This is a genomic window from Janthinobacterium sp. PC23-8 (assembly GCF_002250505.1).
GTDB lineage: Bacteria > Pseudomonadota > Gammaproteobacteria > Burkholderiales > Burkholderiaceae_D > Janthinobacterium.
Window position 1 is genome coordinate 568660 of record NZ_NJGY01000003.1, and the last position, 56922, is coordinate 625581.

The window sequence follows — 56922 nt, forward strand, 5'->3', positions numbered from 1 at the left end:
GTCGCGCACGGTCACAGTCAGGTCCGCCTGCTGGCCCGTGGTCAACAAGGACGGGCCGCTCAGTTCCACGGTGCTGCGGGCGGTGGCGGCGGCACGGGCGGCGCCGGCGGCAACGCCAGCAATGGCGCCACCAATGGCGGCGCGAGCACGGCGAACGGCGGCGGCGGCACGGCCGGCGGTACTGGCTCGTCCGGTGGCATTGCCACGGCCGCTGCCGGCGGCACGGGTACGGCGGGGGCGGGCGGCACCGATACCGCCGGCGCCGGCGCGGCTGGCGGTTCGGGCACTTCCGGCGCGGCCGGCGCCGGTGCAGCCTTGACCAGCTCGGGTGGCGCGGGCGCTGCTGCGACCGGCGGCACGGCGGGTACGGGCGGTGCGGGTGCAGCCGGTACCAGCACCGGTGGCAATGGCGCAGCCGGCGAGGCCGGTGGCGCGGGCGGCGCCACGGGGTCGGCGCAAAACACGGCCGGTACCGGCGCAGCTGGCGGTGCATCCACCGGCGGCAGCGCCAGCAATGGCACGGCAAGCAACGGCAATGCGACGGCCGGTGACGGCGGCGCCGGTGGCGCCGGCGGCAGCAACACGGCTGGCACGGGCGGCGACGGCGGCACCAATACGGCCGGCACCGGCACCGGCGGCGCTGGCGCTGGCGGCACCGGCGGCGCTGGCGGCACGGCCAATGTCAATGCGGGCACCTTCGACATGTCCAACACCATGAGCGGTACCGCCCAGTCGGCGGCCGGCCTCCTGGTCATCAGCCAGAACAGCGGCATTTCCTCGCTGATCCAGCAAAGCGTGACGGTGCAGGCCAATCTGTCCGTCGGTCCATAAGCCCCGGGCAGGCGACTGACAGCAAGCTCCGTCGTGGCCTGGCCGCGGCGGAGCCGTACGCGGAACCATATCAGGGGAACAGCATGCGAATTTTTTTGAATGCAATGTGCAGTGCCGGCCTGGCCTGCGTGTCGGCTGGCGCGCTGGCCGCGCCCGCACCTGCCGCCATGGCCGGTTTTGCGGAGCCCGATGCGACCGTTGCCGCTGCGCCAGCCGGGTCGCTGGCGCTGCTGCCGGTGCTCGCTGTGGCGCTGGGCGAGACCGGCGGCCTGGGCGCCGGGACGGACGAGGCAGTGCTGGAGCAGGCGCGTGGCGGCGCCGCTGTCGTCAATAACGAGGCAAAACTGAGCGGCTATGTCACCGGCAATTCCGCCACCTATGTCAACACGGGCGCCAACAGCATCGATGGCGGCGCGTTCGCCAACGCGTCCGGCATTCCGATCGTGATCCAGAATTCGGGGGCCAATGTGCTGATACAGAACGCCACCATCATCAACTTGCAGATGCGCTAGCCATGGCCGCCTTCCCATTTTGCCGGCACCGCGCGTGGGGGGCGGCCCTGGCCGGCCTGCTCGCTTGCGCCACGGCGGGCGGGGCTGACATCGCGGCGCTCGGCGGCGCGCGCTTCGACGTGCCTGTGGCCAGCATCCGCGAAGCGCGCTTCGCGCGCACCTTGCATCAGCAATATGATTTCAGCTGCGGCTCGGCCGCCGTGGCGACCTTGCTGACCCACCACTACGACGACCATGTCACGGAACGTTTTGTCTTCGAGCAAATGTATCAGCATGGCGATCAACAGAAGATCCGCCGTGAAGGCTTTTCCTTGCTCGACATCAAGCGCTTTCTTGCGGCGCGCGGCTTCCTGGCCAATGGATTTCAGCTACCGTTGGAAAAGCTGGCTGAAGCGCACTTTCCCGCCATCGTGCTGGTCGCCGATAAAGGTTACCGGCATTTCGTGGTCGTCAAGGGCCTCAGTCCCAGCCGGGTCCTGATCGGCGATCCTGCCGGCGGCACGCGCGCCATGCCGCGCGCCAGCTTCGACGCGATCTGGCAGGGCCGGCTGCTGTTTGTCATTCATGGACGCGTCGCCCGTCCCGGCCAGAATCTGGCGGCCGGGGCGGACTTGCGGCCCGCCCGTTTCAACGATGCCGACGACTGGCGCGTGGCGCCGGCGGCGCCGTTGGAGCAGGCGATCAGCCGCGGCGGCCTCGATCTGCTCACCATGCCCAAGCATGAAGCGGGAAATTTCTAGCGGCGCGGACCCAACTGCCGGCGCCGCAACGGAGGAACTATGCACAAGCACTATCGGAGGGCCGCTGTGACGCTCGCTTGCAGCCTGGCCATCAGCCCGGCCATGGCAGCGGAAGTTCCCGGTGACGACTGGCAGGCGGTCGACGACGCCATCCTGGAGCAGGCGCGCGGCGGCTTTGACATGCCGGGCGGCCTGAACCTGTCGCTTGGCATCGAACGCCTGGTCAGCATCAATGGCGAAGTGGTGGCCAGCACCTCTTTCATGATTGCCGATGTGGCGCGCCTGGGCGTCGATGAAGCCAAACAGGCGCGCGCGGCCCTCACGGCGATGAACGTGGTGCAAAACGGCAGCGGCAATCTGTTCGCAGCGGGGGCGCTGGAACAGACCATGGCCGGCACCGTGATCCAGAACAGCTTGAACGATCAGGTCTTGCGCAGCCAGACCATCATCAATACCAGCGTCAACAGCCTTGAACTGCTGAAGATCGCCAATTTCCAGGACACTTTGCAAAGGGCGCTCGATACCGTGGCCGGGCCACGCTAGGAGCAATCGAAACGACGCAGCAACCACCCACGCCGGGCATGCCGTCCGGCTTACCTTCAGGAGTAACGATGCGGTATCTTCATTTATTGCGTTTGGGCGCGGCCGGAGCCTCGTCCTTGCTGCTGAGCGCTGCGGCGCATGGGCAAAACGCTGCGGTCCCGGTCCCGGCCCCGGTCCCGGTCCCGGCCGCCAGCCAGCAGGCACTGGCGGCCCGCCTGGAAGACATGAAAGCGCAACTGGCCGAGCAGCGCCGCTTGCTCGACAGGCTGCGCGGCACGCTGCAGGCGCAGCAGCGCCGTATCGATGTCTTGCAGGGAGCGCCGATCACGAATGAATTGCTGGGCGAACAGCGTGGCCTGGGATTGCAGGAGGGCGCCGGCCAGGAAAGGCCCGGCCAGGAAAGGCCCGGCCAGGAAAGGCCCGGCCAGCAAGGCACGCCCGCCAGCGCCGCGCAGGCATCTGCACCCGCACCTGCACCGCCCACCACGCCGGCGGTGCCGCCCTCGACACCGGGACCGGTGGCGGTGGGTCGCCCGCCCGGGCGCGACAGCCGTCCGCCGGAAGTGGCGCCGATTTTCGAGCAGCCTGGCGTACTCACGCCCAGGGGAAAATTCGTGCTGGAACCGTCCGCGCAATTCGGTTATTCATCGAGCAACCGCGTGGCGCTGGTCGGCTATACCATCATCCCGGCATTGCTGATCGGCCTGATCGACGTGCGCGAAGTCAAGCGCAACACCTTTACGGCGGCGCTGACCGGCCGCACCGGCATCACCAACCGCTTCGAAGTCGAGGCGCGCATCCCGTATGTCTACCGGTCCGACGCCACCGTCAGCCGCGAGTTGTTCACGGGCACTGCCGTCGAGCGCGTGTTCGATACCAGCGGCAAGCACCTGGGGGACGTGGAACTGGCGGCCCGCTACCAGTTGAACGACGGCGGCGCCGACAAATCGTATTATGTGGCGGGCCTGCGCTTCAAGTCGCGCACCGGGCGCGATCCGTTCAGCGTCGTCACCGATTGCGTGCGCCGCTGCGTGGGCGAAAACGCCAGCGGCACCGGCTTGCCGCTGGACTTGCCGACGGGCTCGGGGTTTTACTCTTTGCAACCGAGCCTGACCTGGCTATTTCCTTCCGATCCGGCGGTGTTTTTCGGCAGCATCAGCTATTTGCACAGCTTCAAGCGGCACGATGTCAGCCGCCTGCTGCGCGACGGCACGCGCGAACCCTTGGGCACTGTCGAACCGGGCAAGATTTTTGGCGTGAACTTCGGTGTCGGCCTGGCGCTCAATGAAAAAGGCTCGCTCAGCCTGGGGTATGACCACAGCACCATCGGCCGCACGCGCCAGAACGGCACGGTCGTGCCGGGCGCCGTGCGCACCCAACTGGGTACTTTGCTGATGGGCTATTCGTACCGGCTCGCCAAGGACCGGACCCTGAATATTTCGATCGGCGCCGGCCTGACGCGCGATACGCCCGACGTATCGCTGGCGGTCAGGCTGCCGATGACATTTTGAGCATGGGAGGCATGATGCATAGCACATCGAGCAAGGACGATATCGGCGATGGCAACAGCCGCAACGATACGGCGACAGCGCAACTGGTGGAGCAGGGCGTGGAATTTCACAAGGTGCTGGGCAGGACGGTCGCCACCGCCTACCTGAAGGAGCACCATGTGCCGACGGAAGTCATTTACCGCATCCTCAGCAGTTCGGCGGCGCGGCGGCAATCGCCGCCGTCACGCACGCCGTCACGCTACTGAAGCGCCGGTGACGGCGGCGCTGTGACCTGACGGCAGGAATCAGGCCATGGCCGGATAGTCGGTATAGCCGGTGGTGCCCGGCGCATAGATGGTGGCCGGGTTCAGCTCATTGAGCGCGGCATCGGTGCGCAGGCGGATCGGCAGGTCCGGGTTGGCGATGAACCACAGGCCGAAGGCCACCGCATCGGCCTCGCCCTTGTCCAGCAGCGCCTGGGCGGCGGCCTTGTCCATTTTTTCATTGGCGATATACACGCCGCCGAACTGTTCCTTCAGGTAAGGACCGAGGCGGTCGTCGCCCAGCGCTTCGCGCGCGCAGATAAAGGCGATGCCGCGCTTGCCCAGTTCGCGCGCCACGTAGCCGAAGGTCTCGCGCGGCGTGGAGTCGCCCACGTCGTGCGAATCGCGGCGCGGCGCCAGGTGCATGCCGACCTTGTCGGCACCCCATACGTCGATGCAGGCGTCGGTCACTTCCAGCATCAGGCGGGCGCGGTTTTCGATCGAGCCGCCGTAGTTGTCGCTGCGCTGGTTGGTGCTGTCCTGCAGGAACTGGTCCAGCAGGTAGCCGTTGGCGCCATGCACTTCCACGCCGTCAAAGCCGGCTATTTTCGCGTTTTCCGCGCCCTTGCGGTAGGCGGCGACGATGCCGGGGATCTCTTCGGTGTCCAGCGCGCGTGGCGTCACGTATTCCTGCATCGGGCGCACCAGGCTGACGTGGCCGGCCGGCTTGATGGCGCTTGGCGCCACGGGCAGGTCGCCGTCGAGGAACAGCGGCGCGGAGATGCGGCCCACATGCCACAGTTGCAGCACGATCTTGCCGCCGGCCGCATGCACGGCGTCGGTGACCAGTTTCCAGCCTGCCACCTGTTCGTCGGACCAGATGCCCGGCGTATCGGCGTAGCCCACGCCCTGGGGCGTGACGGCGGTCGCTTCAGAAATGATCAGGCCGGCAGAGGCGCGCTGCACATAGTACTCGGCCATCAGGGCGTTCGGCACGCGGCCCGGATTGTTGGCGCGCGAGCGCGTCAGCGGCGCCATGATGACGCGGTTTTTCAGTTGCAGGCTGCCGATGGTGATGGGATCAAATAAGGTGGTCATGTCGTGTGCTTTCTGTTGGATGGCCGCAGGGCGGCCGAGATCGATCGTGCTTACAAACCTTGCTGCATATGCTCGAGAAACGCCTGGATGGTCGCTTCATCGCGCTTGAAAAAATTCCATTGACCGATCTTCGTGGTCGATACCAGGCCGGCCTTTTGCAAGGTGGCCAGGTGGGCCGACACCGTCGATTGCGACAGGCCCAGCCGACGGTCGATCAGGCCGGCGCAGACACCGAGGTGCAGCGGCAGCGATTGCTCGGCGAAATGTTGCTCCGGCTGTTTCAGCCATTGCAATATCTGCCGCCGCACGGGGTTGGCCAGCGCCTTGTGGATGGCGTCTATCTGCATGGTGTTTATCGGATTCTTTGGATTTCAATATCGTCATATTACGATATAAATGAAAAACTTGCAGGCCACGACGGTGTGGCCTGCAAGGTTCAGGCGAAGTGGTACAGCAGCAGGGCGGTCACGGCCGGCACGGTTTGCAGGTAGAGGATGCTTTTCTTGACGGTGGCTGCGCCCCACACGCCGGCCACGGCGATGCACACCAGGCCGTAGACGGTAAACGCGTGGGCAATCGCGCTGTCAGGGTGGAAAAAGCCGAGGGCCAGCGCGGCGACCAGGAAACCGTTGTAGCAGCCCTGGTTGGACATGCCGGCACGCACGATTTCGGCCTTTTCCTTGCTGAGGCCAAATACTTTGCGCCCGCGGCTATCGAACAGGACGGTTTCGATCAGCACGATATACACGTGCAGCAGCAGGATCAGTGCGGTAAGGATCTGGGCCAGCATCAACATGTTTACTCCTCGGGCAGTATAAAGATGTTGATTATCGGGCAAGCAGCGACAAAGGGGAATATTTTTACCTAGAGCAACAATACCAACGGACCATGGGCTTGGGTAATCCGCCGGCGCGGTGCTATACTTCCGGCACATTTTTGCTCCTGTGGCGACGACTCCACACGATGATGGGGCCGCATGGCGGGGACGACCCTGCCGCCTTCAGGAGAGAAAACATGGCGTGGTTTATCTTGGTATTGGCTGGCTTGCTGGAAGTGGCCTGGGCCATCGGCCTGAAATACAGCGCCGGCTTTACCCGCTTCTTGCCGTCCGCGCTGACGCTGGCGGCCATGCTGGGCAGTATCGTGATGCTGGGCCTGGCCTTGCGCACTTTGCCGCTGGGCACGGCGTATGCGATCTGGACCGGTATCGGCACGGTTGGCACCGCCATCTTTGGCATCATGGTGTTGGGCGAACCGGCCAGCGCGGCGCGCATCGCCTGCATCGCGCTGATCGTCTGCGGCATCCTGGGCCTGAAACTGCTCAGCCCGCAATAAGCGCTACCAGGTGGTCCGCATGAGGAGCTCTCTGTTTTCAGGGGCCGTCGGGCATTGAGCACGATAATTGGCAAGTTGATTTTATTGTCTGGAGATACATCCCATGGTGCCTGATTTTATCGGTGTGACCGGCCTGCCGCGCGCCGGCTCGACTCTGGTTTGCCAGTTGCTGGCGCAGCATCCCGATCTGTACTGCGAAGGCACCAGCTCCCCCTTGTGCAATACCTTGCAGGGCATGCGGCGCCTGGTCAGCGACGACCAGTTTTTCCTGTCCCAGCTCGACCAGTCATTTGCCTCAAGTTATGGCCATCTGGAGTCGGCGATGCGCGGCTATTTGCGCGGCTGGTACCAGGATTGCGGCAAGCAGGCGGTGGTCGACAAGAACCGTGGCTGGCTGCATGCGGTCGAATTGCTGCTCAAGCTGGCGCCGGAAGCCAAACTGGTGGTGTGCGTGCGCGAGCTGGGGCAGATCTACGGCTCGATCGAGGCGCAGCACCAGCGTACCATCTTGCTTGATTTTATCGATCACCTGGCCGATTACGACCGCCTGGGCCGTGCCGACATGCTGTTTGCCAAGGATCGCACCATCGGCGCACCGCTGACGTCCATCCATTCCGTGATCGACTTGCCGCTGGCAGTGCAGCAGCGCCTGTATTTCGTGCGCTTCGAAGACCTGGTCGAGCGGCCGGTCGCCTGTATGTCTCATCTGTATGCCTGGCTGGGCCTGGCGCCGTTCGAGATCGATCCCGCCAATCTGAAAATCGGTGTGCGCGAAAGCGACAGCCACTACCGGATGAAATATACGCACACCCAGACGGGCAGCATCGGCAAGCCGAAACGTCATCCGATCCCGCCCCGCATCCAGCAGCAGATCGAACAATCGTATCCCTGGTATTACGAGTTGTACTACCCGCAGCAGGCTCCCGCTTGAAGCGCCCGCTGCTGCTTGCCTGGTCTAAGCAAGTACGCATAAATTCTTGTCAATTCTGACTTCCATAACCGGCGCTCTGCGGTGTTGCCCGCTGCTAGCAGTGCTCGCACTGCGTCGCATCGGGCGCCTTTGCGGGAGTATCGCCTTGCAAGGCGATACCGTTGCGCAGGCGCGGGACAGGTCCCGCGAATTCCCTGCTCCGCCATCCGGTTCTGTTCGTCATAATTTCACAATAATTTCTTGGTACTTACTTAGCAGTATCAGAAACTCGGGCTGACGCGCGCCAGGTAGTACCACTCGGCATTGGCTGCCGCGTTGACGTCCGGGAACAGGATATAGGCGTCGAACTCGGCCGTCACCGGCGTGCCGTCCGCGCGCACGCCGATCTGTTCGCCTTCCTTGACGGTGTCAAAGCTGGACCAGCTCCTGATGAAGCGGTCGTTGGCATCGAGCTTGTCGTGCACCACCACCATGTTCAGCGCTTCCATGTCGGCGTCCGTGATCGGCACCGGCGGCGGCGCATCGATGCAACCCAAAAAGGCGAGGGTATTGATGATGGCGCGGTAGGCGACATCGGGCGCGGCCGGGTCGGCATGCTGGCCGCATTCCAGGGTCAGTGCATAGCCGCCCGCCTGGCGCATGTATTCTGTCGTGCCCACACCGTAGCGCAACACCAGGCCGACCTGGTCGCTGCCGGCCAGGCGGCGCTGCACGCCAGCGCCATAGGTTTGCAGCCAGCCATCGACAAAGCGGCGCACGCCCAGGCGGCGCGCCAGCGCGCGTTCCTTCTCTTCCTGCTGGAACGGTTGCAGCGGGCCGTCGTTGTTGCGCGGGCCGACCATCACGAAGGGCTGGCTGTCGGCATTGAATGAATGCAAATCGAGCAGCACGTCATGCCGGCCCAGCAGCGGGCACAGCCAGTTGGCGATGCGGTCTTCGAAGTCTTGCGGCTTGTCGTTGGGGAACAGGTTGCGGTTCAGGTTGCGCTCGCCGCTGCGCACGCCCTTGGCGTAGGCCAGCGGGTTGGTGACCGGCACGAAAGTCACGCTGCCGGCCAGGATGGCTAACGCTCCGCTGTCGATTTCCGCCATCACGCGCTGTATGCCTTTGGTGCCGCAGGTTTCATTGCCGTGCACGGCGCCAGTAATGATCAGGCGCGGGCCGCTGCCCTGGCCCGTGTAGTTGACGGATCTGAAGTGAAGTGCGCTGCTCATGCTGGATTCCTCTATGAAAAACGGGTCGCCATATTCTAGCGGCATTCGCGGCGCAAGCCCGTAAAAATCTGGCCATGGCCGCGTGCGGCATGGCATGATCGGCGCCATTGCGTCTTTTTGCCGCGCCTTTGCCGCCTTGTCATGCCTGCTTCTACCATCACTCCCCGCCTGTACGGTCTCGACACCTTGCGCGCGCTGGCCATCGTGCTGGTGTTTGCCAACCATTACGAGCTGTTCGTCAGCAGCGGGGTGTTCGGTTTCTGGGGGCAGATCGGCTGGACCGGCGTCGACCTGTTTTTTGCCTTGAGCGGCTACTTGATCGGCAACCAGATCTTTGCAGCGCTGCGCAGCAGCCAGGGATTTTCGCTGCCGCATTTCTATGGGCGCCGCTTCCTGCGCACCTTGCCCAATTTTTACTGCGTGCTGGCGCTGTATTACCTGTGGCCCGCGTTCCGGGGCGAGTATGCGCTGCTGCCGCTCTGGAAGTTTTTGACGTTTACTCAGAATATCAACCTGACGCCGGGCACGGCCTTCTCGCATGCCTGGTCGCTGTGCGTGGAAGAGCAGTTCTATGTCCTGCTGCCGGTCGTGGCCTTGGTCATTGCCGCCTGCCGCAAGTCCTTGCTGTGGGCGTGGGTGCTGGTCGCCGCCAGCTTTGCGGCCGGCATGCTGGTGCGCTCTTATTTATGGGATGAATATGTGCAAGTGCCGCGCGGCGGCCTCGGCTACTACAAATATATCTATTACGCGTCGTGGTGCCGCTGCGACGAACTGGTGGCGGGCGTGGCGCTGGCGCTGCTGAAGAATCATCATCCGGCTGCGTGGCGCCGCATCACCTCATACGGCAACCGCACCCTGCTGGCGGGCCTGGCGGGCGCGGCGTTGATGCTGGCGCTGTTTTACCACCATCACTTCGAGTACCGGGTGACCGTGTTCGGTTATCCTGCGCTGGCGGCCAGCATCAGCCTGCTGCTGGTGGCGGCCCTGAGTCCGGGCAGTGCGCTCCATCAATGGCGCGTGCCGGGCGCGGCCAGCCTGGCCCTGTGGTCGTACGCGATCTATTTGCTGCACAAGCAGCTGTGCATTTTGCTCGCTCCTGTCTTGCAGGGTCAGGGCTGCGCGCCGGACGGCTTGCCGGCGGTGCTGATCATGATTGCCGCCAGCATAGGCGCGGGCTGGCTGCTGTATAGCCTGGTGGAAATGCCATTCATGCGCCTGCGTACGCGTTACTTTCCCACCAACCACGCTTAGCTCGGCATATCGATCACGTCGATGCCGCGCGGCGTGCCGAGCAGCAGTTCCAGTATCGCGTGCACGCGCGGATTGGTCGCCTCGTCGCCGGTGGCGTGGATCAGTGCGCGCAGGCCGGGCACCGCTTCCATGATATGCGGGCTGTCGTAGGCATCGATCAGCAGCAGCACCAGGTCGGTGGCGCCGGCGCCGGGCTGGCGGCGCAGCCGGTCGTGGATCATGTTGAGCAGGGCGCGCTGCATGCGCGGCGTGGGATTGGTGATATACGCAAACACGCTGGGCGTGTTGCTGATGGCCGCGCACAAGCGCCGTTCGATCTCGTCGGGTTTCACGTCCGAGGCGATATCGAAATACGCCGCATCCCAGTGCGTGCGCGCATACGGGTGGCCGGGCGGGAAGGCGTCGGCCGTTTCAAAACCGCAAATGCGGCTTAACGTTTTGAGCCATGTTAATAAGGTCGATGATAGGGTGGAGTTCATGGGGCGATTTTAACGGCATTCGCTGTTCATCGGCATGGCGCGGGCCAAAACGGCTGACGCCCGGGAAATGTTAAAGTTTCCTGTAAAACAGCCCTTGTCATTCCCGGAAAGCCTCTCTATAATGCTGGTCTTCGGGGCGGTTAGTTCAGCTGGTTAGAATACTTGGTCGACATCCAAGGGGTCGGGGATTCGAATTCCTCACCGCCCACCAGAATGCAGTAATCAAGAAAGGGTCAACCGGTTATGACACCGCGAACTACTACCAAGCTTTGGGAGTGACGCTAGTCGATCGGGTTTGCTTTGTCTTAAAAAAGTGAAAAACGCGGCTAGTCCGCGTTTTTTTGCGTCTGCGTTTTCCTTCGGTCTTACACCTCATACATTGCAGTTTTACCTGGCGCCAGCGCCGACATGGAGATCAATATGCTTACAATCCGACTTCCCGATGGTTCCGCCCGTCAATTTGACGGCCCGGTCACCGTGGCCCAGGTTGCGGCCAATATTGGTACGGGTCTGGCCAAGGCTGCACTGGCCGGCAAGGTCGACGGCAAGCTGGTCGATACTTCCTTCCTGATCGAGCACGATGCCGAACTGGCCATCATCACCGACAAGGACGCCGACGGGCTGGACGTGATCCGCCATTCGACGGCCCACTTGCTGGCGCATGCCGTCAAGGAATTGTTCCCTGATGCGCAGGTGACCATCGGCCCGGTGATCGACAACGGCTTTTACTATGACTTCGCCTACAAGCGGCCGTTCACGCCGGAAGACCTGGTGGCGATCGAAAAGAAAATGGCCGAATTGGCCAGGAAGGACGAGCGCGTCACGCGCAAGGTCGTCACGCGCGACGAAGCCATTGCCTATTTTGCGAGCATTGGAGAGGCCTACAAGGCCGAACTGATCGCCGCCATTCCGGCCGACCAGGAAGTATCGCTGTATTCGGAAGGCGCGTTTACCGACCTGTGCCGTGGTCCGCACGTGCCGTCGACGGGCAAGCTGAAAGTGTTCAAGCTGATGAAGCTCGCTGGGGCCTACTGGCGCGGCGACTCGAAAAACGAGATGCTGCAGCGCGTGTACGGCACGGCCTGGGCGAAAAAGGAAGACCAGGAGCTGTACCTGCACAACCTGGAAGAAGCGGAAAAGCGCGATCACCGCAAGCTGGGCAAGCAGCTCGATTTCTTCCATTTCCAGGAAGAAGCGCCGGGCCTGATCTTCTGGCATCCGAAGGGCTGGTCGATCTGGCAGCAGGTCGAGCAATACATGCGCAATGTCTACCAGGTCAACGGCTACCAGGAAGTGAAGGCGCCGCAGATCCTGGACCGTGGCCTGTGGGAAAAAACCGGCCACTGGGACAACTACCGCGAAAACATGTTCATCACCGAGTCGGAAAACCGCTCGTATGCCTTGAAGCCGATGAATTGCCCCGGTCACGTGCAGATCTACAACAACAGCATGCGCAGCTACCGCGATTTGCCGCTGCGCTACGGCGAGTTCGGCCAGTGCCACCGCAATGAGCCGTCGGGCGCCTTGCACGGCATGATGCGCGTGCGCGGCTTTACGCAGGATGACGGCCATATCTTCTGTACCGAAGAGCAGATCGCCGGCGAAGTGACGGCCTTCCACCAGCAGGCGATGGATGTCTACACGGCGTTCGGCTTTACCAATATCGATGTCAAGCTGGCCCTGCGCCCGGACAGCCGCATCGGCACTGAAGAGTCGTGGGACAAGGCCGAAGAATCGCTGCGTTCGGCCCTGCGCGCCTGCGGCGTGGAATGGACCGAATTGCCGGGCGAGGGCGCGTTCTATGGTCCGAAGATCGAATACCACCTGAAAGACAGCCTGGGCCGCGCATGGCAAGTGGGCACGGTGCAGATCGACCCGTCGATGCCGGGCCGCCTGGGCGCCGAATATGTGGCGATCGACAATACGCGCCAGGTGCCCATCATGTTGCACCGCGCGATCGTCGGTTCGCTGGAACGCTTTATCGGCATCCTGATCGAGCACTATGCGGGCGCGATGCCCTTGTGGCTGGCGCCGATGCAGGTATCGGTGTTGAATATCTCGGACGCGCAAGCCGATTACGTGCAGGAAGTGACCACAAAACTACGCAAGGCAGGCATACGCGTACAGGCTGATTTGCGTAACGAGAAGATTACCTATAAAATACGTGAACATTCCGTACAAAAATTGCCTTACATCTTAGTAATTGGCGACAAAGAGCGGGATGCCAATACAGTGGCCGTGCGGGCGCGGGGCAATGTCGATCTGGGCGTGATGTCCGTCGATGCCCTGATAGAGCGACTCAAACATGAAGTCGACACCAAGGCCTGACGAGGAAACTCGCTGCACGACCGTCCTATCAGATTTTTAAAGGAAATTACAATAGCTACTGACAAGTCACATCGCATCAATGGCGAAATCACTGCCCCTGAAATGCGTTTAAGCGGGGTCGATAACGAGCCACTCGGTATCGTAAGTTTGGCTGAAGCCTTCCGCCTGGCGGAAGAGGCAAACGTCGACCTGGTGGAAATTGCGCCTACCGCGCAGCCACCGGTGTGCCGTTTGATGGACTACGGCAAATTTAAGTATTCGGAGCAAAAGAAGGCTCACGAAGCGAAATTGAAGCAAAAGATCATCCTCGTGAAGGAAGTCAAATTCCGTCCGGGGACTGATGATGGTGACTACAATATCAAGTTGCGTAATCTCATCAAGTTCCTCGAAGACGGTGACAAGACCAAGATCACCTTGCGTTTCCGTGGCCGCGAGATGGCGCACCAGGATATTGGCTTCCGCATGCTGGAACGTCTGAAGGCCGATCTGGAGCCGTTTGGCCAGGTTGAGCAGTTTCCGAAGATGGAAGGCCGCCAGATGATCATGGTCCTTTCGCCGAAGAAGAAAAAGTAAGATACAATAGCGTTTTTGCTGTGGTTCGATGTCGATGCGCCAGGTTTGGCGCAAGACGTGATACCAGGCAGTATTTTGAGCGGCCAGGCCAGCAATGTCCGGGCCGCTCAAACTGTAGTGGACTCGCATCCGCTGCACAAACATGTGAAAGCAGGCATCTAAGCGCAGCGTCGTGTTGCCACCTGCAATCCTGTTATAAATGGAGCTGTCCGTAAGAGGACAGATTGCTATGCCTAAAATGAAGACCAAAAGCTCTGCGAAAAAACGTTTTCGCGTGCGTCCGGGTGGAACTGTCAAATGTGGTCATGCGTTCAAACGCCACATCCTGACCAAGAAAACCACCAAGCTGAAACGCGCTCTGCGCGGTACTACCAATGTCGCTGCGTCTGACGTGAAATCCGTCTACCGCATGATGCCGACTGCTTAATCTCACACTCAATATAAGGAGTTACTATGCCTAGAGTAAAACGTGGGGTTACAGCTCGTGCCCGTCATAAAAAGATTCTTGTTCAAGCTAAAGGCTACCGTGGTCGCCGCAGCCGTGTATACCGTGTTGCCAAGCAAGCAGTCATGCGCGCTGGCCAATACGCTTACCGCGATCGCCGCAACAAGAAACGCGTTTTCCGCCGCCTGTGGATCGCCCGTATCAACGCCGCTTCCCGTGAGCATGGCGTGACGTACAGCGTATTCATGAACGGTCTGAAAAAAGCAAATATCGAACTGGACCGTAAAGTCCTGGCCGATATGGCTGTGATGGACAAGCCGGCATTCGCTGCGATTGTCAACGCAGTCAAGGCAAAAATCGCTGCGTAAGCACGGTCATTGCACAACGTCATCCGCAGGGTGACGTTATAAAGAGCGGGGCAGGGGTGTACAACCACCTTGTGCCCCGTTTCCGTTTTTGATTGTTGGGTTCTGAATTACCAAATCCAGGATAGATTTCCAAAACAGGAAAAGCCGCATGAACTCCCTAGAAGAACTCGTCGTCTCGGCCCAGGCTGACTTTATCGCCGCTGCAGACGCTGCCGCACTTGAAAACGCCAAGGCCCGCTACCTGGGCAAGACTGGCCAGATTACCGAAATGATGAAGGGCCTGGGCAAGCTCGACCCGGACGCGCGCAAGGCGCAAGGCGCCCTGATCAATGCCGTCAAAGTGCGGATCGAAGACGCGCTGACCGCGCGCCGTGATGCCCTGGCCGATGCACAAATGCAAGGCCGTTTGAACGCCGAAGCGATCGACGTCACCATGCCAGGGCGTGGCCGCATGCCGGGCGGCATCCATCCGGTGATGCGCAGCTGGGAGCGGGTCGAGGAAATCTTCCGCTCCATCGGTTTCGACGTGGCCGACGGCCCCGAGATCGAAAATGACTGGACCAATTTCACGGCGCTCAACAGCCCTGAAAATCATCCGGCCCGTTCCATGCAAGACACGTTTTATATCGATGGTAACGACACCGACGGCAAGCCGCTGCTGCTGCGCACGCACACCAGCCCGATGCAGGTGCGCTATGCGCGCACGCATACGCCGCCGATCAAGGTCATCGCGCCGGGCCGCACCTACCGCGTCGACAGCGACGCCACCCATTCGCCGATGTTCCACCAGGTCGAAGGCCTGTGGATCGCCGAAGACATCAGCTTTGCCGACCTGAAGGGCGTGTACCTGAACTTCGTCAAGGCTTTCTTTGAAACCGACGACCTGCAAGTGCGTTTTCGCCCCTCGTATTTCCCGTTTACGGAACCGTCGGCCGAGATCGACATCGCTTTCGGTTCGGGCCCGTTGAAAGGCCGCTGGCTGGAAGTGTCGGGCGCCGGCCAGGTGCATCCGACCGTGGTGAAGAACTTCGGCCTGGACCCTGAGAAATTCATCGGCTTTGCTTTCGGCTCCGGCCTGGAACGCCTGACGATGCTGCGTTACGGCATCAACGACCTGCGCCTGTTCTATGAAGGCGATTTAAGGTTCCTGAAGCAATTCAATTAAGCGTTGTTCCGTATGATTCATGGTGCTTGAGCGCCGCTTGCGCTCGCGCCGTGAGCTTTGACCCTTTGAAGGCTTGATTATGCAATTTTCCGAAAACTGGCTCCGTACCATGGTCGATCCGAAGATGACTTCGGACGAACTGGCCCATCTGTTGACCATGTCCGGTCTGGAAGTCGAGGACGTCGATCCTGTCGCGCCTCCGTTCTCGAACGTGGTGGTGGGCCTGGTCCTGGAGATGGAGAAACATCCGAACGCCGACCGCCTGAACGTGTGCAAGGTCGATGTCGGCACCGGCACCATGCTCACCATCGTCTGCGGCGCGCCCAATGTGCGCCCGGGCCTGCGCGTGGTGTGCGCCAAGGCCGGCGCCGTGCTGCCGCCGGGCGTCGACGGCAAGCCGTTTGAAATCAAGGTTGGCCAGCTGCGTGGCGTCGAGTCGCAGGGCATGCTGTGCTCGGCGCGCGAGCTGAAATTGTCCGAAGAAAACGCTGGCTTGATGGAACTGCCGGACGACGCGCCGGTCGGCCAGAACTTCCGCGATTACTATGCCTTGAACGATTTGAAATTCACCATCAAGCTCACTCCCAACAAGGCGGACTGCCTGTCGGTGCTGGGCGTGGCGCGCGAAGTGTCGGCGCTGACCGGTGTGCCCCTGAATGCACCCCAGTTCAGTGTCGTTCCCGTATCGAGTGACGAAGTGCTGCCCGTCACAGTGAGCGCACCCGACCTGTGCGGCCGTTTCACGGGCCGCGTGATCCGTGGACTCAATGCAAAAGCCGCCACGCCGGACTGGATGAAGCAGCGCCTCGAGCGCAGCGGCCAGCGTCCGCTGTCGGCCCTGGTCGATATCTCGAACTACGTGATGCTGGAACTGGGCCGCCCGAGCCACGTGTTTGACCTGGCCAAGATCCACGGCAGCCTCGATATCCGCTGGGGCAAGGCTGGCGAATCCGTCAAGCTGTTGAACGGCAGCACGGTGGCCGTCGACGACTGGATCGGCGTGATCGCCGACGAGCAGGAAATCGAGTCGCTGGCCGGCATCATGGGCGGCGACGCCAGTTCCGTGTCGGACGATACCGACAGCATCTACCTGGAAGCGGCGTTCTGGTGGCCGAACGCGATTCAAGGCCGCGCGCGCCGTTTGAATTTTTCGACCGATGCCGCGCACCGTTTCGAGCGCGGCGTCGATTTTGCCACTACGGTCGAGCATATCGAACGCATCACGGCGTTGATCGTGGAAATTTGCGGCACGCCCGCCACCACCGTCGGCCCGGTCGACGACCATGTGGTCAACCTGCCGCAACGCAGCCCGGTGGCCATGCGGACGGCGCGCGCGCAAAAAGTGATCGGCGTGCCGCTCAACGATGACGTGATCGCCGATATCTTCACGCGCCTGGCGCTGCCGTTCACGTTGCTTGATGGCGTGTTCTCCGTCACTTCGCCCAGCTACCGTTTCGATATCGAAATCGAGGAAGACCTGATCGAGGAAGTGGCGCGCGTGTATGGCTTTGAAAACATCCCGGCTTTGCCGCCGGTGGCCGCCAACGTGATGCAGATCGCACCGGAAAACACGCGTTCGTTGTTTGCCGTGCGCCATGAACTGGCCGACCTGGGCTTCCAGGAAGTTGTCAACATGAGCTTTGTCGACAGCGCCTGGGAGCGCGATTTCTCGGGTAATACCAATCCGATCAAATTGCAGAATCCGATTGCCAGCCAGATGAGCGTGATGCGCTCGTCCCTGATCGGCAGCCTGGTCGCCAATGTGCGCTACAACCTGAACCGCAAGACGGGCCGGGTGCGCATTTTTGAAGTGGGCGCCATTTACCAGCGCGACGAGGGGGTACTCAACGGCGCCCTGTCGGTGGCCGGTTACGCCCAGCCGAAACGGGTCGCGGCCATGGCTTATGGTCCGGTGGCCGACGAGCAGTGGGGCCAGCCGGCGCGCACGGTCGACTTCTTCGACGTGAAAGCGGACCTGGAAGCGCTGTTTGCGCCCCAGGTGCTGCGTTTTACCAAGGCAGAACACCCGGCGCTGCATCCGGGCCGTTCGGCCAACGTCGAACTCGATGGCAAGGTCATCGGCTTTATCGGCGAATTGCACCCGCGCTGGATGCAAAAGTATGATCTGCCGCAAGCACCGGTCTTGTTCGAAGTCGATGCCGAAGCCTTGACGCGGCGTGTGGTGCCGGTGTATGCGGAAATTTCGAAATTCCCCGGCGCCAGCCGCGACCTGGCGGTGCTCGTCAAGCAGACTGTGGCGGCGCAGGATCTGCTCGATACCCTGCATGCGGCGGCGCAGGCCAGCGCTGCGGCAAGGATCGTGCAAGCCATTGTTTTATTTGATGAATATCGCGGAAAAGGGCTGGAAATGGATGAAAAAAGCCTTGCTTTCCGGATTAGCTTGCAAGATACTCAAAATACCCTGCAAGACGATGTGGTTGACGGCCTGATGGCCGTGCTGATCGAGGCGGCAAAGCAGGGCCACGACGCGAAACTGCGTTCGTAATAGCGGTAAAAACAGCGGCAAACCGGGCCGGCGCGATGCGCTGGCCTGTTTGTCGTTCACTGATATTGTCCCGGGCATGCCATGCGGCGCGCGGGCGCACAGAAAAGGCAGGGCAGGAAAATTAATAATAGCGACGTTGATTCCGCCGTACTGCAGTCCGCACTGGCCGCTGATTTGCATCGGGCCATGCTGGTTGCCAAAGTGCGCCAGGAAGCGGAAAAAGATCTCCCCACCTTGACCAAGGCGGAACTGGCCGAACTGCTGTTCGAACAGGTCGGCCTGAACAAGCGCGAAGCAAAAGACATGGTCGAGACCTTCTTTGACGAGATCCGCAACGCGCTCGAGCGCGGCGAAGCTGTCAAGCTGTCCGGCTTCGGCAATTTCCAGTTGCGCGACAAGCCGCAGCGCCCCGGCCGTAACCCGAAGACCGGCGAAGAAATTCCCATCACGGCGCGCCGTGTGGTGACCTTCCATGCCAGCCAGAAGCTGAAAAGCATGGTCGAAGAGACCAGTCCGCTGGCCCGTGCTGCCTGAGTGAGTGGCGATGAACGAGCGCATCAGTAAGACCGAGTTGATCGCCTTGCCGCCGATACCGGCCAAGCGCTACTTCACGATCGGCGAGGTGAGCGAGCTGTGCGGTGTCAAGCCCCATGTGCTGCGCTATTGGGAGCAGGAATTCTCCCAGCTCAAGCCGGTAAAGCGGCGTGGCAACCGCCGCTATTATCAGCATCACGAGGTGCTGCTGATACGGCGCATCCGCGAGTTGCTGTACGAACAGGGCTTTACCATCAGCGGTGCGCGCAACAAGCTCGACATCCGTGGCGGCCTGCATGCCGCGTCCATGACCGATGCCGACACCGACAGTTCGGCGTTGCCGGCCATCGTGACGCCACCGACGGAAGCGCCGCTGGACCGCGACTGGCTGCGTGGTGAATTATTTGCGATACTTGCCTTGCTAAAACAAGACTAGGTCCAATATGGATGGGGGTGTTTGATAACGCTGTTTTTTTGACTAAAATGGTGTTATGCACGCCTTGTCAGGTGCGCCGTGCGCATTTTACTTATAATGTTCTAGTTGCGTTTTTGTTAGTGACGCTGAACCGGTGCCTGTAGATGCACCGGTAGTCTTTCCCAAGCCAGGAAAATTTAAGGGGAAACAATGATACGCGTTGCCATTTGTGATGATCACCAAATAGTACGAGCCGGATTCAAGCAGATTTTTTCATCGTCTGACGATTTTAATGTGGTGGCGGAAGCCGGTACCGGGCGCGAAGCGCTCGATATCGCCCGCCGCGAAATATGTGATGTGCTGCTGCTCGATATCGCCATGCCCGACCAGAGCGGCATCGATACCCTGCGCACGATCCGCCAGGGCCAGCCGGAATTGCCGGTGTTGATACTGAGCGGTTATCCGGCCCAGCAATACGCGCTGAACCTGTTCAAGATGGGCGCCAATGGCTATCTGAACAAGGAATGCGAGGCCGACGAACTGATGACGGCCGTGCGCACGGTGTACCAGGGCCGACGTTACGTCAGCTCGACCGTGGGCGAGTTGCTGGCACAGTCGTTCGACCGAGACACCAACGCGGCCTTGCACACGGAACTGTCGGACCGCGAGTTCCAGGTCTTCCTGCGCCTGGCGCGCGGCGCCACCGTGTCCGATATCGGCGTGGCGCTGTCGCTGAGTATCAAAACGGTCAGTACCTACCGCACCCGCATCATGGAAAAGATGGGCTTGCAATCGAATAGCGACCTCACGTACTACGCCATGAAAAACAATCTGCTCGACTGATCCCTGCAGGACAACTATGCCCGGTTGGTCTGTTTGCTTGCCCGCCGGCCAGATAGCGTGCGGAGCGGCACTTTGTAGCGGGGTTATAATTGGCCGGCGCTGGCGTTCTCTGCCGCGCTGAACCTTGCTAAGGACGCACATCAGGATGTATTTTTCCGTCGAACCGGCGCCGTCTCATCGCCTGCCCCTGTACAAGACCATCCTTTGTGTCACCTGCGCGTTGTTGCTGGTGCTCAATGGCTTCAGCCTGTCCCACAACCTCGAAACACTCAAGAGCACCAACGCCTTGCTGACGCAAAGCGCCAGGGTGGCCGACCGCCTGCAATATTTGAACGTGCTGGTGCTCGATGCGGAAAGCAGCTTGCGCGGCTATTTCATTTCCAATACCGATACCTATCTGGGGCCGTCGCGCACCGCCACCGCCGAAATCGATAGCGAATTGCGCGGCCTGGAAGCGTTATTGCAGGGTAGTCCCAGCCAGCTGAAAAACCTGGCCCAGCTCAAGACACTGATCCAGCGAAAAATGACGACACTCGATGAATCGATCAATGTCTACAAGCAGGGCGGCCTGTCCGATATCGTCAATATCGCCAGGGTCAGCGACGAGCGCGCCACCATGGATGAGATCCGCCTGCAGGTGGTGATCATGGTGCGCGAACAGAATGAGGCGCTGGCCGCCGGCAGCGCGGCGTTTTACCGCGAATACCAGAAAGCCGTGTTGCTGGGTATCGGTATCAACGGCGTGGCCATCTTCGTGCTGATCATGTTTTATCAACTGGTGCGGCGCAGTTTCCAGAACCGGGCGGCGGTCGAGTTCGCGCTGCAAAACGCCAACGACACCCTGGAGTCGACCGTTGTCAAGCGCACCGAACAGCTATCTGTCCTGTCGCGTCACTTGATCAGCGTCAATGAAGTGGAAAAGGCGCGGCTGGCGCGCGAATTGCATGATGAACTTGGCGCCAACCTGACCTCGATCAGCATGGACCTGGGCGCCGTCACCCAGCAGTTGGCGCATAGCCACCCCGAACTGGCGGCGCAACTGCGTCACGCCAAGGCCACCTTGCTCGAAACAGTGGAACTGAAGCGCCGCATCGTTGAAGACTTGCGCCCCAGCCTGCTCGACAATCTGGGCTTGTGCGCCGCCATCGAGAGCTATTGCGAGGATTTTGCGCGCATGAGTTCGGTGCGCTGCGATACCGATGTCGCCATCCATATCGACAACCGCGAAGCGACGCTGACGATCGCGCTGTTTCGCATCGTGCAGGAGTCGCTGACCAATATCCTGAAGTACGCCAGGGCGGGCACGGTCACGGTCAGCCTGAAGCGCAATGAAACGGGACTGGTACTGCGCGTCATCGATGACGGCGTCGGCATTACGGAAGACGCCTTGCTCAAGCCGATGTCGCACGGGCTGCTGGGCATGCGTGAGCGGGCCCTGCTGCTCGGTGGCAGCCTCACCGTCAAGCCCGGCCCGCAAGGCAAGGGCACGTGCGTCGAAGCGCTGATACCGTTGCCGTTGACGCCGGAACCGGATGACATCGTAGCCTGAGTTTCAAACCGGGGCCTGTAACAGAAAATGGCCGGGCATGCATGCATGCATGTCCGGCCATTTTTGCAAGCGCCAGGCGACGCTGATCAGCAGCGTGCGACGTCGCGCAGCAGGCGGTCGTATTCGGTCTTGGCAACCTTGTAGCACTCGCCGGCGTAGTCTTCCAGGCCGGCACGGTCCAGCACCGTGATATTGCCGCGGCGATAGTGGATCAGGCCTTCATCCTGCAGCTTGCCAGCGGCGGCCGTGATGCTTTCGCGGCGCACGCCCAGCATGATGGAGATCAGTTCCTGGGTCACTTTCAGTTCGTTCGATGGCGAGCGGTCCAGGCGATCCAGCAACCAGCGGCACAGCTTTTGTTCGATCGAGCTGTGACGGCCGCCAACGGCGTTCTGCGCCATCTGGGCGAACAGGGCGTTGGTATAGCGCATCAGCAGCTGGGGCAGGGCGCCGCCCTGGTTGAAGGCTACACGCAGGCTCTGCGTTTTCAGGCGGTAGCCGTAGCCGGCGCTTTGCACGACTGCCGTGCACATGGCACGCTCACCGGCCACCAGCGACACGCCGACCACACCTTCATGGCCGACCACCGCGATCTCGGTGGTGGCGCCGTCTTCCATTACGTACAGCAGCGACACGATGGCGGTGGTCGGGAAGTAAGTGTATTCCAGGCAGTTGCCGTAAGCATACAGTTCTTTACCGAAAGGTAGTTCGACCAGTTCCAGGTGCTCGAACAGCGATTCCAGTGCGGCGCGTGGCAGGGCGCCCAGCAATTCATTCTGCTGCGCACTGCTCAGGCTGATCCGCGACCCAAGCTTGATTTCGCGTCCGGTCGCAGACATGGCGTGTGGCAGCATCTGGTTCTTCTGGACCGGGGCGTTAAGTTGAGTTTGGTTCATTTTATTCCTCGCAGGCTTTTTACATCGGAGTGCGTCTGCTACAGCGGGTGGGTTTCTTTTACCACCGCGCAGTGCAGATCGCGATGTAGCTACTTTAAAGGCGTATGTAAGTGGCGAACATAAGATTAGCAGTCGCTACTTTGTAGTCTCATTTGAGGTGGCCTTGTAGTCCCAGTCCTACGACCGTTCTGTTGACCGCCATTCTTGCGACATCCGGCCCGAATTTGTGATAGCGGAAGCACTTGATTGACTCCGTGCAATATTGAAGCGAGCTGGGCAGAATTGCCCGGGATGCCACTTCGCTGTTGGCCGGAGTGGAACAGTTCACACGGAAGGGCGTTCCTTCTGTAAAATCGAGGGTTTTTTGCGAGGGCCATATCATGGTCACCAATATGGCCAACGAGAACGACAGCATTACCCCCGATTCCACCGCATTGCACGATGGCGCGGAGCCATCGACGGCGGCCGCAACGGGCAACAAGACGCCGGCCATGATCGCGCGCGAAGTGCGGCGCCGCCGCACGTTCGGCATCATTTCCCACCCCGACGCGGGTAAAACCACGCTGACGGAAAAACTGTTGCTGTTCTCGGGCGCGATCCAGATGGCCGGCACCGTCAAGGCCCGCAAATCGGGCCGCCATGCGACATCGGACTGGATGGAAATCGAAAAGCAGCGCGGCATTTCCGTCGCTTCCTCGGTGATGCAGTTCGAGTTTCGCGACCACGTCGTCAATCTGCTCGACACCCCCGGCCACCAGGACTTCTCGGAAGACACCTACCGCGTGCTGACCGCCGTCGATTCGGCGCTGATGGTGATCGATGCGGCCAAGGGCGTGGAAGCGCAGACGATCAAGCTGCTGGCCGTGTGCCGCATGCGCAATACGCCCATCGTCACCTTCATGAACAAGATGGACCGCGAGACGCGCGATCCGCTGGACCTGCTCGACGAACTCGAATCGGTGCTGAAGATCCAGTGCGCGCCCGTCACCTGGCCGATCGGCATGGGCAAGAACTTCCGCGGCGTGTATCACCTGCTGAACGACGAGATCATGCTGTTCAAGGCCGGCGAGGAAAAGGCCGACGGCGCTTTCGAGATCATCAAGGGCATCGACAATCCGCGCCTGCAGGAGATGTTCCCGCTCGAGATGGATCAGCTGCGCATGGAAGTGGAACTGGTGCATGGCGCTTCGAACCCGTTCAACCTGGAGCAATTCTTGTCCGGCGTGCAGACGCCTGTGTTCTTCGGTTCGGCCATCAACAACTTTGGCGTGCGCGAGATTTTGTCGGCGCTGGTCGACTGGGCGCCGGCGCCGCGCGAGCGCGATGCGACCGTGCGTTCGGTGGCGCCGTCCGAGCAGCCGTTTACCGGTTTCGTGTTCAAGATCCAGGCCAATATGGACCCGGCCCACCGCGACCGCATCGCCTTTTTGCGCGTGTGCTCTGGGCGCTTCGAGCGCGGCATGAAGGTCAAGCATTTGCGCCTGGGCCGCGAGATCAAGGTGTCGAACGTGGTGACCTTCATGGCCTCCTCGCGCGAACAGGTGGAAGAAGCGTATGCGGGCGACATCATCGGCCTGCCGAACCACGGCAACATGCAGATCGGCGACAGTTTTTCGGAAGGCGAGCTGCTGACCTTTACCGGCATTCCGTATTTTGCGCCGGACTTCTTCCGCTCGGTGCGCATCCGCAATCCGCTGAAAATCAAGCAGTTGCACAAGGGCTTGCAACAGCTGGGCGAAGAGGGTGCGGTGCAGGTCTTCAAGCCGGTGCAGGGCGGCGAGCTGGTGCTGGGCGCGGTCGGTGTGCTGCAGTTCGAAGTGGTGGCCAGCCGCCTGCTCAACGAATATGGCGTCGACGCCGTGTTCGAAGGCACCAGCATCAGCAGCGCGCGCTGGGTCAGCTGCGACGACAAGCGCATCTTGCAGGACTTCGAGAATGCGCTCGGCCACAATGTGGCCTACGATGCGGCCGGCAACATGGCCTACCTGGCCACTTCTGGCGTCAACTTGCGCCTGACCGAAGAGCGCTGGCCGAAGCTGACCTTCCACGCCACGCGCGAGCATTCGGCCAAGCTGGCCTGACGCTCCCTTGTGCAGGCCCTCAAGCCTGCAGTACCGCCGTCCTGCTGCTCCAGTCCCTGCGCTCGAGCAGCAGCGCCGTCAACTGCGCCGCCGTCATCGGGCGGGCGAAGAAAAAGCCCTGCACATTGTCGCAGCCGGCGCTGCGCAAAAATTCCACCTGCCGCATCGTCTCCACGCCTTCGGCCACCACTTTCAACTTCAGGCTGTGCGCCATGGCGATGATGGCCGTGACGATCGCTTCGCCTTCGCCGGGCAGGTCGTGCACGAAGCTGCGGTCGATCTTCAACTGGTCGATCGGCAGGCGTTTCAGGTAGGACATCGACGAGTAGCCGGTGCCGAAGTCGTCGATCGACAGGTGTATCCCGGTTTCCTGCAAGCGCCGCATCAGTTCCACGTTGGCCGGCACATCGTCCATCATGACGCCCTCGGTGATTTCCAGTTCCAGCAAGCCGCGCGGCAGCTGCGTTTCGTGCAGGATGGCGCGGATATCGTCCATCAGGCCCGGCTCGCGCACCTGGCTGGCCGACAGGTTGACGGCCACGTGTTCGAGCGAGTCGAGCAGGCCGGCCTTGCACCAGGTTGCCGCCTGGCGGCAGGCGGTCTGCAGCACCCAGCGCCCCAGTTCGACGATCACGCCGCTTTCCTCGGCCACCGGTATGAATTCGGCCGGGTTCATGGCGCCCATCTCGCGGCAGTTCCAGCGCAGCAGCGCTTCCACGCCGACCATGCGCCCACTGCGCAAATCGATCTGCGGCTGATAGTGCAGATACAGTTCCTCATCGTGCAGGGCGCGGCGCAGGTTCGCTTCCATGCGCAGGCGGCGTTGCGCGCGCAACTCCATCTCGGCCTTGAACACGGCGTAGCGGTTCTTGCCCTGGTGCTTGGCATGGTACATGGCGGTGTCGGCGTTGCGCGTCAGGGTCGCCACGTCGCGCGCGTCGAATGGGTACAGGCTCACGCCGATGCTGGCGCTGACGTGGAGCTGGTGGCCGTCCAGCGCGAACGGCTCGGCCAGCACGGCCAGGATCTTGCTCGCCACGCAGACCATCTCGGAGGCGTCATCGGCCGGTTCGACGATGACGACGAATTCATCGCCGCCGATGCGGCAGATCACGTCGGTGGTGCTCAGCACCGACACCAGGCGCCGCGCGACGAGCTTGAGCAAATGGTCGCCGCAATGGTGGCCCAGGGTGTCGTTGACGATCTTGAAGTTGTCCAGGTCCAGCAGCAGCAGGCCCACGCTGCTGTCCTGGCGGTCGGCACGCGCCAGCGCATAGGCCATCGCCTCGTTGAATTCGTGCCGGTTCGGCAGTTCGGTGACGGGATCGACATGCGCCAGGTAATGCAAATGATTTTCCGCCTGCTGCGCGGCGCGGCGCGTGCGTCGCACCATCAGCACGGCGACGCAGAACGCCAGCAGGCTGACCAGCGCCGTCCAGGCCGCGGACTGTAGCAGGCTGCGGTACAGCGGCGCCAGGCTGGCGCGCAGCAGCAGGGCGCCGCCGCCTGGCAGGCGCGCCAGCAGGGTGGCATGGCCGTCACGCCAGGCGACATGCATGCCGTGTAGTGGCGCTGCCGGTGCGTTATCGCTGCTGCTGCGGGCAAAGCGGGCAAAAGGCAGGCCGTCAGGGCTGTAGAGCAGCGCCTGTTTGATGGCCGGTGCCCCCGCCAGCGGTGCCAGCAACTGTTCGGCCGCCAGGCGGTCGTTGCGGCGCATGGCTTCGGCCACCGGCGTGGCCAGCATGGCCGCATGGATCTCCAGATTGCGCGTGAGCGCACCGCGCAGCGTATAAAACTGGAACAGCACCAGCATCATGCTGGTACACATCAGCAGCGCGGTGGCGGCCAGCAGGTTGAACCTGGCCACCTGGTCGCCGCGCATTGTCGCCGATGGCAGCGCCGCGCCTGCCATCATGTTATCCCTTATTCCTGGCGGCCTCATGCTGTTTGGCTCCGTGTCATCCTGCACTGCCATACTTTACGTTCCATTAATAAAGAATGCCAAATTGTAATCCTTTATGCTGCCGACCTGTGCTTTTTGTTGTCGACGCCGATTCTCAAAACCGGATTGAAACACACAGAAAAAAATTCTTGTTAGTCATGCCATATCGGGGCCGGGCTTGCGATTTTCATTCTTATTTCTTCGTAACTGCTTGATTTTAACGGGAGCCGGCGAACCCTCTGGCCTGGCCCGGCAAGTTCGTCCATAATCGCGCTGATAAAGACGGTCTTTGTCGCCGCGTCCAACCGGCAACCGTTTTTATATTCAACAGCGAGGATATCTTGGAAAAAAAACCGAAAATCATTTTGTCGTCCCGGGACCTGGAGCGACTGGAAGCATTGTTATACGCCTTGGGAAATAATTTGTCGCCCGACAAAGCCGCCTTGCTCGAAGAGCTCGGCCGCGCCGACGTGCTCGAGCCGCAGGAAATTCCGCCCACCGTGGTGACCATGAATTCGACTGTCCGCTTCACGGTCGAGAACAAGCAGGAATTTCGCCTGACCCTGGTCTATCCCAAAGACGTCGATGGCCAGCCGGACCGCATTTCGGTGCTGGCCCCGGTCGGCAGTGCGCTGCTGGGGCTGTCGGTCGGCGACAGCATGGCGTGGCCGATGCCCGGTGGCGTGGTCAATGTCACCATCGAGGAGCTGCTGTACCAGCCCGAGCGGGCAGGCGAGTTCCACCGTTGATCCCCTAGCTGTTTTTCTGCCTCCGCACCACCAGCCATCCGGCCACCACCGTAAATGTGACGATGATCGCAACGATGATGGCAAAGCCGTGCGGGTGCTGTGCCAGCGGGATGCCGCCGACGTTCATGCCCAGCATGCCGGCGATGATATTGATCGGCAGGGCCAGCACGGTGACGATGGTCAGCACATACAGGCTGCGGCTGTTCTCCTCGTTCAGGCTGGCGGCGATCTCTTCCTGCAGCAGCTTGATGCGTTCCTGCAGCGACGACATGTCGCTCAGCACTACTGAAAACTCCTCGGTCGACTGGCGCAGTTCCAGGCTGTCGAGTTCCTGCACCCATGAGGGCGGGCGCTGCAGCAGGCGGAACAGGGCTGCCGGTTCCGGCGCCAGCAGGCGTTGCAAGCGTACCAGCACGCGCCGCATGGCGCCCAGGTCTTCGCGCTTGGGCACCAGGCGCCCGGCCAGCAGATGGTCTTCGATATCGTCGACTTTGGCCACGGCGTCGCGCACGATATTGACCAGCACGTCGGCCTGGTCGCGCAGCAGGTGCACCAGCAATTCCACCGACGAGCGTATCGGTTCGCGATTCTTGATCACGGCCTGGCGCAGCCGTTCGATCGACTGCAGCGGCGCGCGGCGCGCCGTGATCACCAGGTCCTGCGCCACGCTGGCCCACATGGTGGAGATATCGGACGCCTCGAAACTGAAATTGTGCACCACATCGTTGACCACCGCGATCAGGGTATTTTCCGCCTGCTCGATGCGCGTCGAGCGTGAACCCTGGTGCAGCGTTTCATAGAACTCGTCGGCCAGGCGCGTGTGCGCATGCAGCCACTTTTCGCTGGCCGCGTGCGACAGGTTGAAATGCAACCAGACGAATTCGTCCGGCTGGCGTGCCGCGCCGGGCGCCAGCCAGGCGAGCGCCGCGTCCGAGTCCAGCGCCAGCGGCTGTGACTGGCGGCCAAACAGGAAGCCCCAGACCAGGCCCGAGGTGTCCGAACCATAGGTAAAGCCGGCATTTTCCATCGCCATTGTATATATGTCCCGCGCAGGTTATTGATCGTCGCGCGATTGTATTACATTTATGTGGCCGGATAATGACAAGGCCCGCGCATGCGCTGGCCCTGTCGGCCAAGTTTCAGGCATCAATAGCGGCGCGGATCGTTGGGGCGGTGGTCATCGCGGTTCGGTACGCCGTCATGGTCGTTGTCGCGGCCCGGGCCGCGGTCCCGGTCCCGGTCCCTGCCATTGTGGTTGTCATAGCGGTTCGGGATGCCGTCGTGGTCACGGTCGCCGTTCGGGCCGCGTGGCGACCAGCGCGCTTCCTCCAGGCGCCAGCGGCCATCGCGCTGGGTCCAGGCGGGCGCCGCATACACATAGCCGGGGCGTTCGGCGATCCATACGCCCGGGTTCCAGGCGTAGCGCTGGGCGCGCCATTCCCAGTGGCCGGGCGCCCAGACATAGCCGTTGCGTGGATGCGGAATGGCTTCGCGGCGCGGTGGCGGCGGCGCGATGCGGATCTCTTCATACGCCACCGGCTGCGCCACCGTGACCCAGCCGCCGCGGTTCAAACGCCAGCGGTTGTTTTCCTGTATCCATTCGGCGCGGCGGTACTGGTTGCCGCTGCGTTCGCGCAGCCATTCGCCGTTGTACCAGACATGGCGCTGGCCGTCCCAGTTCCAGTAACCTGGCGCCCAGACATAGCCGCGGCGCGGTGGCGGCACGCTTTCGAAGCGTGGCGGCGGAGGGGCGTTGCCGACCACGATGCTCACGCCGAGCTGGTTTTGCGCCATCGCTTGCGCGGGCAGGAAGGCGGCGCTGCTGATGGCGAGCATGGCTGCTGCATAGAAGGTAATGGGTTTCATGTCTGGCTCCATTTCGGTGATTGCGTGAAATGGACTATAGCGATTTGCCGGCGGCGTTTGCGCCTTTGAATTAACTTATTACAACTGACACAATGCTGTACGGCGGTGTATCTGCGGCGATACCGGCGCATGGCCTGGCGCGTGCGGGAGGGCGCCAGGCTCGATCATCGTCATGCGCCGCTCACAGCATGCCGGCGCTGCTGTTGTCCAGGCGGGCCTGTGCCTGCGCCTGGCGCTCTTCCAGCAGCGACAACTGCTTTTCCTGCGCCGTCAGGCGCCTGGCGGTGACGGTCACCACCGGCATGGCGGGGCTGGCCTGGGCGGTTTTTTCCGCCGGCGCGGCGGGCGACTGCAGGAAGCTGACGTAGCTGGCCGAGCAGGCGATGGCGACGGCGACGGTGAAAAGGGCTTCGAGGTTTTTCAGGGTTTTCATGATGCGTCCTTTCGGGTGGCGGGTGGGATTGGATGCACTTTAGCCAAGCGCATGGTGCGGCGCCACGCACTTGCGACCAGCCGCGATTTTTGCGGCATCAACGGCAAAAAAAGCACGCTGAAATGCGCTTCGGGGGCGCTGCCGGCGGCACGGCGCGAATTGAGGGGGAAACAGGCCTGTATCCTGCCTTATGAATTTAATTGCTATATGGCATCATTTACAACTGCACAGTAGTATGCGTGGTTGGCGCGCGGGCGTATTCGAGCGCCGCTGCTGCTAGAATCGACGTCGCAGCTTGCGCGGATCACCTATCATCAGGAGTCACACATGTTCCAATTGTTTGGTTTTGGCGGCGCCCGGTGTCCCCGTTGCGAGCACAAGAATGCCGCAGCGGCCGGGTATTGCGCGCAATGCGGCCTGGCGCTCGGTACACCCGGCAACGACACCGTGCTGCATGCCAACGAGTGGCGCCTCGCCGACGATCAGCTGGCCTTGTTCTTTGGCGTGCGCGAGCTGTCGTCGCTGTTTGGCGCCGCCGCCAGGCGCTTGCAGGTGCCGCAGCAGGCGCGCGCCTGGATCGTGCAGTCGGACGCTTTCACTTCGGTACCCTTTGGTGACTATGACAGCGCCACTTTCTTTGCGCGCCTGCCGCAGCTGCTGCCGGCGCGTCCGGCCGAAGTGCTGATCGCCCGCGCCGCGCCGCTAAGCCTCACGTTCGACCTGCCGGCGCTGGCCAGCACCGAGCAGTTGCAGATCGCCGCCACCTTCCAGGTCGATATTTCGCTGGGCCAGCCCGATGCGTTTGCACGCCAGTTCATGCGTGCGCCGGGCGCCGTTACCCTGGCCCATCTGCATGCCTTGCTGCTGCCCTCGGTACGCCAGATCGCGCTGGAATTTACCGGCAGCCGCGCGCTGCGCGAGATGGACGCCAACGCCGACCTGCGGCCGCAGTTCAACGAGCGCCTGCAGTCGTCGCTGACGCAGCGCCTGGCGCCATCAGGCCTGAGCGTTCCGCGCGTGGAGACGCTGGCGCTGCGCCACGACAAGCTGGCCGGGGATGACAGCTGCATCGGCACCTTGTGGCTGGGCGCCCCGCAGACACCCGGCGGTGCCGATGCGCTGGAACGCGGCAAGCAGCTCGACCAGCTCTACGATGAAGAAGAGCTGCAGCGCATCGCGCGCGAAGCATTGACACTGCGCCATGCGCAGCGCCGGATGGAACTGCAGCAGGACGCAAAAGTGGGGCAGGCCGAACTGGCGCACCAGGAAGCGGAGCGCCTGCAAGCGCTGCGCGGGCGCCAGATCGACCTGTACGGCCGCATCCTGGAAGCAAAGTCGCAGCGCCAGGCGCTCGACCATGGCGCCGCCGTGGTGCTGGAAGAACTCAAGCAGGAACTGGCCAAGAAGGGGGCCACACACGCCGATGAGGCGGCCCAATGGCAGCATCTGCGCGCGCTGGCGGCCATCAAGATGCGCAGCGAGCTGGAACTGTCGCAGCTGGACGGGCGCGAACAGCTGCAGCTGGCGCAGCAGCGCTTCACGCACCAGGTGCATCTGCAAGCGATTGCGCAGCAGGTGGAAAGCGCGCTGCTGATCGATGACGAGGCGGGCCGCCGCGCCCAGCTGGCGCGCCTGCACAAGACCGAGCAGGATGCGGCCCAGCGCGAGGCGCAGCTGGAAGCGGAGCAGCACAAGGCCGCCTGGCAGGGCGCCGTGCTGGCCACCGCCGCGCGCAAGCGCGAAGCGGAGCGGGTGCAGGAATGGGAAGACCAGATGCAGCTGGCGCGCCAGCGCGAACTGCTGCGCGCCGAAGCGCACAAGGACGAAGCGGCGCAGGTGCAGGCGGCCGAGATCGCCGAAAAAGTCGCCGTGCTGCGCCGTGGCGGCGCGCGTGACGACGCGATCGCCCAGCAGGAAAAACTGCTGCGCACCATCGAGGCTGACGGGGTCCATGCGCGCCAGTTGCAGCAGCAGGCGCACCAGGCGCAGCTCGACGCCCTGGCCGTCGAAGAACAGCGCCAGCAGCTGCGCCAGCTGGAGCAGGAAGCGCAATGGCAGCGCGACTTGCTGGCCATGTCGCAGCAGCGCGAACACGATTACGCGCGCTGGAAGAGCGACTACGAAGCGCTGGTGGCGCAGCAGGCGCATGCGGCCGAACTGGCGCGCATCGATATCGACCGCATCGACAAAATCGGCACCCTGAGCGATACGGGCAAGGTGGCGATGGCGGCCGCGCCGAATGCCAGCGTGCTGGCGCAGGTGCTGAAAACCCAGCTGCAGGCCGGCATGAGCGCCGAGCAGATCCACGCGCTGGCGGCACTGGCGGCGGCCGAAAACAGCATCGCGCCGCTGGACGCCATGCGCATGGCGCAGGAGGGCGTGGCGCAGGAACGCGGCTACCTGGAAGCGCAGGCCGAACGCGAACGGCGCCAGCAGCTCGATCTGATCGCCCTGCAGAACGCGGCGCACAGCCATGGCCTGAACGCGCAGGCGCAGTTGGGCGTGGCGGTGGCGCAGGCCGTTGCCGGCAGCACGCCGGCGCGCTGCTGCAGCAATGGCCATGCGTTGCGCTCCGGTCATCCGGAAGACAAATTCTGCGCCGCCTGTGGCGTGGCGCTGCAGCCTTGATCGATAGCCAGTACCCCAGATGATGCAAAAAGCACGAGACAAACTGCGAGAGTTGCGCGCCCTGCACGACGACGGCCTGCTCAGCGAGCAGGAATTCGAACGCCGCAAGAACGCCATCCTCGACGCCGAATACGCGCCGCCCGGCGCCGCGCCGGCGCCAGTCACGCTGCCGGTGCGCCAGGGCACGGAGCTGGGCTTCATGACGGGCCAGGAGATCGGCCCGCAGAACCGCCGCTACCGCCTGGAACGCCTGATCGGCACGGGCGGCATGGGGCAGGTGTGGCAGGCCACCGACCTGGCCACGCACGCCGAGTTGGGCAGCAGCGAAATGGTCGCGCTCAAAATATTGCCGCCACAGCTGACGCAAAGCGCCACCCATGCCCGGCTCCTGATCGAGGAAGCGACGCAGGCGCGCAAGCTGGCCCATGAAAACATCGTGCGCGTCTACGAGTGGGCGCAGGACCCGGCCACCTCGAGCTACTTCATCATCATGGAATGCCTCGATGGCGAGGACCTGGAACACTACCTGGGCCGCCAGGGCCCGTTGCCGCTGGCGGCCGTGCAGGCATTGCTGCGGCCGGTGGCCGACGCGCTGGCGTATGCCTGGGAAAAGCACAAGCTGGTGCACCGCGACATCAAGCCGGGCAACGTTTTTTTGACCAGCAAGGGCGACGTCAAGCTGCTCGACTATGGCATTGCCTCGCGCGTGCGCAATGCCGGCAGCAGCCTGGGGCTGGAAACGCCGAACGCCGGCACGGAAGGCTATCGCGCACCCGAGGCTGGCGCCCACCAGCGCCAGCCCAGCCCGCGCCTGGACGTGTATGCGGTGGCGGTGATGATCTACCAGATGCTCGAAGGGCGCATGCCATTCGACGGCGTGCGCACGGCCGGGCAATTGCCATCGAAGCCGCAGGCGCTGAAGGCGGCGCAGTGGCAGCAGCTGCAGAACGGTTTTTCAATGACGGCCGAATTGCGTCCGCAATCGGTGCTGGCGCTGCTGGAAATGCTCGAGCGCGCCGCCGGGCCGTCGCCCGAGGAACTGGCCGAACAGGCGCGCCAGGAACGCGCGCGCGCGGCCGAGCAGCAAAAGCAGGCGGCGCTGGCGGCCGAACAGGCCAGGGAAGAGGCGCGCCGGCGCGAAGAGGAACTGGAGCAGCGAAGAAAGGCCGAAGCGCAGGCGGCGGCGCTGGAAAAGCAGCGTCTGGACAAGCTGCGCCGCGAGCAGGAAGTGCAGCGCCAGTTCGAAGCGGAAGAGGCGCGCAAGCTGCGCAAGGAAGCGCTGCGCGGCCAGCTGCGCGCACGGCGCGAAGCCGACGCCGCCACCGCCTTGCAGGAACACTTGCAGCTGCAGCGCAAGGCGATCCAGGCAAAAGCCGAAGCGGCCTACCGCGCCGAGCAGGAAAGGGCGCGCAAGGCGCAAGCGAGCCGCGCCGCCGTGGCGGCTGCGCCTGCCGCAGTTGTAGCCGAAGCACCGGCGGCGGAGCCGCTCGCGCCAGTGGCCGCGCCGACCGGCCTGCTGCGCGACGATTTTCTCGACGGTTCCGGCCAGGGGCCGGAACTGGTGTGCCTGCCCAGCGGCCGCTTCCAGATGGGCGCGCATGAGGAAGAGCACAAGGCGGCGCTGAAGGCCGGCTCGCAGCAGGGCTGGCTGGAGCGCGAAAAGCCGCAGCACTGGGTCGGCATCGAGCGCGGTTTTGCGCTGGCGCTGCACCCGGTCAGCGTGGGCGAGTGGCGCGCCTTCGTCAAGGCCACCGGCTGGGAACGGGGCCTTTCGGAAACCGACTGGGACAATCCCGGCTTCGTGCAGAACGACCAGCATCCGGTGGTCGGCGTGAGCTGGAATGACGCCCAGCGCTATCTGTCCTGGCTGGGCGAAAAGACCGGCCAGGTGTATCGCCTGCCGAGCGAAGCGGAATGGGAATACGCCTGCCGCGCCGGCACCCGCAGCGCCTTCAATGTCGGCGACACCATCAGCACCGAGCAGGCCAATTTCGATGGCCTGTATGTGTATGACGGCGGTGCGCGCGGCCAGTATCGTGGCGGCACCAGCGCGCGCGGCACTTTCCAGCCCAATGCCTGGGGCCTGTACGACATGCATGGCAATGTGTGGGAATGGGTGCAGGACATCGTGCACGACAACTATGACGGCGCGCCGGTCGACGGCAGCGCCTGGGAGGACGGCGGCGACACCAGCCGGCGCATCCTGCGCGGCGGCTCCTGGCTGTACCATCCGCGCTATCTGCGTTCGGCCATCCGCAACGGCTTTTCCATCGTGCTGTCGAACGATATCGTCGGCTTCCGGGTGGCGCGCCAGCTCGCGTGACAGCTTGGCACCCTGCCATTGGGCAAGCTGCGCTGGCGCCGTAAACGGTGTAAATTGTGGTTTTCCCAAAAGCCGCAAGGAACGCCATGACCATCAAAGCCATCCGTGACCAGTCGCAACCCATGCGCCATATCGTGCACGTGCGCGACCATATCCTTTCCGCCGACGCCTCGGTGGCCGAAGGTGGCGGCGACTCGGGCCCGTCGCCGCACGACCTGTACGACGCCGCGCTGTCGGCCTGCAAGGCGCTGACGGTGCTCTGGTACGCCAAACACAAGGGCATCGCGCTTGACAACGTGGAAGTGTCGACCGAGCGCGACGCCAGCGAAGAACGCAAGGGCGTGTACCGCTTGGCCGTCAGCCTGCACCTGAGCGGTGACTTGAGCGACGCGCAGCGCGAGGAGCTGCTGGAGGTTGCCGCCAAGTGTCCGGTCCACAAGCTGATGACGGCCGTCACCACTGACATCACGACGGTGCTGGCATGAGCGCGGCCATCCTGAAAAGCCACGAAAAAGACCTGGGCGGCGGCTTCGTGGTGCGCCGTTTGCTGCCCTCAAGCGTCAAGCAGAGCGTCGGCCCCTTTATCTTTTTCGACCATTTCGGCCCGATCGACGTGGCGCCCGACGCCAACCACGACGTGCGCCCGCATCCGCATATTGGCCTGGCTACCGTTACCTATCTGTTCGAAGGCGCGATGGACCACCGCGACAGCATCGGCTCGTACCAGCGCATCGAGCCGGGTGCCATCAACTGGATGACGGCCGGGCGCGGCATCGTCCATTCCGAGCGCACGCCGCCGGACCTGGCTGGCCGGCCGCACCGTACGCACGGCCTGCAATTGTGGGCCGCGCTGCCCAAGGCGAACGAGGAAGACGAACCGAGTTTCACGCATACGCCGCAGGCCGATATCCCGGTGGTAAAGCTCGACGGCGCGCTGGTGAAAGTGTTGATCGGCACGGCCTTTGGCCAGACGTCGCCGGTGCGCACCTATATGCAAACCGTGTATCTCGACGTGGCGCTGCAGGCAGGCCAGGAACTGCGGCTTGAGGGCTTGCCGGCCGAGGCGGCCATCTATCCGATCAGTGGCGCGCTGCTGGTCGATGGCGTGGCGCTGGCGCCGCACACCATGGCGCTGCTCGGCTCTGGCGCCGCGCCGCTGGTAGCGGCGGGCGAGGGCGGCCCGGCGCAGTTTGTGGTGATCGGTGGCGAGCCGCTCGACGGTCCGCGGTTCATTTTCTGGAACTTCGTTTCGTCGAGCAAGGAGCGGCTGGCGCAGGCCGGCGAAGACTGGAGCGCCCAGCGCATGGGGCAGGTGCCGGGCGAGACGGAATTCATTGCGCTGCCCAAGCCACCGGCCAGGCCAGTGCCGCAGTTCCTGTAAGCGCCTGCTCAGGGACCGTCGCGCCAGTGCCTGAACCAGCTTGCCAGGCCATCCCGGGCGGCGAACATCCAGTCGGTCGACCACAGCGGCCAGCGCTGCACGAAGGCGGTGGCGCGCTGCAAATGGATGCCATCGAAAAACACATGGTCGGCCACGATGGTGGCGGCCAGCCAGGCAGCGCCGATCACGATCAGGTCGTGGCGGCCGCTCTTCCACCAGCGCAGCGAGTGGCGGCGGATAATCCACGGCACGCCCAGCGGATTGGGCCAGTCGGCCAGCAGATGCATGATGCCGCCGGCGGCAAAGCCGAACAGCGGCGGCGCCCACAGATGATGGGGCAGTTGCAGATAGGTGTAGACCAGCAGGGCAATCCAGGCCAGGCCCCAGTGGGTCCAGGTGCGGTGCGTGATCCACAGCCGGCGCGTGGGCGCCCACCATGCCACTTCCAGCCAGTCGGGCGCGGTGCCGCCCAGCGCGCCCATCGCGAACGCCAACATGCTCAGCAGTTGATAGGGACCGCCGGCGTCCGCGTGCGCGACCAGCGCTGCGGCGATCACGCCGGCAGCCCAACCAGTCGCATGATGCGCTTTATTTGAAGCCATAGGAAATGTAAAACACGCTGCGCGCGCTGTGTAAAACGTCGGGGATATTTGCTGGATGAATATACAGTATGCAAGGGCGTAGTGCGAGGCAATTTGCACAATAAGGGTGAATTATTTGTTAAATCAAGGATTCTTCAGCTGGTTTTAAGACGCTGGCATGAGCGTGCTGGACAAGAAACAGTGTTATGCGGCTGATAATGCATTTCGCGGTGCACGCGCTATCATGAAATCCTGGGTGCATATCGGGAGGCGAGACCATGAACATTCCGCGCGAAATACAGATTCCCGCCGTCGTGCTGACTCTGGAGGCGATCTTCCTGGTCGGCTTGTCGCTGATCTTTTTTGTGCTGGCGCCGAGCTAGGTTGCCGGGCAGGTGGCTGCTCAGGCGGTGAGCGCCGCGCTGTCGCACAGGCTGGCGCCTTCGGTGCGGATGATCCAGCATTCGGGATACGGTTCGCTGGCGAAGCGGTTGTGGCGGGCGAAGCTGGCGAGCTTGTCGAGCGCGGTGGCTGGCGAGAGCGCGGTTTCCTTGCCGCTGGCGCAATCGAGATGCCAGAAGCCGCCGTTGCGGTGAAACAGCATCGGCAGCGCCGCCGCCTGTGGCGCCAGGGTGTGCGGCGCCGGCACCACGACCGGGCGCGCTTCGGGCAGCAGCAGGTAAAAGCATTCCGCCTGGGCGCCCTGGTCGAGGCGGTGCAGGATCACGCCGTGCTGCAAGATGGCCGATACGCCCAGCACCACGATGCCCTTGATACTGGCCGTCAGTTCGATGCGCATGCCCTGGCGCAGCGCCACGGGCTTGTGTTTGCCTGGCCATACGCCGTCGAGCAGCACGCCATAGCGCGACACGTCTTCGATATCGAAACCTTGCGCGCTGCGGCGGATGACCGCATGGCGGCCGGACAGGCGGCGCGTCAGGCCGTTGTTGTCCTGGCCGTCGATGCTGAAATGGCTGAGCAGCACATCGGCTTCCGGATCGACCAGCTCGAAGCGGCCCAGCATGCATTCTTCCAGTGCGAACAGGCGGATCTGGCGCTGTTCGCCCGCTTCCGGCGCCGCGTTGACGATGCAGGCCGCCACGCTGGGGTGCGGATGGCACTCGCTGGCGGCGGGCAGATCGACTTCGATCAGTTCCTCGTCCCAGGCGATGGTGGTAAAACCCATGTCGATCTTGCCTTGCGGCGCGGACAGGTCGACGTGGGCGATGCCGGCATTGCGCGCCGTGACGTCGAGATTGCAGCCGTCGCCGCCGGTCACGCGCGCAATCGATGCGTCGTCGGCCATCACGCGCACGTTTTTATGGGTGCTGAGGAAAATCTGGTGGATTTCGGTCAGGGTGGCGTCGCGGCGCGGCACCAGGATGACAAAGGTACACACCCATTTGCGCGCCGCCGCGCCGTCCAGGTGGCTCAGTACGTCCACCTCGATCTGGTATTGCCCGTGTTCCTTGTTGCGCGATGAAAACTCGACAAACACGGGTCGCCAGTCGCCGCGCGTGGTGCGCACCACCTCGTGCCGGATCTGGCCGCGCGGGATCAGGTCCGAACGCAGGCGCAAGGTCAATTGCGGCGCACAGTGGGCGTCCAGGCCGCGCAGTTCCATTTTCAGGGTTTGCCGCCCGCCAGCGGCGCGTGGATCGAAGCCGCTGATATGCAGATGGGTAGCGACCGGCGTGCCGGCGGCCTGGGCTGGCGTAACTGGAGCGACGGCGGGGCGCATGCGCGGCATGCTGACCGAATTGACCGGGCGTGATACGGCCAGCGGCAGCGAAACCACGGACGCAGGCACTCCCGCCGTTGCCGATTGCTCGGAACGGGCGCTGCGCAAGGCGCTCAGCAGGTCAAAGCTGGTGGGCGCGAGGACTGGCTGCGGGTGATTGCCCGCGCAGACCTGCTCACCAGGCAAGACCCAGAACGTACAATGCGGGTGCTCCGGATTGCTGCATTTTTTCATGTAGTGAAAACTCGAACCGAGTGGGGAGCGTGGCGCTCCTCTGTTATACGTGAGAGCTTACGCCCTTTTGACCTTGCTTGGCAACAAGCATGACTGCACCGCTGCCTGTTTTTCCGGCAGATGTGCAGTCTGGCCAACGGCCTCGCCCGTATCGCCGAAAACCATTGCCTAAAATTATATTTTATGGATTTTAAGATATATTTAGCTGGCAATCATGTCGTTTCTTTCACGCCTCCGTTGCGGCGCTTGCCGAGCATCACGTCCAGGTATTCGGCCGGCACCACCAGCGCATTGGGTCCGGCCGTGCGGCCAGATCCTGCTCCAGCGCGTGCACGCCATCGGCCGGCAAGGCTGCAAACGCCTTGACATCAGCAAGCGTGCAGGGTTCGCGACCTGAGTGCCGGCATGCACAGACGCGGCCAGCCGGGCTGGCGTATGCTGGAGACACTTTGACCACCGTTGAGAGCCACCGATGCCCGTCCTTCGCCTGCCGCAGTTCGCCCTTGCCTATATGACCACCCTGGCCGCCTTTCTGGTCATCGACGCCATGTGGCTGGGCGTGGTGATGAAACAACGCTATGCCGCCTGGCTGGGGCCGTTGATGCTGGAGCAGCCCAAGCTGTTGGCGGCCGGCCTGTTCTACCTGCTGTACGTGGCGGGCTTGCTGGTGTTTGCGGTGCTGCCGGCGCTGCGCGAGCGCAACTGGCGCGCCGCCGCCTGGCGTGCTGCCTTGCTGGGACTGGTGTCCTACGGCACCTACGACCTGACCAATCACGCCACGCTGAAAGGCTGGCCGCTGGCGCTGACCCTGACCGACCTGGCCTGGGGCGCCGTGCTGTCTTGCCTGGCGGCCGTGGCAGGCTATGCGGCGGCCAGCCGGCTCAAGGCTTGACGCGCAGCGCCAGCAGGGTCAGGTTATCGCTGTGCAAGCCTTCGGGAGGGTGCGACAGGAAGTCGTCGAACAAGGCCGTTGTCGCCTGCGCCGCCGTACGCCCCGCGCACAGGGCGGGCCAGCGGGCCAGCGTGCTGGCAGGATCGGGGCAGGACCAGAAGCCGTCGCTGGCCAGCAAGTAGAGCGCATCGCGGCGCAGGCGCAGCGCACGGCGGTCGCCCAGATGGGCCAGGAAGGGCGGCAGGTTACCCTCGTCCAACGCATGCAGGGCGGTGCCCAGCACCTGCGGATCGACGATGACATTGCCCAATATAAAAGCTTGCGCAATTTGCGGTTGGTGTTCGCCGTAGACCCGCCTGCGCCATTGCGGTTCGTCGATCACGCCATGCATGGCGTACACGGTGGCCGGCACATGGTCGACCGTCAATGCTGTGACGGCGCCATCGGCCACTTCATACAGGCGCGAATCGCCCACGTGGTAGAGCAGCGGCGCTTGCTGCGGCGCCATTTCCAGCAAGGTCAGGGTGGTGCCGGGTGGGCGGGCCTGCGGGTCGCCCGTGTCGAAGGCGGCTTGCAGGCGTGCATGCAACTGGTCCAGCTCGCGCGCCAGTGTGTCAGGGTCGACACAGGCCGGTATCGCCAGCAATCCCTGCACGGTGGCTTCGGCCGCCTCGCGGCCATGGCCGTGGCCGCCCATGCCATCGAGCACGGCCAGGCGCACGTGGCCCTCTGGCCAGCCGGCGACCTGGCCGCGCCACGGCGTTTGCCCGACCAGGCAGGCGGCGTGGCCTTTGCTGTCGATCAGCAGGAAATTGTCCTGGTTTTCGCGCCGCGCCATGGGGCCCGCGCCCACGCTGCTGCCGGCGGCGGCGTCCAGTGCTGGTCCGAAGTCGAGTTCGTCGTTGATAAAGTGCATCGGTGATGGCGGTCCTGGCCGGTGTCAATGTTGAGTCTGAATGTTGATGATTAGTACAGCTTAGCCGATCTTGCTGGCAGACGATACCTTGCGCCCATATAAAAAACCTGCGGCAGCAAAACTGGCGCAGGTTTCGTTCGCAAGTTGCGATGCTTAATGCTTAGCGGCGGTGTCCCCAGCCACGGTCGTCGCGGTAGCCGCGGCGGTCATCCCAGCGATCATGGTCGCGGTAGTAGCCACGGCCCGGTTGCACATACACCACCGGCGGCGGGCCGTAGTAACGTGGCGGCGGCGCGTAGTACACGGGGCGCGGCGCAGGCTGATAGTACACAGGACGCGGCGCAGGTTGGTAATACACGGGCGGCGGGCTCTGGTAATACGTGCCGCGGTAGCCGCGGTCGTAACCACGATCATAGCCTCGGTCGCCCGTGCGCAGGCTGTTGCCGACGGCGGCGCCGATCACGCCGCCCACGATCGCGCCGTTGGTGCCGCCAGTGTTGTTGCCGATCGCCGCTCCGACGGCGGCGCCGGCAACGGTATTGAAGTCGCGGTCACCGGCGGCCGAGGCTGCCGATGAGACAGCGACCGCCGCTACCAATACCGCACTCAGGAGTTTCTTGTTCAACATGGCATTTCCTTCCAATCCGGCGAGATCACAATGATCCGCATGAAATGAACTATAGCGGCCGCACAAAACTTGATCCATGTCTAATACAACTTATTACAATCCGTCCATGTCGGTAACAAGTCAATCCGGCCGGTGCGGCGTGGCCCGCCGCGCCTGCCATTCGGGCCGCAGCAGGCTGTAGATCTTGGCGTCGCGCATCACGCCCTGGATAAAGAATGCCTGGCGCAGCAGGCCTTCCTGGGTAAAGCCGCATTTTTGCGCAATGCGCTCGGACGCGATATTGAGCGGATCCATCAGCAATTCCAGCCGGTGGTAGGGGTAGGCCTGGAACAGGTAATCGACCAGCAGCCGCGTCGCCTCGCTGGTATAGCCGCGCCCGTTGCGTTGCGGGTCGAACAGGCGGTAGCCGATTTCGCGGCTGGCTGCGGTGCGGCTCTTGAAATGGGTGATGCTGCCGATCATGGCCTGGTGCTCGTCTTCAATGATGAACAGTTCGCTGTCTTCGGTGACAAAACCCGTTTGCATGAAGTCGCGCCGCAGCGCCTCGGGCGACTTGAGCTGTGGCGAAAAAAACGCCCCGCGCGAAGGCAGGTCGTTGACCAGCGCGATATACGTGGCCAGGTCGGCCGCCTGCAGGTGGCGCAAGCTGCACAGTGTTCCTTTGATCATGATCTTTCCCTTGGGTAGGCAGGCCCCATGGTAAGCGATGGCGGCTGCGCCAGGCAATTGCCAGTTGGCAAAGTTGCTGCAAACACAGATCAAATACGCTATCGTGCCGGGCTGCGCCCCGGGTTTTTCCTGCCTGGCGCACCGGCCCCATTTACTTTCACAGGACTCGCATGCCTTCCGTCATCCTTCGCCGTTCCCTTGTTTTCATGCTGCTGGGCAGCGTCTTCAGCGCCGGCGCCCTGGCCGCCGCACCGGGCAATGACCCGGCCGCGCTGGCGCAAGTGCGCGACACCGCGCTGCAAAGCGACTGGGCTTATGCGCGCCTGGCCGACATGACCGACCTGATCGGCCCGCGCCTGTCCGGCTCGGCCGGCGCCGCCGCCGCCGTCGACCAGGTGGCCACCGCCATGCGCGCCCTGGGCGCCAGGGTCACCCTGCAAGCCGTCAAAGTGCCGCACTGGGTGCGTGGTGTGGAAACGGCGCAAATCGTCGACTATGCAGGCCGCCCGCAAGGCGTATCGCAGCGCGTGGTGCTCACTGCCTTGGGCGGCTCGGGCGCGACACCGGCCGCCGGCCTGACGGCGCCCCTCATCATCGTCAAAAGCTTCGAGGAACTGACGGTGCGCGCCGCCGAAGTGAAGGGCGCCATCGTGCTGATCGACACGCCGTTCGACCAGGAAATGGCAGAGCGCGGCCTGGCCGGCGCCACCTACGGCCAGGGCTCGCGCTTCCGTTACAACGGCCCGAAAGCGGCGGCCGAACTGGGCGCCGCCGCCGCGCTGGTGCGCTCGATCGGCGGCGCCGATTTCCGCATCCCGCACGCCGGCGCCACCGGCCTGGACGACGGCAAGCGCATCCCGGCCGCCGCCGTCACGGTCGAAGACGCGCTGCTGATTGGCCGCCTGGCCGCGCGCGGGCCGCTGAAAATGCATTTGACGCTGACGCCGCAAAACCTGCCAGATGCCGACAGCTACAACGTGATCGCCGACTGGCCGGGCACCGACAAGGCCGATGAAGTGGTGATCGTATCCGGCCATTTGGACTCCTGGGATCTGGCCACCGGCGCGCAGGACGACGGCGCCGGCGTGGTGGCGGCCATGGGCGTGATCGAGACCCTGAAAAAACTCGACTACCGTGCGCGCCGCACCATCCGCGTGATCGCCTGGATGAACGAGGAAAATGGCGGGCGCGGCGGCCAGGCTTATTTTGAGGCGAACCAGCGGGCATTGGATAAACAGTATGCCGCCATTGAAATGGACATGGGCGCCGGCCGCCCCTTCGGCATCCTGGCCAGCGTGGGAGCGAAATCGGAAAAACTGTTCACTCCCTTGCGCGCCGCCCTGCAAGCAATCGGCGCACATGCCTTTACCCGCCGCGACGTGCTGGGCTCGGGCGACCTGCATCGCCTGGAAAAAGGCGGCGTGCCCAGCTTCGAGCCGCTGGTCGACAGCCACAATTATTTTCACTATCACCATACGCCGGCCGATACGCTCGACAAGGTCGACCCGGCCAACCTGAAGCGCAATGTGGCGCTGATGTCGTCGCTGGCCTGGTACCTGGCCAATCTCGATGGCGAGATCGGCAGGGCGCCCGAGCAGGAGTAAGCGACTACTGCGACCAGCCCTGGAAATTGTCGGGGTGGTCGTGGCGGATACCCCACCAGGGCAAGTAGGCGTGGTGCTCGCCGCGCGCGCGAAACCAGGGTTTGCCGTGATCGATGGGGCGCACCCTGGCCGGCGGCGACACCAGCACGCCGGTCAGGCTGCCACTGTCGCTGGTGCCGGCCACCAGCACCGGCTTGCCCAGGTGATTGGCGTATCCGATCGCCAGCGCCACATTGGTCAGCGCCGTGCCGGCGCCCATTTCGCCCAGCAGGGCAGGCGTGTTGAAGGTTTGCGGCAGGAAATCAAAGCCGGGCACTTCCAGGGTCAGCGCATGCGCCAGTTGGCCGATCCGGTCCGATGATGAGGGCAGGGTATGGTTGGCGTCGTGGATCACATAGCCGATCTCCTCTTCCGTCTTGCCGCCATTGCGCGCCGCCTGCGCAAAGGCCGACTGCCAGGCCTGCACCGCGCGCGGCGGCAGCTCCTTGGTCAGGGCAAAGTCGGCGGCGTTTTTGGTGGCCGGATAGCCGACCCAGGCCAGCGCCGCGCGCTCGGTCTGGTAGTGTGGGCCGGCCAGCACCAGCAGCACCAGGTTTTCGTTGATTTGCGCAGGTTTCGGGCGGCTCGGCGCATCCCAGTTCATTACCCAGACGGTTTCGTTCGGATTGGCTTCCAGATAGGCGAGCGCAGCTGTCAGCGAAGTAAAGCCGGCGTTGTTGCCGCCCATGGTGATGCGCACATCGGGCGCGGTGGCGCGGGACCAGACAGTGGGGAACGCTGGATTGCCGATGTCGAAATTACTGATAATTTCGTCCCGTACAGTGTGATGGACTTCGGTTGGATCGAATTTGCCTTCTGGCAGGGCATATTCCACGCGTATACCGGCCAACTCGCGCCAGGTCTGCTTTTTATGGCGTGGGTAGACATGATAAAAATAGCTGGGACTGGAGAAATAGATATCATGGAAATTGGTCATCAATTCTTCCAAATATTTTTGGTGATAGCCTTTGAATGTTTCCGTGCCCCATAGATCATGGGCAATCGGTGCAACCGCTTGCAAAGTACTGAATCCTTTGGGGTCTGTCCTGACCATATCGTCGTTTTTATTGGGGCTGGCCAAACCCAAGGTCCACAACAATTGCCATTCGGTAGAATAGTCGCGCCGCTGCAAGGGATTGAGCCACTGCAGGCCGACGACCTGCGCCTGAAATGGTGGCTTTGGTGTTGCCGCTTCTGCCGATGCTATTGCAGGCTGAACTGGCTTTTCGGTGGTGGTACAGGCTGACAATAAAAAGAAAAGCGCCAGGCCAGCGAGGATGGGGATGGCAATAAAGCGTTTCATGATTTCTCCATTTGACGAGATACCGGAATCACCTTCTCTGCCTTGCCATGACAGCCACAGCGCGGCGGCGACCAGCAGGGCAACCATCAAACATAACAAAAAACGCTTGCCAGGGGAGCTGTTCAAGTCAGGCATCATCTGTCCCCAGAGCCGATATGCCAGTCGGAGCTGGACTTATAACAACGTTCTGGCGCTCATCAACTATCTTTGCAGGTTTCCTGGCAAGACTGTCTTTGGCATTTGCCCATTCGAACACCGATACATCTTTGAACTTTCCTTTGTTGAAATACTCAAAAAATTCTTTGTTATTGTCAGCAGCGCTCAAACCTTTTAATAATGTCCAATCCGCCGCCACCCTCAGTGTGCGAAGCTCCTCCTGCCTGATCGTGCATACCCCCACCGCCACGTCGTAGGCCAGCGCTTTTTCCGCATGCTCGGGATTGGTCATGATGGTCGAGTGATCGGTGGCGTGGGTGTCGATATTGGCCACCAGGTAGTTGCGGATTTCCCTGGTGCGCCAGGACTGGAACGCGCTGGACGCCTCCTCAGGATTGTCCACCCCCGTGACGGCGGGGTCGCCTTTTTTCACCAGGCTGTCGCGCCGGGCTTGCATGCGCAACATGCCGTTCTGTTCGTAGCGCAATGCCGCTTCGGTTTCCGCGTCGCCCTTGCCCAGCGGGCGATGCGATGCATACGCATCGTTGGCTTCGGCAGAGCGCTCCTTGTGCAGGGAGTCGGACGGTGCGTCGCGCTCCTCGTCAAACTGCTCGCTGACAGCGTCAAAACGTTTTGCCCGGGGGCGGAAGGTGGTGGGCAGCCCGGGCGCCTTCAGCGGCAGCAGCCAGGGATGGGGCGGCAGGGCGTTGATGCGCGTGCGTGCCGCTTTGGACAGCACGATCATCACCGGTGCGAACAAAAAGGTCAGTATCTTGCGGCCGATGCCCTGGCTGGCGCGCAAGCCTTTTTCGATCGAGTATTCGGCGACCAGCGAGCGCGGGTGCCAGAAATCGAGGCTGTCCGGCGTCAAGGGCTGGCCGTCGCGCTGCCAGATATCGTAGTCTTCTTCGTTTTCCTGCCCCACCGGATGGTTCTGCGCGAAGACGCGCTGGGTGAAGACGCCTTCGCCGCCGGTATCGGCGATCTCGCGGGCCGACATGCCGCGCCAGCCGATGCCCTGGACGGGCGTGGCGGAAATCACCTGGTCGTGCGGATTACAGTACAAGGTGACGCGGCCACAGGTGGAGCCGTTCAGGCCGTAGGCCGCCCGATCAAGCGCCGCTTCATAACCATCCTCGGACCTGGATTTCTTGTTGGCCGTGTATTTGTCGACCAGCGCGGCATCCTGTTGCAGGGCCTGGCGCGTGCGCAGGATGTCGAAAAATGCTTTCAAGGTCCTGGTGCGCGCCTCGTACTTCTGCCGGCCCGTGTTGCCGTGCTCATCCTTCAAATGGCCGCTGACCCAGTTCTCCGTAAAATTCTTGTCCAGCAGGCTGTACGGCGGATTGCACAGCACATAGCTGTCGGCCACGGCGTCGGCACCCAGCGTCTCGCCAAGGAAGGCGGCGGCCATCGCCACCATATTGCCCTGGCTGTGGCAGACGATGGTGACGGGTACGTCCTTCTGGCAGTCGCGTATCGAGCGCACCAGCCGCGCCAGGCGCCAGGCGGCAAACACGAAGTACGGCCGTGGCGGGCAGGCGTAGACTTGCCGGTCATCGGTGGGATTCATGTGCTGGATATGCATCCACAAGAACAGCTGTTCCGACAGTCCCTGGTTCCACAAGTCGGGCAGGGCGCTGCAGCCATTGGCAAACGGGCCGCCGCCCCAGTAATTCTTTTCGTTCAGGTAGATGCCTTCGCCGAATTCCTGCAACTCTGCACTGCTGGCTTTATAACCCCAGCGGAAACGGATCACGGGCGAATTGGCGTCATCTGTCTGCAGGAAGGTGCTGGCGCTGCGCCTGGGATTGAGAAAGCCGTCGTCGCTCAATTCGCGCTCGTAGCGCGCAGGCTTCATTTGCCCGCCGGCGGGGCCGGGGATGGCCAGGTCTTCGTTGCGGCGTTTCAGGCGCTGGTTCAAGCCTTCGCACAAACCCGCTTCTGCCGCTTCATACCATTCGCCATCGGAGTTGACGCCGTGCACGAAGATGATTATGCCGGGCCGTTGCAGGCGCTGGACGATCCTGAGATCGCCGTGGCTGAACAAGGCATGACCGTCGGCTTCACCGAGCAGTATGCAATCGGCGTCAAGCTTGAACTCATTCCACATGCGGGCGCTCCGTCAAGTCATGAACGAATCGGGAAGTTGCCCCAAGGTAATCCCGGGCAATCTGCACTTTAAGTCGATAGCCGGGAGCAGCAATTGTGGAGGATCAAGGAAGGAACGTTACAGCGCGTCGAGTGGTATCTTCAGATAACGCACGCCGTTCTCTTCCGGCTCGGGCAGCTTGCCCGCATTGATATTGACTTGAATCGCCGGCAATATCAATGTCGGCATCTCCAGGGTGGCGTCGCGGCCCGTGCGCAGGGCCACGAATTGTTCTTCCGTGACGCCGTCGCGCAGATGGATATTGCAGGCGCGCTGTTCGGCCACCGTGGTTTCCCAGCGCGCGGCGCGGCCGGCCGGCGGGTAATCGTGGCACATGAACAGCCGCGTCGCCGGCGGCAGCGACAGCAGGCGCTGGACGGAGCGGTAGAGCAGGGTGGCCGAGCCGCCGGGAAAGTCGCAGCGGGCCGAACCGACGTCGGGCATGAACAGGGTGTCGCCCACAAACACGGCGTCGCCGATCTGGTAGGCCAGGTCGGCCGGCGTGTGTCCCGGCACATGCAGGGCGCGCACTTCCAGCGCGCCGATATGAAACACCTGGTCGGGCGCGAACAGCTGGTCGAATTGCGAGCCGTCGTTTGTTGCGCCCTCCAGATGATAGATGTTGGCAAACGCCCGCTGCACCGCCTGGATCGCCGCGCCGATCGCCACATTGCCGCCCAGTTGCCGCTGCAGATACGGGGCGGCCGACAGGTGGTCGGCGTGGGCATGGGTTTCCAGCAGCCAGCGGCACTGCAAGCCGTGCTCGCGCACAAAGGCGACCACCTTGTCGGCCGAGGTGGTGGCTGTGCGGCCCCCCTTCGGATCGTAGTCGAGCACGGAGTCGATGATGGCGCAGGCGCCGCCTTCGCCCTCGTACACGACATAGGTGACGGTGGCGGTGGCGGGATCGAAAAAAGCGTGTATGTGGGGCGTCATCATGGAAGCAAAAGGGCGGGCAGGGATGCCTATTATATCGCTGTGATCGTTTGAAAAATATCTTCAATCACCTCTTGATATGTAAAAAACGCATATCGGCGAGGGTGCGCCGCCGCAGTGTGTGCGCCGCTGCCCGGGCTTCGTGCTAATCTGCTTGCCACAAGGAGGAAGTCCATGAACGATACCACTGCACGTAGCGAACAATACCGCGGTTTCACGATCTCCGTGACGCCACAGAAGGACCATGACGATCTGTGGGATTTTACTTACCACCTGCAGCGCGACGCCGGCGCAGGGGGCGAGGCAAAAGATATCGAACGCAGCCGCACCCTGGGCGGCTATTCCACGCCCGAGACCGCCTGTGTGGCCGGCCTGGAAGTGGCCAGGACCGAAGTGGACAATCTGCTGCGTCCCTGAGCCCAGGCTTGATCCACCGTAAATCGTTTGCCGTGGTTGCGCGTCGCCGCTGAAACTGATCGCGGCGTACGGCGCTTCATGCTACGATTTCCTTTATTGCGCAAGGAGGCACACCATGAACAGCAGTTCCAAGATCCACTATAAAGGCTGGGAAATCGTTCCCCTGGCCGTGCCGACCAGCGATGGCAAATGGTCGGCCAGTTGTGATATCGAACGCGCCACGGTCGAAGGCCTGGAAGTGTTCGAAGGCTCGACCATGCAATTTGTGCGCGACGACGAAGATGGCGCGATTGCCGCCGCCTGCGAAGAAGCCGTGCGCCAGATCGACAATATCATCGCCAACCCGCTGGTGCGCCTCGCCTGAGGCCAGCCACGCATCGCTTTGCCGTGCAGCTGGCGCCCGCCAGCTGCTGTTTTCATTGCTTCACTTGCGCTCAATGGTGTTTCATCGGTGTTTCAATGGCGTTTCAAAATATGTTTCAATATGAAACGTTGAGACAAAAATGAAACGTTTTGATGCGCAGCTGTGACATGCGCTGGTCCATTTTCTGCACCGCCATCCCACCCGCAAGCGGCCGCCATAGCGTCGTTTCACCTCTGATACAGACCGTTTGAGCCGCTAGCACAGCTGCCTGAGAGCTGCCTGGCACGGCATTTGCACTACTCCTGTGCATAGCAGCTCCATGAAACATTCGAAACCATAAGGTGAACACATGAGTCTTTATTCCGCAGGTGCCGCGTTCCGCAAGGCCGTCCAGGACGAATCTCCGTTGCAAGTGGTCGGTGCCATCAATGCCAACCACGCCTTGCTGGCCAAGCGCGCCGGTTTCAGGGCCATCTACTTGTCCGGTGGCGGCGTGGCGGCCGGCTCGCTGGGCCTGCCTGACCTCGGCATCTCCAACCTTGACGACGTGCTGACCGATATCCGCCGCATCACCGACGTGTGCGATTTGCCGTTGCTGGTCGACGCCGACACCGGCTTCGGCTCGTCCGCCTTCAACGTGGCGCGCACGGTGAAAGCGATGATCAAGGCCGGCGCCGCCGCCCTGCATATCGAAGACCAGGTGGGCGCCAAGCGCTGCGGTCATCGTCCGGGCAAGGAAATCGTCAGCAAGGAAGAAATGGTCGACCGCATCAAGGCAGCCGTCGATGCGCGCACCGACCCGGACTTCGTCATCATGGCGCGCACCGATGCGCTGGCCGTCGATGGCCTGGACGCCGCGCTGGAGCGCGCCGTGGCCTGCGTCGAAGCGGGCGCCGACATGATCTTCCCGGAAGCGATCACCGACCTGGCGATGTACACCACGTTCGCCAACGCCGTCAAGGTTCCCGTGCTGGCCAATATCACGGAATTTGGCGCGACGCCCCTGTTCACCGTGGACGAGCTGCGCGGCGCCGAGGTGGGCCTGGTGCTGTACCCGCTGTCCGCTTTCCGCGCCATGAACAAGGCGGCCGAAAACGTCTATACGGCGCTGCGCCGCGATGGCACGCAGCAAAATGTGCTCGATACCATGCAGACGCGCATGGAGCTGTATGAATCGATCAATTATCACGACTTCGAACAAAAACTCGACGCACTGTTTGCCGCGCAAAAAAAATAATCAACACTGGAGAACACCATGACCGCACCACAAGCCGCCACTTTCAAGCCTAAAAAATCCGTCGCCCTGTCCGGCGTTACCGCCGGCAATACCGCCCTGTGCTCGGTCGGCAAGACCGGCAACGACCTGCATTACCGCGGCTACGATATCCTGGACGTGGCCGACAGCTGCGAATTCGAGGAAATTGCCTATCTGCTGGTGCACGGCAAGCTGCCGAACACGGGCGAGCTGAAAGGCTACAAGGACAAGCTCAAGTCCCTGCGCGGCCTGCCGGCCAGCGTGAAAGCGGCGCTGGAAGCGTTGCCGGCCGGCGCCCATCCGATGGATGTGATGCGCACCGGCGTGTCGGTGCTGGGCTGCACCCTGCCTGAAAAGGACGACCACAATGTGCCGGGCGCGCGCGATATCGCCGACCGCCTGATGGCGTCGTTCGGCTCGATGCTGCTGTACTGGTACCATTACAGCCATAATGGCAAGCGCATCGAGGTCGAAACGGACGACGACTCGATCGGCGGCCACTTCCTGCATCTGCTGCACGGTAAAAAGCCGTCGGCGTCGTGGGAAAAAGCCATGCACACGTCCCTGATTTTGTACGCCGAGCACGAATTCAATGCCTCGACCTTTACCAGCCGCGTGATCGCAGGCACGGGGTCGGACATCCACTCGGCCATTACCGGCGCCATCGGCGCGCTGCGCGGCCCGAAACACGGCGGCGCCAATGAAGTGGCGCTCGATACGCAGAAACGTTACGACAGTGCCGACGAAGCGGAAGCGGACATCCGCGAGCGCGTCGCCAACAAGGAGGTGGTGATCGGTTTCGGCCACCCTGTCTACACGATTGCCGACCCGCGCAACAAGGTCATCAAGGAAGTGGCGCGCACCCTGTCGGTGGAGGCGGGCTCGACCAAGATGTTCGATATCGCCGAGCGCCTGGAATCGGTGATGTGGGAAATCAAGGCCATGTTCCCGAACCTGGACTGGTTCTCGGCGGTCTCATACCACATGATGGGCGTGCCGACGGCGATGTTTACGCCGCTGTTCGTCATCTCGCGCACATCGGGCTGGGCCGCCCACATCATCGAACAGCGTATCGACAACAAGATCATCCGCCCCAGCGCCAACTACGTGGGCCCGGAAGACCTGCAGTTCGTGCCGATCAACGAGCGCAAATAATGAGCGCAGTCATGAATACCTCCATGAATACACTGCACCGCAAACCCTTGCCGGGTACCGCGCTGGACTACTTCGATACGCGCGCCGCCGTCGAGGCGATCGCGCCGGGCGCCTACGCCGGCCTGCCCTACACCTCGCGCGTGCTGGCCGAAAACCTGGTGCGCCGCTGCGACCCTGACACCCTGGACGCCTCGCTGCGCCAGTTCATCGAACGCCGCCGCGACCTCGACTTTCCGTGGTTTCCGGCGCGCGTGGTCTGCCACGACATCCTGGGCCAGACGGCCCTGGTCGACCTGGCCGGCCTGCGCGACGCCATCGCGGCCCAGGGCGGCGATCCGGCCCTGGTCAACCCCGTCGTGCCGACCCAGCTGGTGGTCGACCATTCGCTGGCCGTCGAATGCGGCGGTTTCGATCCCGACGCCTTTGCCAAGAACCGCGCCATCGAAGACCGCCGCAACGAAGACCGTTTCGACTTCATCAACTGGACCAAAAAGGCCTTCAAGAACGTCGACGTGATCCCGCCCGGCAACGGCATCTTGCACCAGATTAATCTTGAGCGCATGTCGCCCGTGATCCAGGTGCACGATGGCGTGGCCTATCCGGACACCCTGGTCGGCACCGATTCGCATACGCCCATGGTCGACGCGCTCGGCGTGATCGCCATCGGCGTCGGCGGCCTGGAAGCGGAAAGCGTGATGCTGGGCCGCGCTTCGTGGATGCGCCTGCCCGACATTATCGGCGTCAGGCTGACCGGCAAACCGCAGAGCGGCATCACTGCCACCGACACCGTGCTGGCGCTGACCGAATTTTTGCGCAAGCAGAAGGTCGTCTCGTCGTATCTGGAATTCTACGGCGAGGGCGCCTCGCACCTGACCCTGGGCGACCGTGCGACGATTTCGAACATGGCGCCCGAATTTGGCGCCACCGCTGCCATGTTCTATATCGACGAACAGACCATCAAATACCTGAAACTGACGGGCCGCGAAGACGTGCAGGTGGCGCTGGTCGAAACCTATGCCAAGGAAACCGGCCTGTGGGCCGACAGCCTGGTTGACGCCAGATACGAGCGTGAATTGACGTTCGACCTGTCGTCGGTGGTGCGCAATATCGCCGGGCCATCGAACCCGCACAACCGCGTGCCAACGTCCGAACTGGCCGCGCGCGGCATCTCGGGCGTGGTGGAAAACGAGCCCGGCAAGATGCCGGACGGCGCCGTGATCATCGCGGCCATCACCAGCTGCACCAACACCAACAACCCGCGCAACATGATCGCCGCCGGCCTGATCGCCCGCAACGCCAATCGCCTGGGTTTGCTGCGCAAGCCGTGGGTCAAGTCTTCGCTGGCGCCGGGCTCGAAAACGGTGGAGCTGTACCTGCAGGAAGCCGGGCTGATGGACGAACTCGAACAGCTGGGCTTTGGCGTGGTGGCCTTTGCCTGCACCTCCTGCAACGGCATGTCGGGCGCGCTCGACCCGGTGATCCAGGACGAAGTGGTGGCGCGCGACCTGTACGCCACTGCGGTGTTGTCGGGCAACCGCAATTTCGACGGCCGCATCCACCCGTACGCGAAACAGGCTTTCCTGGCCTCGCCGCCGCTGGTGGTGGCTTATGCGATTGCCGGCACCATCCGCTTCGATATCGAAAAGGACGTGCTGGGCCATGGCCCCGACGGCCAGCCGATTTTGTTGAAAGATATCTGGCCTGCGGACGAGGAGATCGACGCGATTGTCGCCGCCAGCGTCAAGCCCGAGCAGTTCCGAAAAGTCTATATCCCGATGTTTGCCAGGCAGGCCGATGATGGCATCAAGGTCAGCCCGCTGTACGACTGGCGCCCACAAACGACGTATATCCGCCGGCCGCCCTACTGGGAAGGCGCGCTGGCCGGCGCGCGCCCGCTGAAAGGCATGCGTCCGCTGGCCGTGTTGGGCGACAATATCACCACCGACCACCTGTCGCCGTCGAACGCCATCATGCCCGACAGCGCGGCCGGCGAATACCTGGCGAAAATGGGCCTGCCCGAGGAAGACTTCAACTCCTACGCCACCCACCGGGGCGACCACCTGACGGCGCAGCGCGCCACCTTTGCCAATCCGACCCTGAAAAACGAGATGGTGATCGAGGACGGCAAAGTGAAAGCCGGTTCGCTCACGCGCATCGAGCCGGACGGCACGATTTCGCGCATGTGGGAAGCGATCGAGATTTATATGGAGCGCAAGCAGCCATTGATCATTATCGCCGGCGCCGACTATGGCCAGGGTTCTTCGCGCGACTGGGCCGCCAAGGGCGTGCGCCTGGCCGGCGTGGAGGCCATCGTTGCCGAAGGTTTCGAGCGCATCCACCGCACCAACCTGGTCGGCATGGGCGTGCTGCCGCTGGAGTTCCTGAGCGGCGTCACGCGCAAGACCCTGGGGTTGGACGGCAGCGAAACCTATGACGTGGTGGGCGAGCGCACGCCGCGCTCGATACTGACCTTGCTGATCCACCGCGCCAATGGCGACAGCGAGGAAGTGCCCGTGACCTGCCGCCTCGATACGGCCGAAGAGGTGTCGATCTATGAGGCAGGGGGCGTCTTGCAGCGCTTTGCCCAGGATTTCCTTGAGTCGTCGAAAGCCGCCTGATAACAATGTACCGGATGACGCGCGGCGAGGCCGCGCTGATCCGGCCTACCGGACCTGCCATGACCCATCTACCCCAACTTAAAATCCCCGCCACCTATATGCGCGGCGGCACCAGCAAAGGCGTGTTTTTCCGCCTGCAGGACTTGCCAGCGGCCGCCCAGGTCGCTGGCCCGGTGCGCGACGCCTTGCTGCTGCGCGTGATCGGCAGCCCCGACCCGTATGGCAAGCAGATCGACGGCATGGGCGGCGCCACCTCGAGCACCAGCAAGACGGTGATCCTGTCGAAAAGCGCGCGGCCCCACCACGATGTCGACTATCTGTTCGGCCAGGTCGCCATCGACAAGCCGGTTGTCGACTGGAGCGGCAATTGCGGCAATCTGTCGGCGGCCGTCGGCGCGTTCGCCATCAGCAATGGCCTGGTCGACTCTGCCCGCATCCCGCAAGACGGCGTGGCCGTCGTGCGCGTGTGGCAGGCCAATATCGGCAAGACCATTATCGCCCACGTGCCGGTGACGGCCGGCCAGGTGCAGGAAACGGGCGACTTCGAACTCGATGGCGTGACTTTTCCGGCGGCCGAAGTGAAGCTCGAGTTTCTCGATCCGGCGGCGGAAGAAGAGGGCGGCGCTGGCGCCATGTTCCCCACTGGCAACCTGGTCGATGAGCTCGACGTGCCCGGCATCGGCGTCTTGAGAGCGACCATGATCAACGCCGGCATTCCGACCATTTTTGTCGACGCCGACGCCATCGGTTATACGGGCACCGAGCTGCAGGACGCGATCAATGGCGATGCGCTTGCACTGGCCCGCTTTGAAACCATCCGCGCCCATGGCGCCCTGCGCATGGGCTTGATCGCCCACCTGGATGAAGCGGCCAAGCGCCAGCATACGCCGAAGGTGGCGTTTGTCGCCAGACCGGCCAGCTATGTGTCGTCGAGCGGCAAGCAAGTTAATGCTGAAGATATCGACCTGCTGGTGCGCGCCCTGTCGATGGGCAAGCTGCATCACGCCATGATGGGCACCGCGGCGGTAGCCATCGGCACGGCGGCGGCGATACCCGGCACCCTGGTCAACCTGGCGGCCGGCGGCGGCGAGAAAACCAGCGTGCGCTTCGGCCACCCGTCCGGCACCCTGATGGTGGGTGCCGAGGCGGCGCAAGTGAACGGCGACTGGAGCGTGACCAAGGCCATCATGAGCCGCAGCGCGCGCGTGCTGATGGAAGGGTTTGTGCGCGTGCCAGGGTGACGAGGCCAGGCGGATGAAAGGCGGATAGCCGGCAGGCTTGATTTTTTGCAGGAACGCAAGCTTCGCAGCAAAGGAAAATGGCATGGATGTACCCCTCAAGTCCGCGTATTGCCATCCCTCCTGGAGCCGCCATGCTGTTTAATTCCTGGATTTTCCTGCTGGGCTTCTTGCCCGTCACGCTCGCCGGCTTTTTTCTGCTGGGCCGGCGCAGCCCTTTCATGAGTGCGGCCTGGCTGGCCGGTGCGTCGCTGTTTTTCTATGGCTGGTGGGATCTGCGCTATGTGCCGCTGCTGCTCGCTTCCATCTGTTTCAATTACGGCTGCTCCACCTGGCTCGCCAGCGGGCCGGCCTGGCGCCGCAAAGCCGTCCTGACGGCCGCCGTTTGCGCCAACCTGGCGCTGCTCGGCTACTACAAATATGCGGGCTTCCTGGTTGCCAGCGTTGCGCACTTGCTGGCACAACCCTTGCCGGTGCTGCAAGTGATCCTGCCGGTCGGCATTTCGTTTTTTACCTTTACCCAGATCGCCTTCCTGGTCGATACGTACCGGGGCCAGGTGCGCGAGCGGCGCTTTGTCCACTATCTGCTGTTTGTCACCTATTTTCCGCACCTGATTGCCGGCCCCGTGCTGCATCACAAGGAGATGATGCCGCAATTTGCCGACCGCAAGGTCTTTCGACTATCCGCGGAAAACATGGCCGTCGGCGCCAGCATTTTCCTGATTGGCCTGGCCAAGAAGGTGCTGCTTGCCGACAACCTGGCACCGTTTGCCGGCGCGCTGTTCAACCAGCCGGGCGAACCATCGCTCCTGATCGCCTGGAGCGGCGTGCTGGCCTATGCGTTTCAGCTGTATTTCGATTTTTCCGGCTATTCCGACATGGCCATCGGCCTGTCGCGCCTGTTTGGCGTCAAGCTGCCGCTGAACTTCGATTCGCCCTACAAGGCCGCCAATATTGCCCAATTCTGGCGCCGCTGGCACATGACCTTGTCGCGCTTTTTGCGCGATTATCTGTATATTCCGCTCGGCGGCAACCGCCATGGCGGCGCGCGCCGCTATCTGAACCTGATGATTACCATGGTGCTCGGCGGGCTGTGGCATGGCGCGGGCTGGAATTTCCTGATATGGGGATTCCTGCACGGCGTGTTCCTCGGCATCCATGGTGCGTGGAGCAGCCTGCGCCTTTCCTCGCAATCGACCGCCTGGAAGATCTTCGCCACCGCGCTCACCTTTGTCGCCGTCTGCACCGCCTGGGTCTTCTTTCGCGCGCCTGACCTGGCCAGCGCGCTGGCCATTCTCGGTGGCCTGTATGGCGGCAATGGCCTCGCCTTGCCCGACGCGCTGGCCCGCCACCTGGCGCCGGTGCAGCCGCTGCTGGTGGCCATGAACGTGTCGTTTTACCTCGGCGGTGGCGCCGCCTTTATCGACAGCTGGGGCTGGATCGGCCTGGCCGCGCTGCTGGCCTTTGGCTGTCCGAATACCCAGCAGATCATGCGCCTGGTCGAACCGGCGCTCGATGCAAAACCCGCCAGTAGCCGCATGGCCTGGCGGCCGACACGCTACTGGGCGGCGGCGATGGCAGGGTTGGCGCTGGCCAGCATGCTGTCCTTGAACCGGCCCGCCGAATTTCTGTATTTTCAGTTCTAGGAGGCGGCGATGAACACCACCTCTGTTGACTACCGGCGCTTTTTGCTCGCCCTGTGCGCCTGCCTGGCTTGCGGCGCGCTGGCCACCATCGCCCTGGTCGTGATCGTCGACCCCTACGGCCTGTACAAGGTGGTTGACCGCCCCGGCTTCAATGCCGTCAAGCCCGGCTTGAGCCGCTACCAGGTGCAGATCAAGCAGGCGCACGCGCTGCGGCTGCGCCCGCGCGTGGTCATCCTTGGCAACTCGCGCGCCGAGATCGGTTTTGACCCCGCTGCGCCGGCCCTTGCCGGCGCGCGTGGCGCCGTCTATAACCTGGCCATCCCCGGCACGGGCCTCGCTACCGCTAACCATCAACTCGGGCAATTGCTGGCCGCCGGCGTCAAGCCGGAGACGGTGATCCTGGGTGTGGAATTCATGGATTTCCTGGCGCTGAAATCGCCGTCGAGGCCAAGCGCAAAACCGGCCGGCGCGCTGGACTGGCAAGCACCCTGGCAATTCGACGCGCTGTTTTCGCTCGCTTCCGTCAAGGACGCGCTGCAGACCCTGCGCATCGAGCACGATGCGCAAGCGGCCACGCTGTCGCCCGACGGCTTCAATCCCTTGCGCGAGTACGCTGCGCATGTGCGCAATGATGGTTACCACAAGATGTTCGAACAGCGCGCGCGC

General features: G+C 62.8%; 52 protein-coding genes, 1 tRNA gene and 1 pseudogene (1 of these 54 only partly in view). 36 read left to right on the forward strand and 18 right to left on the reverse strand.

Annotation, left to right across the window (positions count from 1 at the left end; all coding sequences use genetic code 11):
* The 6 genes and pseudogenes from CD932_RS29025 to CD932_RS22110 form a co-directional block, all read left to right on the forward strand.
* Positions 1–831, forward strand: a pseudogene (locus CD932_RS29025) (hypothetical protein); the annotation flags it as partial.
* An 83-nt stretch (positions 832–914) separates the two neighbouring features.
* Entirely contained in the window at positions 915–1343 is a 429-nt protein-coding gene (locus CD932_RS22090; RefSeq protein WP_176461089.1) for a hypothetical protein, read from the forward strand.
* Positions 1344–1345: 2 nt separating this feature from the next.
* Positions 1346–2083 carry a C39 family peptidase gene (locus tag CD932_RS22095; RefSeq protein WP_094444930.1) on the forward strand — a complete coding sequence of 246 codons (738 nt, stop codon included), beginning with the start codon at positions 1346–1348 and terminating at the stop codon, positions 2081–2083.
* Positions 2084–2149: 66 nt separating this feature from the next.
* Positions 2150–2626 (forward strand): hypothetical protein, encoded by a 477-nt coding sequence (locus tag CD932_RS22100; RefSeq protein WP_254926713.1) that lies wholly within the window; start codon positions 2150–2152, stop codon positions 2624–2626.
* 68 nt (positions 2627–2694) lie between these two features.
* The gene (locus CD932_RS22105; protein WP_094444932.1) at positions 2695–4137 is read left to right on the forward strand and encodes an acetate kinase; all 1443 of its coding nucleotides are present in this window, start codon (positions 2695–2697) and stop codon (positions 4135–4137) included.
* An 11-nt stretch (positions 4138–4148) separates the two neighbouring features.
* Positions 4149–4382 carry a hypothetical protein gene (locus CD932_RS22110; RefSeq protein ID WP_141213340.1) on the forward strand — a complete coding sequence of 78 codons (234 nt, stop codon included), beginning with the start codon at positions 4149–4151 and terminating at the stop codon, positions 4380–4382.
* Positions 4383–4421: 39 nt separating this feature from the next.
* Here the strand turns inward: CD932_RS22110 and CD932_RS22115 are convergent, their stop codons facing one another.
* The 3 genes from CD932_RS22115 to CD932_RS22125 form a co-directional block, all read right to left on the reverse strand.
* A complete protein-coding gene (locus CD932_RS22115; RefSeq protein WP_094444934.1) occupies positions 4422–5477 on the reverse strand; it encodes an alkene reductase in 1056 nt (351 codons plus the stop codon).
* 50 nt (positions 5478–5527) lie between these two features.
* Positions 5528–5824: a helix-turn-helix transcriptional regulator gene (locus tag CD932_RS22120; RefSeq protein ID WP_094444935.1), complete on the reverse strand. Its 297-nt coding sequence runs from the start codon at positions 5822–5824 to the stop codon at positions 5528–5530.
* An 89-nt stretch (positions 5825–5913) separates the two neighbouring features.
* Positions 5914–6273, reverse strand: coding sequence for a DUF1304 domain-containing protein (locus tag CD932_RS22125; protein WP_094444936.1), 360 nt, complete (start codon positions 6271–6273; stop codon positions 5914–5916).
* Positions 6274–6491: 218 nt separating this feature from the next.
* Between CD932_RS22125 and sugE the strand changes: the two genes are divergently transcribed.
* Complete coding sequence (gene sugE, locus CD932_RS22130; RefSeq protein ID WP_094444937.1) at positions 6492–6812, forward strand: quaternary ammonium compound efflux SMR transporter SugE; 321 nt, start codon at positions 6492–6494, stop codon at positions 6810–6812.
* A 103-nt stretch (positions 6813–6915) separates the two neighbouring features.
* Positions 6916–7743 carry a sulfotransferase gene (locus CD932_RS22135; protein WP_094444938.1) on the forward strand — a complete coding sequence of 276 codons (828 nt, stop codon included), beginning with the start codon at positions 6916–6918 and terminating at the stop codon, positions 7741–7743.
* A gap of 260 nt (positions 7744–8003) precedes the next feature.
* Here the strand turns inward: CD932_RS22135 and CD932_RS22140 are convergent, their stop codons facing one another.
* The gene (locus CD932_RS22140; RefSeq protein ID WP_094444939.1) at positions 8004–8957 is read right to left on the reverse strand and encodes a succinylglutamate desuccinylase/aspartoacylase family protein; all 954 of its coding nucleotides are present in this window, start codon (positions 8955–8957) and stop codon (positions 8004–8006) included.
* 141 nt (positions 8958–9098) lie between these two features.
* Here CD932_RS22140 and CD932_RS22145 point away from each other — a divergent pair, with 141 nt between their 5' ends.
* A complete protein-coding gene (locus tag CD932_RS22145) occupies positions 9099–10208 on the forward strand; it encodes an acyltransferase (protein ID WP_094444940.1) in 1110 nt (369 codons plus the stop codon).
* Here CD932_RS22145 and CD932_RS22150 read toward each other — a convergent pair.
* Positions 10205–10687 carry a hypothetical protein gene (locus tag CD932_RS22150; RefSeq protein ID WP_094444941.1) on the reverse strand — a complete coding sequence of 161 codons (483 nt, stop codon included), beginning with the start codon at positions 10685–10687 and terminating at the stop codon, positions 10205–10207. The genes CD932_RS22145 and CD932_RS22150 overlap by 4 nt on opposite strands.
* Positions 10688–10821: 134 nt before the next feature.
* Here CD932_RS22150 and CD932_RS22155 point away from each other — a divergent pair.
* The 11 genes from CD932_RS22155 (at position 10822) to CD932_RS22205 (ending at position 21413) form a co-directional block, all read left to right on the forward strand.
* Positions 10822–10898 (forward strand) — tRNA-Val (locus tag CD932_RS22155).
* Between the two features lie 209 nt (positions 10899–11107).
* Positions 11108–13015, forward strand: a complete 1908-nt coding sequence (gene thrS, locus CD932_RS22160) for a threonine--tRNA ligase (RefSeq protein WP_094445325.1) — start codon at positions 11108–11110, stop codon at positions 13013–13015.
* Positions 13016–13042: 27 nt separating this feature from the next.
* A complete protein-coding gene (infC, locus tag CD932_RS22165) occupies positions 13043–13588 on the forward strand; it encodes a translation initiation factor IF-3 (RefSeq protein ID WP_254926743.1) in 546 nt (181 codons plus the stop codon).
* A gap of 229 nt (positions 13589–13817) precedes the next feature.
* Positions 13818–14015, forward strand: coding sequence for a 50S ribosomal protein L35 (gene rpmI, locus CD932_RS22170; RefSeq protein WP_010399216.1), 198 nt, complete (start codon positions 13818–13820; stop codon positions 14013–14015).
* Positions 14016–14041: 26 nt separating this feature from the next.
* Entirely contained in the window at positions 14042–14401 is a 360-nt protein-coding gene (gene rplT / locus CD932_RS22175; protein ID WP_010399214.1) for a 50S ribosomal protein L20, read from the forward strand.
* A gap of 148 nt (positions 14402–14549) precedes the next feature.
* A complete protein-coding gene (gene pheS, locus CD932_RS22180; RefSeq protein ID WP_094444942.1) occupies positions 14550–15566 on the forward strand; it encodes a phenylalanine--tRNA ligase subunit alpha in 1017 nt (338 codons plus the stop codon).
* Positions 15567–15645: 79 nt separating this feature from the next.
* Positions 15646–18072, forward strand: coding sequence for a phenylalanine--tRNA ligase subunit beta (pheT, locus tag CD932_RS22185; protein ID WP_094444943.1), 2427 nt, complete (start codon positions 15646–15648; stop codon positions 18070–18072).
* A gap of 186 nt (positions 18073–18258) precedes the next feature.
* Complete coding sequence (locus CD932_RS22190) at positions 18259–18606, forward strand: integration host factor subunit alpha (RefSeq protein WP_010399205.1); 348 nt, start codon at positions 18259–18261, stop codon at positions 18604–18606.
* A 10-nt stretch (positions 18607–18616) separates the two neighbouring features.
* Positions 18617–19042: a MerR family transcriptional regulator gene (locus CD932_RS22195; protein ID WP_094444944.1), complete on the forward strand. Its 426-nt coding sequence runs from the start codon at positions 18617–18619 to the stop codon at positions 19040–19042.
* 189 nt (positions 19043–19231) lie between these two features.
* Entirely contained in the window at positions 19232–19864 is a 633-nt protein-coding gene (locus CD932_RS22200) for a response regulator transcription factor (protein WP_065309215.1), read from the forward strand.
* Positions 19865–20009: 145 nt separating this feature from the next.
* On the forward strand, positions 20010–21413 hold the full coding sequence (locus tag CD932_RS22205) for a CHASE3 domain-containing protein (RefSeq protein ID WP_094444945.1): 1404 nt from the start codon (positions 20010–20012) through the stop codon (positions 21411–21413).
* 86 nt (positions 21414–21499) lie between these two features.
* On the opposite strand, the gene CD932_RS22210 is transcribed toward CD932_RS22205, so the two are convergent.
* A complete protein-coding gene (locus CD932_RS22210; RefSeq protein WP_094445326.1) occupies positions 21500–22252 on the reverse strand; it encodes a Crp/Fnr family transcriptional regulator in 753 nt (250 codons plus the stop codon).
* A gap of 449 nt (positions 22253–22701) precedes the next feature.
* Between CD932_RS22210 and CD932_RS22215 the strand changes: the two genes are divergently transcribed.
* On the forward strand, positions 22702–24390 hold the full coding sequence (locus tag CD932_RS22215) for a peptide chain release factor 3 (protein WP_094445327.1): 1689 nt from the start codon (positions 22702–22704) through the stop codon (positions 24388–24390).
* 19 nt (positions 24391–24409) lie between these two features.
* Here CD932_RS22215 and CD932_RS22220 read toward each other — a convergent pair whose 3' ends face one another.
* Positions 24410–26305: a bifunctional diguanylate cyclase/phosphodiesterase gene (locus CD932_RS22220; RefSeq protein ID WP_094444946.1), complete on the reverse strand. Its 1896-nt coding sequence runs from the start codon at positions 26303–26305 to the stop codon at positions 24410–24412.
* Positions 26306–26673: 368 nt separating this feature from the next.
* Here CD932_RS22220 and rnk point away from each other — a divergent pair, with 368 nt between their 5' ends.
* On the forward strand, positions 26674–27081 hold the full coding sequence (gene rnk, locus CD932_RS22225) for a nucleoside diphosphate kinase regulator (RefSeq protein WP_094444947.1): 408 nt from the start codon (positions 26674–26676) through the stop codon (positions 27079–27081).
* A gap of 4 nt (positions 27082–27085) precedes the next feature.
* Here the strand turns inward: rnk and CD932_RS22230 are convergent, their stop codons facing one another.
* From CD932_RS22230 to CD932_RS22240, 3 genes are all read right to left on the reverse strand, one after another.
* On the reverse strand, positions 27086–28114 hold the full coding sequence (locus CD932_RS22230) for a transporter (protein WP_254926714.1): 1029 nt from the start codon (positions 28112–28114) through the stop codon (positions 27086–27088).
* A 113-nt stretch (positions 28115–28227) separates the two neighbouring features.
* Positions 28228–28947 carry a YXWGXW repeat-containing protein gene (locus CD932_RS29540; protein ID WP_254926715.1) on the reverse strand — a complete coding sequence of 240 codons (720 nt, stop codon included), beginning with the start codon at positions 28945–28947 and terminating at the stop codon, positions 28228–28230.
* Between the two features lie 181 nt (positions 28948–29128).
* Positions 29129–29380, reverse strand: a complete 252-nt coding sequence (locus tag CD932_RS22240; RefSeq protein ID WP_094444948.1) for a hypothetical protein — start codon at positions 29378–29380, stop codon at positions 29129–29131.
* Positions 29381–29707: 327 nt separating this feature from the next.
* Between CD932_RS22240 and CD932_RS22245 the strand changes: the two genes are divergently transcribed.
* From CD932_RS22245 to CD932_RS22260, 4 genes are all read left to right on the forward strand, one after another.
* On the forward strand, positions 29708–32008 hold the full coding sequence (locus CD932_RS22245; RefSeq protein ID WP_094444949.1) for a hypothetical protein: 2301 nt from the start codon (positions 29708–29710) through the stop codon (positions 32006–32008).
* A 19-nt stretch (positions 32009–32027) separates the two neighbouring features.
* Positions 32028–34331, forward strand: coding sequence for an SUMF1/EgtB/PvdO family nonheme iron enzyme (locus tag CD932_RS22250; RefSeq protein WP_094444950.1), 2304 nt, complete (start codon positions 32028–32030; stop codon positions 34329–34331).
* A gap of 86 nt (positions 34332–34417) precedes the next feature.
* Complete coding sequence (locus CD932_RS22255; RefSeq protein ID WP_094444951.1) at positions 34418–34816, forward strand: OsmC family protein; 399 nt, start codon at positions 34418–34420, stop codon at positions 34814–34816.
* A complete protein-coding gene (locus tag CD932_RS22260; RefSeq protein ID WP_094444952.1) occupies positions 34813–35712 on the forward strand; it encodes a pirin family protein in 900 nt (299 codons plus the stop codon). Before CD932_RS22255 ends, CD932_RS22260 begins: the two co-directional genes overlap by 4 nt.
* Before the next feature lie 8 nt (positions 35713–35720).
* Here CD932_RS22260 and CD932_RS22265 read toward each other — a convergent pair whose 3' ends face one another.
* A complete protein-coding gene (locus CD932_RS22265; protein ID WP_094444953.1) occupies positions 35721–36314 on the reverse strand; it encodes a metal-dependent hydrolase in 594 nt (197 codons plus the stop codon).
* A gap of 382 nt (positions 36315–36696) precedes the next feature.
* Positions 36697–38268, reverse strand: a complete 1572-nt coding sequence (locus CD932_RS22270) for an FHA domain-containing protein (RefSeq protein WP_254926716.1) — start codon at positions 38266–38268, stop codon at positions 36697–36699.
* A 472-nt stretch (positions 38269–38740) separates the two neighbouring features.
* Here CD932_RS22270 and CD932_RS22275 point away from each other — a divergent pair, with 472 nt between their 5' ends.
* A complete protein-coding gene (locus CD932_RS22275; RefSeq protein ID WP_094444954.1) occupies positions 38741–39160 on the forward strand; it encodes a DUF2177 family protein in 420 nt (139 codons plus the stop codon).
* Here CD932_RS22275 and CD932_RS22280 read toward each other — a convergent pair.
* The 3 genes from CD932_RS22280 to CD932_RS22290 form a co-directional block, all read right to left on the reverse strand.
* The gene (locus tag CD932_RS22280; RefSeq protein WP_094444955.1) at positions 39150–40076 is read right to left on the reverse strand and encodes a PP2C family serine/threonine-protein phosphatase; all 927 of its coding nucleotides are present in this window, start codon (positions 40074–40076) and stop codon (positions 39150–39152) included. The genes CD932_RS22275 and CD932_RS22280 overlap by 11 nt on opposite strands.
* 160 nt (positions 40077–40236) lie before the next feature.
* Complete coding sequence (locus CD932_RS22285) at positions 40237–40704, reverse strand: glycine zipper 2TM domain-containing protein (protein WP_094444956.1); 468 nt, start codon at positions 40702–40704, stop codon at positions 40237–40239.
* A 120-nt stretch (positions 40705–40824) separates the two neighbouring features.
* Positions 40825–41373: a GNAT family N-acetyltransferase gene (locus CD932_RS22290; protein WP_094445331.1), complete on the reverse strand. Its 549-nt coding sequence runs from the start codon at positions 41371–41373 to the stop codon at positions 40825–40827.
* Positions 41374–41543: 170 nt separating this feature from the next.
* Between CD932_RS22290 and CD932_RS22295 the strand changes: the two genes are divergently transcribed.
* Positions 41544–42977 carry a M20/M25/M40 family metallo-hydrolase gene (locus CD932_RS22295; protein ID WP_094444957.1) on the forward strand — a complete coding sequence of 478 codons (1434 nt, stop codon included), beginning with the start codon at positions 41544–41546 and terminating at the stop codon, positions 42975–42977.
* A 4-nt stretch (positions 42978–42981) separates the two neighbouring features.
* Here the strand turns inward: CD932_RS22295 and CD932_RS22300 are convergent, their stop codons facing one another.
* The 3 genes from CD932_RS22300 to CD932_RS22310 all read right to left on the reverse strand — a co-directional run bounded on the left by CD932_RS22300 (position 42982) and on the right by CD932_RS22310 (position 47563).
* A complete protein-coding gene (locus CD932_RS22300) occupies positions 42982–43953 on the reverse strand; it encodes a hypothetical protein (protein ID WP_369679848.1) in 972 nt (323 codons plus the stop codon).
* A 493-nt stretch (positions 43954–44446) separates the two neighbouring features.
* Positions 44447–46588 (reverse strand): DUF3274 domain-containing protein, encoded by a 2142-nt coding sequence (locus CD932_RS22305; RefSeq protein ID WP_094444958.1) that lies wholly within the window; start codon positions 46586–46588, stop codon positions 44447–44449.
* 117 nt (positions 46589–46705) lie between these two features.
* Positions 46706–47563, reverse strand: a complete 858-nt coding sequence (locus CD932_RS22310; RefSeq protein ID WP_094445333.1) for an MBL fold metallo-hydrolase — start codon at positions 47561–47563, stop codon at positions 46706–46708.
* A gap of 174 nt (positions 47564–47737) precedes the next feature.
* Between CD932_RS22310 and CD932_RS22315 the strand changes: the two genes are divergently transcribed.
* The 8 genes from CD932_RS22315 to CD932_RS22350 form a co-directional block, all read left to right on the forward strand.
* On the forward strand, positions 47738–47980 hold the full coding sequence (locus CD932_RS22315; protein ID WP_094444959.1) for a hypothetical protein: 243 nt from the start codon (positions 47738–47740) through the stop codon (positions 47978–47980).
* Positions 47981–48095: 115 nt separating this feature from the next.
* Positions 48096–48344, forward strand: a complete 249-nt coding sequence (locus tag CD932_RS22320; protein ID WP_094444960.1) for a hypothetical protein — start codon at positions 48096–48098, stop codon at positions 48342–48344.
* A 349-nt stretch (positions 48345–48693) separates the two neighbouring features.
* A complete protein-coding gene (prpB, locus tag CD932_RS22325) occupies positions 48694–49581 on the forward strand; it encodes a methylisocitrate lyase (protein ID WP_094444961.1) in 888 nt (295 codons plus the stop codon).
* A gap of 18 nt (positions 49582–49599) precedes the next feature.
* The gene (gene prpC, locus CD932_RS22330; protein ID WP_094444962.1) at positions 49600–50754 is read left to right on the forward strand and encodes a 2-methylcitrate synthase; all 1155 of its coding nucleotides are present in this window, start codon (positions 49600–49602) and stop codon (positions 50752–50754) included.
* Positions 50755–50777: 23 nt separating this feature from the next.
* Positions 50778–53372 carry a Fe/S-dependent 2-methylisocitrate dehydratase AcnD gene (gene acnD, locus CD932_RS22335; RefSeq protein WP_094445334.1) on the forward strand — a complete coding sequence of 865 codons (2595 nt, stop codon included), beginning with the start codon at positions 50778–50780 and terminating at the stop codon, positions 53370–53372.
* Between the two features lie 59 nt (positions 53373–53431).
* On the forward strand, positions 53432–54613 hold the full coding sequence (prpF, locus tag CD932_RS22340) for a 2-methylaconitate cis-trans isomerase PrpF (RefSeq protein WP_094445335.1): 1182 nt from the start codon (positions 53432–53434) through the stop codon (positions 54611–54613).
* A gap of 131 nt (positions 54614–54744) precedes the next feature.
* Positions 54745–56256 carry an MBOAT family protein gene (locus tag CD932_RS22345; RefSeq protein ID WP_094444963.1) on the forward strand — a complete coding sequence of 504 codons (1512 nt, stop codon included), beginning with the start codon at positions 54745–54747 and terminating at the stop codon, positions 56254–56256.
* A gap of 9 nt (positions 56257–56265) precedes the next feature.
* Positions 56266–56922: the 5' portion of a hypothetical protein gene (locus tag CD932_RS22350; RefSeq protein ID WP_094444964.1), read on the forward strand. Its footprint extends 603 nt past the window's final position; 657 of the gene's 1260 nt are visible here — the first part of the coding sequence; the start codon lies at positions 56266–56268; its stop codon lies off the right edge, out of view.

Coding starts and splice junctions, on each gene's coding strand:
- CD932_RS22190 (WP_010399205.1), top strand. CDS start 18,259: ATGCTGGTTGCCAAAGTGCGCCAGGAAGCGGAAAAAGATCTCCCCACC.
- prpC (WP_094444962.1), top strand. CDS start 49,600: ATGACCGCACCACAAGCCGCCACTTTCAAGCCTAAAAAATCCGTCGCC.
- CD932_RS22240 (WP_094444948.1), bottom strand. CDS start 29,380: ATGAAAACCCTGAAAAACCTCGAAGCCCTTTTCACCGTCGCCGTCGCC.
- CD932_RS22305 (WP_094444958.1), bottom strand. CDS start 46,588: ATGTGGAATGAGTTCAAGCTTGACGCCGATTGCATACTGCTCGGTGAA.
- CD932_RS22345 (WP_094444963.1), top strand. CDS start 54,745: ATGCTGTTTAATTCCTGGATTTTCCTGCTGGGCTTCTTGCCCGTCACG.
- CD932_RS22115 (WP_094444934.1), bottom strand. CDS start 5,477: ATGACCACCTTATTTGATCCCATCACCATCGGCAGCCTGCAACTGAAA.
- CD932_RS22280 (WP_094444955.1), bottom strand. CDS start 40,076: ATGCACTTTATCAACGACGAACTCGACTTCGGACCAGCACTGGACGCC.
- CD932_RS22295 (WP_094444957.1), top strand. CDS start 41,544: ATGCCTTCCGTCATCCTTCGCCGTTCCCTTGTTTTCATGCTGCTGGGC.
- CD932_RS22310 (WP_094445333.1), bottom strand. CDS start 47,563: ATGACGCCCCACATACACGCTTTTTTCGATCCCGCCACCGCCACCGTC.
- CD932_RS22220 (WP_094444946.1), bottom strand. CDS start 26,305: ATGATGGCAGGCGCGGCGCTGCCATCGGCGACAATGCGCGGCGACCAG.
- rplT (WP_010399214.1), top strand. CDS start 14,042: ATGCCTAGAGTAAAACGTGGGGTTACAGCTCGTGCCCGTCATAAAAAG.
- CD932_RS22195 (WP_094444944.1), top strand. CDS start 18,617: ATGAACGAGCGCATCAGTAAGACCGAGTTGATCGCCTTGCCGCCGATA.
- CD932_RS22285 (WP_094444956.1), bottom strand. CDS start 40,704: ATGTTGAACAAGAAACTCCTGAGTGCGGTATTGGTAGCGGCGGTCGCT.
- CD932_RS22205 (WP_094444945.1), top strand. CDS start 20,010: ATGTATTTTTCCGTCGAACCGGCGCCGTCTCATCGCCTGCCCCTGTAC.
- CD932_RS22275 (WP_094444954.1), top strand. CDS start 38,741: ATGCCCGTCCTTCGCCTGCCGCAGTTCGCCCTTGCCTATATGACCACC.
- CD932_RS22315 (WP_094444959.1), top strand. CDS start 47,738: ATGAACGATACCACTGCACGTAGCGAACAATACCGCGGTTTCACGATC.
- CD932_RS22110 (WP_141213340.1), top strand. CDS start 4,149: ATGATGCATAGCACATCGAGCAAGGACGATATCGGCGATGGCAACAGC.
- CD932_RS22095 (WP_094444930.1), top strand. CDS start 1,346: ATGGCCGCCTTCCCATTTTGCCGGCACCGCGCGTGGGGGGCGGCCCTG.
- sugE (WP_094444937.1), top strand. CDS start 6,492: ATGGCGTGGTTTATCTTGGTATTGGCTGGCTTGCTGGAAGTGGCCTGG.
- CD932_RS22230 (WP_254926714.1), bottom strand. CDS start 28,114: ATGGCGATGGAAAATGCCGGCTTTACCTATGGTTCGGACACCTCGGGC.
- CD932_RS22140 (WP_094444939.1), bottom strand. CDS start 8,957: ATGAGCAGCGCACTTCACTTCAGATCCGTCAACTACACGGGCCAGGGC.
- CD932_RS22090 (WP_176461089.1), top strand. CDS start 915: ATGCGAATTTTTTTGAATGCAATGTGCAGTGCCGGCCTGGCCTGCGTG.
- prpF (WP_094445335.1), top strand. CDS start 53,432: ATGACCCATCTACCCCAACTTAAAATCCCCGCCACCTATATGCGCGGC.
- CD932_RS22270 (WP_254926716.1), bottom strand. CDS start 38,268: ATGAAAAAATGCAGCAATCCGGAGCACCCGCATTGTACGTTCTGGGTC.
- CD932_RS22265 (WP_094444953.1), bottom strand. CDS start 36,314: ATGGCTTCAAATAAAGCGCATCATGCGACTGGTTGGGCTGCCGGCGTG.
- pheT (WP_094444943.1), top strand. CDS start 15,646: ATGCAATTTTCCGAAAACTGGCTCCGTACCATGGTCGATCCGAAGATG.
- CD932_RS22135 (WP_094444938.1), top strand. CDS start 6,916: ATGGTGCCTGATTTTATCGGTGTGACCGGCCTGCCGCGCGCCGGCTCG.
- CD932_RS22150 (WP_094444941.1), bottom strand. CDS start 10,687: ATGAACTCCACCCTATCATCGACCTTATTAACATGGCTCAAAACGTTA.
- CD932_RS22125 (WP_094444936.1), bottom strand. CDS start 6,273: ATGTTGATGCTGGCCCAGATCCTTACCGCACTGATCCTGCTGCTGCAC.
- acnD (WP_094445334.1), top strand. CDS start 50,778: ATGAATACACTGCACCGCAAACCCTTGCCGGGTACCGCGCTGGACTAC.
- CD932_RS22320 (WP_094444960.1), top strand. CDS start 48,096: ATGAACAGCAGTTCCAAGATCCACTATAAAGGCTGGGAAATCGTTCCC.
- CD932_RS22245 (WP_094444949.1), top strand. CDS start 29,708: ATGTTCCAATTGTTTGGTTTTGGCGGCGCCCGGTGTCCCCGTTGCGAG.
- CD932_RS22255 (WP_094444951.1), top strand. CDS start 34,418: ATGACCATCAAAGCCATCCGTGACCAGTCGCAACCCATGCGCCATATC.
- CD932_RS22250 (WP_094444950.1), top strand. CDS start 32,028: ATGATGCAAAAAGCACGAGACAAACTGCGAGAGTTGCGCGCCCTGCAC.
- CD932_RS22145 (WP_094444940.1), top strand. CDS start 9,099: ATGCCTGCTTCTACCATCACTCCCCGCCTGTACGGTCTCGACACCTTG.
- CD932_RS22210 (WP_094445326.1), bottom strand. CDS start 22,252: ATGTCTGCGACCGGACGCGAAATCAAGCTTGGGTCGCGGATCAGCCTG.
- pheS (WP_094444942.1), top strand. CDS start 14,550: ATGAACTCCCTAGAAGAACTCGTCGTCTCGGCCCAGGCTGACTTTATC.
- CD932_RS22300 (WP_369679848.1), bottom strand. CDS start 43,953: ATGACCAATTTCCATGATATCTATTTCTCCAGTCCCAGCTATTTTTAT.
- CD932_RS22120 (WP_094444935.1), bottom strand. CDS start 5,824: ATGCAGATAGACGCCATCCACAAGGCGCTGGCCAACCCCGTGCGGCGG.
- CD932_RS22290 (WP_094445331.1), bottom strand. CDS start 41,373: ATGATCAAAGGAACACTGTGCAGCTTGCGCCACCTGCAGGCGGCCGAC.
- rpmI (WP_010399216.1), top strand. CDS start 13,818: ATGCCTAAAATGAAGACCAAAAGCTCTGCGAAAAAACGTTTTCGCGTG.
- CD932_RS22105 (WP_094444932.1), top strand. CDS start 2,695: ATGCGGTATCTTCATTTATTGCGTTTGGGCGCGGCCGGAGCCTCGTCC.
- CD932_RS29540 (WP_254926715.1), bottom strand. CDS start 28,947: ATGAAACCCATTACCTTCTATGCAGCAGCCATGCTCGCCATCAGCAGC.
- CD932_RS22215 (WP_094445327.1), top strand. CDS start 22,702: ATGGCCAACGAGAACGACAGCATTACCCCCGATTCCACCGCATTGCAC.
- prpB (WP_094444961.1), top strand. CDS start 48,694: ATGAGTCTTTATTCCGCAGGTGCCGCGTTCCGCAAGGCCGTCCAGGAC.
- CD932_RS22200 (WP_065309215.1), top strand. CDS start 19,232: ATGATACGCGTTGCCATTTGTGATGATCACCAAATAGTACGAGCCGGA.
- CD932_RS22260 (WP_094444952.1), top strand. CDS start 34,813: ATGAGCGCGGCCATCCTGAAAAGCCACGAAAAAGACCTGGGCGGCGGC.
- thrS (WP_094445325.1), top strand. CDS start 11,108: ATGCTTACAATCCGACTTCCCGATGGTTCCGCCCGTCAATTTGACGGC.